The following is a 57671-nucleotide window of genomic DNA, read 5'->3' as shown; positions in this document are numbered from 1 at the left end:
CGGCTTGATCGTGTTCGAGCCGACGCTGGTGTTTGCCATCGTCGACAACTTCTTCGGCGGTGACGGCCGTTACCCCACCCGCATCGAAGGCCGCGAGTTCACCGCCACCGAGATGCGGGTGATCCAGCTGATGCTCAAGCAGACCTTTTCCGACCTGCGCGAAGCCTGGGGCCCGGTGATGAACGTCGATTTCGACTACATCAATTCCGAGATCAACCCGCACTTCGCCAACATCGTCAGCCCGCGTGAGTACGTGGTGGTCAGCCGCTTCCATGTCGAACTGGACGGCGGCGGCGGCGACATCCACATCACCCTGCCCTATTCGATGCTGGAGCCCATCCGCGAGCTGCTCGACGCCGGCATCCAGAGCGACCGCAATGACCGCGACGAGAGCTGGGCCATCATGCTGCGCGAGCAGCTCAATACCGCCGAGGTCGAGCTTTCCAGCGTGCTGGCACGCCGCCGCATGAGCCTACGTGAGCTCACCAAACTGAAGATCGGCGACATCCTGCCCATCGACATGCCCAAGGACGTGCCGCTGTGCGTGGAAGGCATCCCGGTGTTCACCGGCCAGTTCGGCGTCGCCAACGAGCGCAACGCCATCAAGATCACCGCAACCCATCCGCCGGGCAAACGTCCCAACGTTCCCGTGATCCAGGACACCTCCAATGAATGACACCGAAGCCCCCGACACTGCCGCGTCCGCCACGCCGGCACAGTTCGCCAACCTGCAGGCCGATGCGGCCAGCGGCACCGATCTTGATCTGGACGTGATACTCGACGTCCCGGTGACGCTGTCACTGGAAGTCGGCCGTGCACGCCTGCCCATCCGCAACCTGCTGCAGCTCAACCAGGGCTCGGTGGTGGAGCTGGAACGCGGTGCCGGCGAATCGCTGGACGTGTTCGTCAACGGCACCTTGATCGCCCACGGCGAAGTGGTGGTCATCAATGACCGCTTCGGCGTGCGCCTGACTGACGTGGTCAGCCCCAGCGAGCGGATCCGGAGACTGCGTTGATCGCATTGCTCGCTCTCGCCGCGCCTGCCGCCAAGGCGGCAACGCCGGTCGGCCAACATGCGGCAAACACGCCGAGCATGTTCGGCGCGGTGTTCATGCTGCTGGTGGTGCTGGGTTTGATCATCGGCCTGGGCTGGGTGCTCAAGCGCCTGCCCGGCGGTGGGTTCCGCCCTGCCGAAGGCCTGAAGGTGGTGGCGAGTATCAACGTCGGCGCCAAAGAGCGCGTGGTGGTGGTGGACGTCAACGGCCAGCAGTTGCTGCTGGGCGTGACGGCCGGCGGCATCAGCGCCCTGCACACCCTGCCCGAGCCGCTGCCGCAGACGCCCGCAACGGCACTGCCCAACCTCAAACAACTACCGAATTTCGCGCAACTGCTGTCGCAGAAGCTGCGCAAGGATGCCTGACATGCCGGCCCTTCGTCTCAACCAGCGTTGTTGCTGGCAATTGTTCGTGCTGCTGGCACTGCTGGCGATGCCGCTGCTTGCCTTCGCCGCGCCGGGCGCACCGCAGCTGCCGGCATTGCCGGACGTGAATGTCGGCAAGATCGGCAGCCAGCCGGTGAGCCTGCCGCTGCAGACCCTGCTGCTGATGACGGCCATTACGCTGCTGCCGTCGATGTTGCTGGTGCTGACCGCCTTCACCCGCATCATCATCGTGCTGGGCCTGTTGCGCCAGGCATTGGGCACCGGACAAACCCCTTCCAACCAGATCCTGCTGGGCCTGGCGCTGTTCCTGACCGCGATGGTGATGATGCCGGTCTGGGACAAGGCCTGGTCCACCGGCATGGCGCCCTATCTGGATGGACAGATCGATTTCCAGACGGCCTGGAAGCTGACCACCGACCCATTGCGCGCCTTCATGCTGGCGCAGGTACGCGAGACCGACCTGATGACCTTCGCCGGCCTGGCCGGGCACGGCGCCTATGCCAGCCCGGATGCGGTGCCGTTCCCGGTGCTGGTGGCCTCGTTTGTAACCAGCGAGCTGAAGACCGCCTTCGAGATCGGCTTCCTGATCTTCATCCCGTTCGTGATCATCGACCTGGTGGTCTCCAGCGTGCTGATGTCGATGGGCATGATGATGCTGTCGCCGATGCTGGTGTCAGCCCCGTTCAAGATCCTGCTGTTCGTGCTGGTGGACGGCTGGGTACTGGTGGTCGGCACGTTGGCAGCGAGCTTCAACGTGGTGTGAGCCGTGGCGGTCACGGAGTTCCCGCACGAAGCCGCGATCAACCCGCGGCTTCGTCCAGGATGCGCTGGGTGTCGGCTCAGAAACTGCGATTCGGCAGGGTAACGTCCGGGGCGAAAGCTGATGACGTTGCGCGGCCCATCATCGCGACGCAATGTCCGCCAGGAAGGCCATGACTGCACGTTCGGCAGCTTCATTTCTCTCCAGACCATCCGTGCCGACGGACGTCCTTAGCGAGAGATACATTTCCACCGCCGCATGCACGCTGCGAAGACATGATTCGCGGTCATGGCCAGCCACGGTCCCGCGGAGCTGCCTGGCCCGCTCGGGTGCAGCCGATTCCAGCCTGCGCACACCTGCAGGCTGGGCACCCGCCTCCACGAGCGCCAATGGCCCGAGTACCTGCTGACGCAGGAAGGCCAGAAAGCCGACAACCTCAAACAGTTCGCCGCGTCCAATCTTGAGCGCTGCATAGTGCACCCACACCCAAAAGCGATCCTCGATCCAGGACAGGTCGGGCGCGGGATACTGTGCCGTGCCCGTGGCCAACGCCGCGCTCACCCTGCCTTCGCGCTCCCAGAGGACGACAGGCTCGTCAACCCGAGCGGAAACATCCGGCACTGCCAGGAACTTGAGATCCACATGCAAGGGTGCCTCGCCATCCTCCCCCTGATACAGGCAGATAAGTAAGCGCGGCTCTCCCACGTGCTCGCCGGTAAATGCCGCCAGAAGTGGCCCGAGCTGGGCGGCAATATGCTTGCGCTCTGCAAGAACGGCAGCCAGCGAATCCGGCTCAACGGCGATGGTCAAATCAACATCGCTGAATTCGTCCATCGTCCCACTGGCGAATGAGCCGGCAGCGGCCACCCCAACGATGCGGGAATCGGCCTGCAAAAGCGGCAAGGCGCGTTCAAGAAAGGATGCGTGAGCAGGGGGAATCGTGGTGGGTTGCATGGGCTGCCGCGCCTCTATCGCAGCGAACTAGTTGGTTCTGCGCCTCTGGGTGCGCGGGGTCAGTCGGGGTCTGATGAAAAACAGCGCATTGAAACGGTGTGCCTGCTATCGCGCATCGCTACCGTCGAATGGCTCACGCTTCCCGGTGCGGATGACGTGTTGTTCGCGCTGAAGCAGGAACAGTGGCAATGCCAATGACGGCCCCACCAGAAGCGCAAGCATTGGAAGCCACAGCCCTGGCATCTTCAGCCGGCGCCCTTCGACGATGATCAGCACGCCAACGGCCACGCCTGAAACAAGCACATCCGACCATGCAAAGGCGGCCACAGGTGTTTCCGTTGCCTGCTGATACAACAGCGGCACATCCAGCCCATGGGCCGCCAGCCAGGGCAGGAACTGAGCAAGCGGCAGCACCGCACCAACGATACAAAGGACTAGGTAGAGAAAACGCATCCAGGGCATCTCTTCGGTTGGGAAAAACGTCTGTATCGCATTGAACAGCGCACTTCTAGCCGCGGGCGTTAAGCAATATGGCGCACCCCACGGCTATCACGAGCAGGATGCACAGCAATATGCGCCCTGCATAGCGGCTGGAAGCTTGGCCAACATGGTTAAGCGCGGCCTCTACCATTTGTGTGAGCGCCTCGAACATGCCCTCTCCGGACTCTTGAGGAACGTGGGTCAATAGTGACAGTCGTCCGATGGTATCCCGGTTGTACGCCGCTGTATTTCCCCGCCAGCGCCGGCCATGCCGTTCAGCCGCGCCGAGGGTTACGGGGCCCAATCTCTGCCACGCGTCGGCATCGTTTGGCACCAAGCTTGCATCCCATCCGGCATGAGCCCCGAACTTGCCCTTACCGAACTGCGTGGCGGCCTTGTCGCCACTCTCTGGGTTGCCGGCCCCCTGCTGCTGACCGTCCTGGTGGTCGGCGTGGTGGTCGGTGTAATCCAGGCGGCCACGCAGCTTAATGAACCCACCATCGCCTTCGTCGCCAAGGCCGCCGCCCTCACCGCCGCCCTGTTCGCGCTGGGCAGCTTGCTGATCGGCCACCTGGTCGAGTTCACCACCCAGCTGTTCCAGCGCATACCCCACCTGATCGGATAGCCCTGCGATGGATTCGGCCACCCAGATGGTCATCGACGGCCAGCAGGCCTTCGCCATCATCGGCAACACCATGTGGATCATGCTGCGCATCGGCGCCATGTTGATGGCCATGCCAATGGTGGGCACCCGCGCGGTGCCGGCGCGCATCCGCGTGCTGCTGGCCGTCGCCTTGTCGGTGGCGCTCGCCCCGGTGCTGCCCCCGGTACCCCTGTTCCAGGGCCTGGATTCGATAACCGTCATCACCATCATCCGCGAGCTGGCCGTGGGCATCACCATGGGTTTTCTGCTGCGGTTGATCTTTGAAGCCGGTGCAATGGCCGGCGAGATGATCGCGCAGAGCACCGGCCTGGCCTTCGCACAGATGAGCGACCCCCTGCGCGGGGGAAGCTCGGGCGTCATCGGCCAATGGTTCTACCTGCTGTTCGGCCTGCTGTTTTTCACCAGCAACGGCCACCTGGCGGTGATCGCCCTGCTGGTGGACAGCTACAAGGCGCTGCCGATCGGCGCCACCCTGCCCGATCCCCATGCCGTTGCCAGCATCGCGCCGACCCTGGCACTGCAGATATTCCGGGGTGCCCTGTCGCTGGCCTTGCCCTTGGTGGTGGCCATGCTGGCCATCAACCTGGCCTTCGGCGTACTGGCCCGTGCCGCGCCGGCGCTCAACCCCATCCAGCTCGGCCTGCCTGTCGCACTGCTGGTGGGGCTGTTGTTGCTGGTCCTGTTGTCCGGGGAAATGGGCCCGCCGGTGCAGCGCTTGTTCGATACCACGTTTGACGCAGCACGCGGGGTAACAATGTGATGTACTCCACAGCTCCTGCGTCCGGTTTTCCTATTGTGTTGGCGGGCTATTGCCGCCACCGCATTAGCTGGCGATAGTCAGCAACGGTAGACCAGCGCGGATTGATTGGTCATTCGCCATGCGGGGGCATGGCGCCATGCGGTGCGGACACTAAAGGGAGGGGTTTGATGCTCGTCGGCAGCTACAACCCGATGTTCGTGGTGCTATCCATTCTCGTTGCCATCCTCGCCTCGTTCACGGCGCTGGACATGGCCTCGCGCGTGTCGGTGACCCAATCACGGCGCACTGCAGCACGCTGGCTGCTGGCCGGCGGCGTGGCCATGGGGGCCGGCATCTGGTCCATGCACTTTGTCGGCATGCTGGCGTTCCGGCTGCCCATTCCATTGGGCTACGACCTCTGGCTCACCCTGGAATCACTGCTGGTCGCGGTGGCCGCCTCACTGTTTGCATTGTGGCTGGTGTCACGGCCGACCTTGCCGCATCTTCGACTGGCACTCGGCGCGTTGCTGATGGGCCTGGGCATCGCCTGGATGCACTACGTCGGCATGTCGGCGCTGCGCATGCAGCCGGCCATCGACTATGACCGCTTCTGGTTCGTGCTTTCCATCGTGATCGCGGTGGGGGCCTCGTGGAGTGCGCTGTACATCGCCTTCCGCCTGCGCACTGTCGAACATCCGCTGCTGCCGCGCCTGGTTGCCTCGGTGGTGATGGGCCTGGCCATCGTCGGCATGCACTATACCGGCATGGCCGCCGCGCGCTTCCCGGCCGATGCCGTCTGCGGGGCTGCGGCCAGCGGCGGTGTACCGACGGAATGGCTCGCCGCCTGCGTGGTACTGCTGACCGTCGGCGTGATGGCCATCGTGCTGATTTTCTCGCTGCAGGAACAGCGCATGCAGTCGCGTCTGCTGCACCTGCGCAACTCCATGCTCGCCGCCTCACTGGACGATGCCCGCAAGGAGCTGTTCCATGCCAGCCAGCACGACGCACTGACCCGCCTGCCCAACCGTCAGCTCTCGCATGAGCGCATCGAACAGTTGTTGCAGGATGGCGAAGCCTTCGCCGTGATGTCGATCGACCTGGACGGCTTCCGTCACATCAACGGCGCGTTTGGCTCCCCTGTCGGGGATGCCGTGCTGATGGACATCGCCGAGCGGCTGCGGCAGATGCTTCCGCTGGAAGACCTCGTTGGCCGCCTGGGGGGTGACCAGTTCGTCATCGCCACCACGGTCAACGCCGACAAGGACATCGCCGCCTATGCCGAGCGCATCATCCAGGCGGTCAATTCCGCGCGTGGCGGTGGCCGTGACATGCGTATCACCGGCAGCCTGGGCATGGCCCTGCATCCGGAGCACGGCAACTCCGCCGCACAGCTCATTGCCATGGCCGAAACCGCCATGCGCTATGCCAAGCAGGCCAGCCACAACACGCATACCGTGTTTGCCGACTGGATGAACGACAACGTCGAACAGGACCGGCACCTGCTCGAAGACCTGCGCAAGGCCATCGGCACGCCACAGCTGTCATTGCATTACCAGCCACGGGTGCATGCCGAAAGTGGCCAGGTCAGCGGTGCCGAGGCCCTGATCCGTTGGCGTCATCCCGAGCATGGTTATGTACCCAGCGAGCGGATCATCCGCCTGGCCGAGCAGAATGCATTGATGGGCGTACTGGGCAGTTGGGTGATGGACGAAGCCTGCCGCCAGATGCGCAGTTGGCAGGACGCCGGCCACCGCCACTGGGTCATTTCGGTGAACGTGTCCGATCGCCAATTGGGTTCGCAGCAATTGCTGGACGACGTTCGCAGCACCCTGGAGCGCAACGAGCTGGAGCCGGCGCGCCTGATCCTGGAGGTCAGCGAAAGCGCGATGATGCGTGACACCGAAAGCACCATCGCGGTGCTGCGCAATGTCGCCGCGCTCGGCGTCGGTATCTCCATCGACAACTTCGGCACCGGCGTCTCCAGCCTGCTGCACCTCAAACGGCTGCCGGCGACTGAGATCAAGATCGACCGGGCCTTCGTACTGACCCTGGAAGAAAGCGACGAAGACGTGGTGATCGTCTCGGCCATCGTTGCCCTGGGCCATGCGCTGAACCTGTCCGTGGTCGCTGCCGGCATCGAGAACGCGGCACAACGCGCCTATGTCGAACGGCTCGGCTGCGACCAGCTTCAAGGCGCCCTGCTGGGCCGTGCCGTAAGCGCGGAGAGCTTCATCCGCCTGTATGGCGGCGGCGCCCGCCAGGCCGCACTGGACGCACGGTTGTCTTCGTTCCAGAACATGCAGGAGTGAGTGCGGCCAAACCCGGGCAAGCGCAGTACGCCCGGGCATGGCGCCAACTTCTGGGCAAAAAAAAAACCGCTGGAATCAGCGGTTTTTTTTTGCAGCATGGCGGACAGAGTGGGATTCGAACCCACGGAAGGTTTAACCCTTCGCCGGTTTTCAAGACCGGTGCCTTCAACCGCTCGGCCATCTGTCCTTTGTGCTTCAGCCCGGCCAGCAGCAGCGTGTCCGGGCGCGCATTCTCGCACGCCTGCGCGTGTTTTGCTCAACCCGTCTCGATGGCGAGCGCACCCATGGTGGAGGCGCGGATCTTTTCCTTGGCCCGCTCGCAGGCACCACCGCAGTCCAAGCGGGACGCTTCCAGTTCCGGCGGCAGGTGCTCGGCCAGGAAATCAATGAACACGCGCACCGCCGGCAACAGCCCGCGCCGGGAGGCAAACACCGCATGGCAAATGCCCTGCGGCAGCGACCAATCCGGCAAAACCACTTCCAACTCACCGTTGCGCACGGCCTCGGCACAGATGGTTTCCGGCAGCATAGTGATGCCGAAGCCGTCCTTGACCATCGACTGCAGCAAGGGGAAATCGAAGCCGGCCACGCGCGGCTGCAGATCCACCCGCCGCACTTCCCCACCGGGGCCGTGCAGTTCCCAACGCTGCCGAGCTTCGTCCTCGCTGATGCTCAAGGTGACGTGATTGGACAGGTCTTCCGGGCTGGCGGGGCGGCCGGCCCGCTCCAGGTAAGCAGGGCTGGCAACCAGCAATTCCTGCACCTGGCCGAAACTGCGCATCACCAGGCTGCCGTCGTCATCGAGCCGGGAGCGCACACGCAGGGCAACGTCGTAGCCCTCGTTGATGATGTCCACGCGGCGGTTGGTGATGGCCAGTTGCAGGCGCACCTTGGGGTACTGCGCAAGGAACTTGGGCAACAGTTTCGGCAGCTGCATCTGTGCCAGCGAGACCGGCACGCTCGCGCGCACCAGGCCACGCGGTTCCGCACTCAGCCTGTCCACCACTTCCCGCGCGGCCTGCGCCTCGGACAGCATCGTCTGCGCATGCCGGTGGACACTCATGCCCACATCCGTCACCGCGAAGCGGCGGGTGGAGCGCTGCAGCAGGCGCACGCCCAGTTCGGTTTCCAGCTGACTGATGCGCCGGCTCAGGCGTGACTTGGGGATGCCCAGTGCGCGTTCTGCGGCAGCAAAACCGCCATGGTCCACCACCATCGCAAAGTAGTAGAGGTCGTTGAGGTCCTGCATGGATTGATCCCAGAAATGGAACGAGCCGGTGAATTCAATCACCTTTGTTCTGCTTTTACAAATCAGGCTGCAAACAGTCCTGTTTAAGAACAGCCGCTAATCCGCTCAGCCGCCAGAAAATTCTTACGGTTCAATCGCTTCTCCCGCCTCTCCGCCCCGCCCACGAAAAAGCCCGCATCGCTGCGGGCTTTCCGGTACACGTACATTTGCGCGAAGTGGCTCAGCCGATGCGCTCTGCGCCGCCCATGTAGGGGCGCAGCACCTCGGGAATGGTGATCGAGCCATCGGCGTTCTGGTAGTTCTCCATCACTGCGATCATTGCCCGGCCCACCGCCACGCCCGAGCCGTTGAGCGTATGCAGCAGCTCCGGCTTGCCGCCCGGATGGCGCCAGCGTGCCTGCATGCGGCGCGCCTGGAAGTCGCCGCAGTTGGAGCACGAAGAAATCTCGCGATAGGTCTGCTGCGACGGCAACCACACTTCCAGGTCGTAGGTCTTGATCGCGGCAAAGCCCATGTCGCCGGTGCACAACAGCACCTTGCGGTACGGCAGGCCGAGCTTCTGCAGCACGGTTTCGGCGCATTGGGTCATACGCTGGTGTTCGGCCTCGCTGTCTTCGGCGGCACACACGCTGACCAGTTCCACTTTCTCGAACTGATGCTGGCGGATCATGCCGCGCACGTCGCGACCGCCGCTGCCCGCTTCGGAACGGAAGCACATCGAATGGGCGGTCATGCGCAACGGCAGGCGCTCGGCGTCGACGATCTCGTCGCGCACGATGTTGGTCAGCGGCACTTCCGAGGTCGGGATCAGGTAACGCGTGGATTCCCCCAGCGCGGTCTTGAACAGGTCTTCCTCGAACTTGGGCAACTGGCCGGTACCGCGCAGCGAATCGGCATTGACCAGCACCGGCACGTTCGTTTCTTCGTAGCCGTGCTCGTTGCTGTGCAGGTTGAGCATGAACTGTCCCAACGCACGATGCAGGCGCGCAATCTGGCCGCGCAGTACTGTGAAGCGGGCGCCGGACAACTTGGCCGCGGTCTCGGCATCCAGCCCACCGTTGCGCGCGCCCAGTTCCACGTGATCGAGCACCGCGAAATCGAACTCACGCGGGGTGCCCCAGCGCAGCTGTTCGACGTTCTCGCTCTCGTCCTTGCCTGCCGGTACGTCGGCCGCGGGCAGGTTCGGGATGCCCATCGACAGCACGTCGATCTTTTCACGCAGCACGTCCAGCTGGGCCTCGGAGGCCTTCAGCTCGTCGGCGAATGCTGCAACCTCGGCCATGATCGCCGACACGTCCTCGCCCTTGGCCTTGGCAAAACCAATCGCCTTGGAGCGGCTGTTGCGCAGGCTCTGCAGTTCCTGGGTACGCACCTGGATGCGCTTGCGATCGGCTTCGAGAGATTCGAAGGCGGCCACATCAAGCGCATAACCGCGGGTTTCACGCAGGCGTTGGGCAAGTTCGGCGGGCTGCTGGCGAAGAAGGGCTGGGTCAAGCATGGGCAGGCACTGTGTACGGAGTTGAACGGAGATTATCGCGCGAACCGCGACTTTCTGCCGCGCATCGGTATTGTTGTGCAAGAATCGCCCTGTTCAATCCGGTCCAGCCCATGTCCGCATCACGCACCCGCTCCGACCAGAACATCACCTTCCAGCTGCCCCGCAACGCCCTGAAAATCGCCGGCATCGCATTTGGCGTGGGCTTGCTGCTGTTCCTGGTGGTCTGGCTCAACGCGCGCCGCAACAACGATTTCTACCGCGCCGGGCCGGCCGAGCCGCAGGCCGCCACCGCCGAGGTCACGCCATTGCCTGCCCCGCTGCCGGCCAGTGCCGGCGCCAGCGACATGCCCGACGCACGCCCCGAGGTTATCGAGGAAAAACCCGAACTGGTGGAAACCACGCCTCCGCCGCCGGCCCCCATCGCTGAACAAGAAGCACCTGTTCCCACACCGGCACCTGCCCCGGTTGCCGCCGCAGCAACCGATCGCCCGGTTCCCCTGCCCGGCCAGAGCCCTGCCCCCAGTTACCCACCTGCCGCCCTGCGCCGCGGCGAAAGCGGCACCGTGGTGGTGCAGGTTCTGGTGGATGCCAGCGGCCAGCCCCTGGATGCCAAGGTGATCCAGCGCAGCGGTTCGCGCGACCTGGACCGGGCCGCGCTGGAAGCAGTGCGCGGCTGGCGTTTCCAGCCTGCGCAGAGCAATGGCCAGCCAATGCAGGGCACGCTCGAAATCCCGTTTGATTTCAAACCCGCTCAGTAAGCTGAACCTTCGTCTTCGGGTGCCTGCCGGATTTAGCCGCAGGTCACCCCGTCACTCCCAGACTTGCCCCATTGCAGAACCTGCAAGGCAGCCAAGTCCATGTCCAGCGTCCCCCACGATCAAGCCAGCGCCAGTACCACCACGTCACATTCCGGCACGGTGGCGGGTTGGCTGTGGGCGCTGCTGGCGGCATCGCTGCTGATCGGCACCTTGTTGATTGCCCGGCAAAGCGCGCAACCACTCAGCAGGGCCATCGCCGAACCCGTTCCCGCACCTGCCGCCGTGGCCATCAAGCCCGCGCCCGTTGCAGCCACACCGCTGGCCGATGGCGACGCCGAGCCGCTGCCGGGCAACCCGCTGCCGGATTATCCGAGCGACGTGCTCCAGACAGGCATTGAAGGCGATGTCATCGCGCGGTTGCAGATTGACAGCCAAGGCCAGGTCAGCGGGCTGACCATCGTCGCGCGCGAAGGTGCTTCGGATCCGCGCTTGGATGAGGCCGTCACGGCTGCGCTGCGCCAGTGGCGCTTCCGCCCGGCCATGCGTGATGGCCAGGCGGTACCCAGCGTCGTGCTGGTGCCGGTGGAGTTCAGGGCCGGGCGTTGAGCCCGAAACCTGCACCGCTGGCCAGCGTGTCGAAACCGGGGAATGAGGTTGCGACGTTGGCAACGTCGTTGATGCGCACTTCGCCCGTGCTCAACTGCCCGGCAATGGCGAACGCCATCGAAATGCGGTGGTCGCCATGGCTTTCAATCGTGCCGCTGCCCAGCGGACCGCCGAAGATGGTCGCGCCGTCCTCGGTTTCGTCCACGCGCAGGCCCAGTGTGCGCAGGCCGGTGGCCATCGCCGCCAGGCGGTCTGACTCCTTGACCCGCAGTTCGGCGGCGCCGCGCACCACGGTCTGCCCTTGTGCCGCGGCCGCGGCAACGAACAACGCTGGGAACTCGTCGATCATGTCCGGCACCACGTGCTCGGGGATCTGCGCGCCCTTGAGCGGCGCATAGCGCACTACCAGGTCGGCGACCGCTTCGCCGCCGTGCTCGGCGTGGTTTTCTTCGCTGATGTCCGCGCCCATCAGCCGCAGCGCCGTCAGCAGGCCGGTGCGGCGCGGGTTCAGGCCGACCGAACGCAGCCGCACTTCCGAGCCCGGAATGATGCTGGCGGCAACGATGAAGAATGCCGAAGACGAGAAATCCGCCGGCACCGAAATGTCGGTTGCACTCAGACGCTGACCGCCGCGCAGGCGCGCCTTGCCCGGCTCGAAATCAATCTCGACGCCGAATGCACGCAGCATGCGCTCGGTGTAATCGCGGGTCGGGTGCGGTTCGACCACACTGGTTTTCCCCTGCGCGTACAAGCCGGCCAGCAACACCGCCGACTTCACCTGCGCACTGGCCACCGGCAGTTCGTAATCGATGCCCTGCAGCGGCTGGCCGCCGTGGATGTGCAGCGGTGGCGTGCCGTCTTCCTGCGTGTCGATACGCGCGCCCATCTGCGCCAGCGGGCCAGTGACGCGGCGCATCGGGCGCTTGCTCAGCGATTCATCACCGACCAGTGTGGTATCGAACGGTTGGGCGGCCAGCAGGCCAGCCAGCAAACGCATGCCGGTGCCGGCGTTGCCGCAATCCAGCTCGCCCTGCGGTGGCTTCAGGCCGTCCACGCCGACGCCATGCACGATGCGCTGCGATGCCGACGGCGTTTCAAAACGCACGCCCATCTGTTCAAAGATGTGGGCGGTGGCGCGGGTGTCCTCGCCTTCCAGAAAGCCGTCGATATGCGACACGCCATCGGCCAGGGCGGCGAACATCACCGCGCGGTGCGAGACCGACTTGTCGCCGGGAATGGTCAACGTGCCCTGCAGGGCGGAACCTTTGTGTGCGATCCAGTAGGGCTGGGCGGTCATGCGGTCTCTCTGATCTGCTGTGTTCCTTCCGCAAAGGCGGCGGAAGAAAGAATGTGCAAGTAGCTGGGCAACTGAGGGAAAAGCGCCCCCATCCACCCTTCGGGCACCTTCCCCCGCTCGCGGGGGAAGGAACTGCGCACCTGTCAGGGCACGGCGACCGGATAGGAGCCGAGCACCTTGATCTGCGCCGAATGTGACTTGAGCTCGGCCAGTGCGGCCTGCATCGATTCGTCTTCGATGTGGCCGGCCAGGTCGATGAAGAAGCCGTATTCCCACTTGGCCTGGTGCGACGGCCGCGACTCAATGCGGTTCATGCTGATGCCGTGGCGCGCGAACGGGCTGAGCACATCGAACAATGCACCCGGCTTGTCGTGGATGAACACCAGCACCGAGGTGCGGTCATGGCCCGACGAAGGGAACAGCTGGCGGCCGATCACCAAAAAGCGCGTGGTGTTGTCGGCGTCGTTCTGGATCGGCTTGGTGACAACCTTCTTCAACCCGTACACATGGCCAGCGCTCTCGCCGCCGATGGCCGCCGCGTCGTCGGCATTGCGCGCGCGACGCGCGCCTTCGGCGTTGCTGGAAACCGGAATCTTCTCGGCTTTCGGCAGGTTGGCGCGCAGCCAGGCCGAGGTCTGCATGAACGACTGCGGGTGCGCGTAGATGCGCTCGATGTCCTCCAGGCGGCCACTGCGCGACATCAGGAACTGCTGCACGCGCAGTTCCACTTCGCCGCAGATCTTGAGGTTGGAGGTGAGGAACATATCCAGGGTGATCTGGATGGTGCCCTGCCCCGAGTTCTCCACCGGCACCACACCAAAATCGGCGTTGCCGGCTTCCACTTCCTGGAACACTTCCTCGATGCTCGCCATCGGCAGGCCCATCGCCGAGCGGCCAAAGTGCTTGAGCACGGCCTGCTGGCTGAAGGTGCCTTCCGGGCCGAGGTAACCAATCTTCAGTGGCTCCTGCTGGGCCAGGCACGCGGACATGATCTCGCGGTACACATGCACCAGCACTTCGTCACTGAGCGGGCCCTCGTTGCGGTCCACCACCATGCGCAGCACCTGTGCTTCGCGCTCCGGGCGGTAGTAATCCACTGCAGCGGCCAGCTTGCCCTTGGCCTTGCCGACCTGATGGGCAAACTGCGCGCGCTCGGCGATCAGTTCCTGGATGCTGCGGTCGATCTGATCGATCTTGGCACGCACGTCGGCCAGCACGGGCTTTGCCACGGGCAGGACGGCATCTTGCTTGGCAGCCGCCTTCTTCGCGGCCTTCTTGACCGGCGCCGGTTTCGCCTTGGCTGGAGTCTTCGGTGGCTTGGATGCCATGGGTTTTCTACCTGTTGCAGGCCGGCGCCAGGCGCACGGCGTAAAAAAGTGGATCAGCCGTTGCGCTGCTGGAAATCACGCATGAATGCCGCCAGCGCCTGCGCGCCTTCCAGCGGCATGGCGTTGTACAGGGAGGCACGGATGCCGCCGACCGCCGCGTGGCCCTTCAAGGCCAGCAAGCCGGCACTCTTGGACTCACTGACAAAGCGTGCATTGAGCGTGTCATCGGGCAGGAAGAACGGGATGTTCATCCGCGACCGCACGGACGACGCCACGTCGTTGCGATAGAAGCCGCCCGAACTGTCGATGGCGTCATACACCAGCGACGACTTGGCCTGGCTCAGCTTGGCAAACGCTTCTACGCCGCCCTGCGCCAGCATCCACTTGAACATCAAGCCTGCCAGATACCAGTTCCAGGTCGGCGGCGTGTTGAGCATGGAATCGCGTGCGACATGCGAGCGGTAGTCGAAGATATCCGCGCGCGGCTGGCCCGCGCGTTCCAGCAGGTCGCGGCGGATGATGGTTACCGCAATGCCGACCGGGCCGAGGTTCTTCTGCGCGCCGGCATAGATCACGCCGTAGCGTGAGACATCGATCGGCTCGGACGCTATCGACGAACTGAAATCGCCGATCAGCGGCACATCGCCTACATCCGGCGTATCACGGAACTCAATGCCGTGGATGGTTTCGTTGGCGGTGATGTGCACATAGGCCGCGTCCTTGGACAACTGCCACTGCGCCACCGGCGGAATGTCACGGAAACCACCGGCCTCGCCGCTGGCGGCAATGTGGGCATCCACATAGGGCTTGGCCTGCTTGACCGCGGTCTTGCCCCAGTGGCCGGTGACCACGTAGTCGGCCCGCTGGCCGGGGGTGGCGAAGTTCAGCGGCAGCAATGCCTGCTGGGTGGTGGCGCCGCCGCCGAGGAACAGCACGGCGTAGTCATCCGGAATGCCGACCAGACGGCGCAGGTCGGCTTCGGCCTGTGCCGCGACAGCCATGAAATCCGCGCTGCGGTGGCTTATCTCGACAATGGACGCGCCAACGCCATTCCATTCCAACATTTCCTCCTGCGCCTGGCGGAGAACCTGTTCCGGCAGCGTTGCAGGGCCGGCACTGAAATTGAATGCGCGCGTCATATCACACCTTTAAGGCAGAACGCCTAGTATGCCGCAGCGCAACAGCCTTTGGGGAACTGGAAAAAGTTGCATCTGCACCCATCGGGGCGAGCACGATTGCCCGCCGGATGCGGGAACCCAGGGCAGGAAGATCAGCGCGTGCCGAACAGCAACAGGGCGCTGATTGCCGCCCCCAGCAGCAGCGCACTGAGCAGCAGCCACGGCCAGCGCCGTGAACGCGGCGGTTTCGGCGGCGCGGCGTCCGACTCCGGGGCCACGGGCGTCTCCTCGGCGGCGAAGGCCGGGTGTGTCACGGCCTGCCCCAGTGGCATCTCCACCACGAAACGATGGCTGCCTTCAAAGACAACCTGGTCGCCGGCCTGCAGCCAGCAATGCCGGCAGAGCACGCCATTGACCGTCGTGCCCTCGGCCGAGCCCAGGTCACGCAGCAGCACCTTTTCGCCATGCCGCTCGAACCGCGCATGGGCACCGGCAAACGCCGGGTCGTCGATGATGATGTCGCTGCCCGGCTCGCTGCCGACCGTGCGTGGTTGTTCAAGCGTGAAACTGCGCCCGTGATGGCGGCCACCCACGCCACGCAACAGCACTCGCAGGTCCTCGACCTGCCCGGTTGCCGGTTCGGGCGGGTGCGACAGCTGCTCACAACTACCCCGAAGCAGCATCTCCGCGCCATCGGCGTAGACCGAATCCCCCGCCCGCAGCAGGGCCATGCGCCGTACTGGCCGGCCGTTTACATGGATGCCGCGAATGCCGCTGGCAACCTGCAGCCAGACGCCGCGCTGGTCCGAGCAGAACTGCGCCAGCAGCATGGGGCCGACACTGTCATCACCCAGCCGGACCTGGCCCGATGCATGGCGCACGATGCGCTGGACGCCCGGCCGAATCGGCTGGTCGGGCTGCTGACGATTGCTGAAATGGACTTGCAAAGTGTGCACCCGCGGCAGCCTAGCAGGTCACCGGATCATTCAGAAGATGTCAGCAGGGCTTGGAGTGCAACGCGAACCTCCCCACAATGCCGCACCCATTCTTCAGGCAGCACGCAGGAACCACCATGTCCAGCATCGACATCAAACACGCCCACTCCCTGTCCGACGACAAGGCCCGCAGCGCCATCGGCGAGGTTGCTGAAAAACTGCAGGAGCGCTTTGACGTCACCACCCGCTGGGAAGGCCAGGTGCTGCACTTCACCCGCTCGGGCGTGGAAGGCGCCATCGAGCTGCTGCCCGGCGCGGTGCGGGTCAAGGCGCAGCTGGGTTTCCTGCTCTCGGCGATGAAGGGCATGGTCGAATCGGAAATCCAACGCGTGCTGACTGAAAAGCTGGGCTGAACCGGGCCCCGTCACGCCGCACTGGCAGGCCGGCGGTTACGGTGGTCCCGGGTTTTGGATACTCGGACTCAGGAGCACCGTAATGAACTCACATGAACACCGTACCGGGGACGACAGTGGCGGCGGTCCCCGCCTGCAGGACCAGGCCGAGCGCCTGAGCCGCAAGGTGACGCATTCCGCCCAGCAGGTCTGGCTTGCGGGCTTGGGCGCGTTGGCACGTGCACAGAGCGAAGGCAGCCGGTTGTTTGAATCACTGGTCAAGGAAGGCGAAACCGCCGAAACCCGCTCGCGCGAGGAATCGGCGGAGGGCGTGAGCCTGCGCGACACCGTGGAAAACACGCTTGGGCAGGCACGCGACCGTGCGGCAGGCACCTGGGACCGGGTGGAAAAGAGCATCGATGACAGCGTGCACCGCGTGCTGCGGCGGATGGATATTCCCAGCCGCTCGGACATCGAGGCCCTCAACGAGCGCCTCGATGCCCTCAACCGGCGGCTGAGCCGGGCCGAAAGCCGAGCCTCCCACACGTCAGCGCATCCTGAAGAACACTGATGTTGCAAAGCAGCATGGACTGAGCAAGAATCCCTGCACCCGCCAGCAGTACCGCGCCGTTTGTCTCCCTCCCCTCACGGCTCCGGATGGCGGGTTTTTTGCGTCTGGCGTTTAATACCCCGCCGGGAAGAGAACTGCCATGACCCTCACGTCTTCAGAAACCGCCACCCGTCACGACCAGCACGGGCGGTATCCGCGCGCCGAATCGGTGCAGGATTTCACCCACAACCTTGCGGTCGTGCAGCAACGCATCACCGCCGCCTGCCAGCGTGCGGGCCGCGATCCGGCCGAGGTTCGCCTGTTGCCGGTAAGCAAGACCATGGATGAAGCCCATATCCGCCTGGCCTACCAGGCCGGCTGCCGTCTGCTTGGCGAGAACAAGGTGCAGGAGGCCCACCACAAGTGGGAGGCGATGCAGGACCTGACGGATCTGCAGTGGTCGGTGATCGGCCACCTGCAGACCAACAAGGCCAAGCTGGTGGCGCGCTTTGCCAGTGAATTCCAGGCCCTGGACAGCCTGCGCCTGGCCGAAACCCTGGACCGCCGGCTGCAGCTTGAAGGCCGCTCACTGGACGTTTTCGTGCAGGTGAACAGTTCCGACGAGGACAGCAAGTTCGGCCTGCCGCCCGAGGAAGTGGCTTCGTTCCTGCAGGCAATGCCCCAGTTCACCGCCCTGCGGGTACGCGGGCTGATGACGCTGGCACTGTTCTCGGCCGAGCCCGCGCGCGTGCGCGCCTGCTTCGTGCGCATGCGCCAACTGCGCGACCGCCTGCGCCAGGACGCCCCGGCCGGCGTCGGCCTGGACGAACTGTCCATGGGCATGTCCGGCGATTTCGAGATCGCCATCGAGGAAGGTGCAAGCGTGGTCCGCGTCGGCCAGGCGATCTTTGGCGCCCGGGACACGCCGGACAGCCACTACTGGCCAAGTTCGCCCTCGGCAGGCTGAAACCGCCAACCCGATCCAGAAAATAGACAGCGCCGGACAACCGTCCAGACACGCCAACAACGATAAACTTCCCATCCAATTTTCTGTTGTGGGTAGTTTTGATGTTCTCCTGGATTCTGGCATTGGTCCTGGCGCTGGCTCTCTGGAGCCTGGCGACGGCCTATCTGTGGCTGGTCAAGCGCAGGAAAACCGAAACCCGGCACGGCCTGGCCGCATTGGCCGGGCTGCGCTGGCGGGAGTTTTCGCAGATCGTGCGGCAGGCCATGGCCGACCAGCGCAAGCTGCTGCCGCTGACCGACAGCGAGGACACCGACCGCGGCACCAGCAGCGACTTCCTGCTGCAGCACGACGGGCAGCGCTGGCTGGTGTCCTGCAAGCACGGCCGTGCTTACCGTTTTGGTGCCCCGGAAGTAAACGAACTGGCGGCGGCCATGCAACTGACCGGCGCTGCCGGCGGCCTGCTCATCACCGAAGGCCACGTTGAGCGGGACGGGCTGAGCCAGGCACAGAAGCAGGCAATCGAGGTGTTCGACGAGCGCAATCTGTGGCCGCTGCTCAAGCCTTATGTGTCCGACGACATGCGCCAGAGCGTCACCGGCATCGCCCAGCGCGAAGCCGCCCGGCAAACCGGCATCGCCGCCCTGGCCGCGTTGACCATCGGCCTGCTGGCCGGCATGGGCTACCTGACCATGCAGACTGACGAAGCCGCATCAGATGCAACCAGTGCCGCGCCTGTCGCCGCAGCGGCAAACACCGCGCATGCGCCGAAGCAAACGGCCGCTCCCGCCTCGACAGGCATCGCGACCCAGGCGCCCGCAGCGCCGGTCAATGCCGATACCCAGATCGCCGACCCGGACCCGGCAACGTTGTTGCGCTATCAACAGGCGGTCTCCAAGGCACTGTCGCGCACCCCGGGCGTGGTCAGCGGCATCTGGGTCACGCGCTCCACGCTGTCGGTGGAGCGCAGCGGCGATGACGCCGAAGTCTGGCCGCTGATCTGCCGTGAGCTGGAACGCTACCCGGCACTGCGGACCGCGCGCGTGCAGCTCAACCCCCGCCCCGGCATTGAAGAAGCGGTCCGTTGGCGGCAGTGCCGTACGTATTGAGGTTGGTTGCCGGGAATCGGGAGTCGGGATTGGAGATTCGCAAAGGAAAAGGCAGAGGCTGCGCCAGCCTGCTCCTGCGAATACCTAATCCCGACAAACGCCCTATCAGCGTGAACCGGGCGCAAAACGGGCGATGAGGTCGTAGGCGTCGCCGAGGAATTTCTGCCTTACCCAGGTGATCTGCTGATCGCCGCGCCAGGTCTGGCGGTCAATCACCAGACACGCAGTGCCTGCCGGCACCTTCAACAAGGCCGCTTCTTCGGCATTGACGGCCACCGCACTGATGCGGTGTTCGCCGCGCGTCCACGACACGTTCTGCAGCAACCAGCTGCCCGGTGCGTGCAGGGAGAAATCCACCTTCAGCGTTTCCGGTACGGCATCGGGGTTGATCAAACGCCGTTCCAGCGCCAGAGGCTTGCCGTCTGCCAGGTGCAGGCAGCGCATTGCCAGCAGCTTGCCCTCGCCGGCCAGCAACAGTTCCTCCGGCACGTCCGCCTTGGCCTTGCGGTGTGCGCGTTCAAGCAATTGATAGCCGTATTCGTGGCCGCGTTCGCTCACTGCGACCCGGATATCCGGAATTTCCAAAGCCACCTGTTCCAGGTGCGGCGGTTGCCGGGCAACGAATGAACCGGCACGACGCCGGCGCTCGATCATGCCGCTCTCGGCCAGCGTGGTGAGTACCTTGTTCACGGTCATGCGCGAACAGCCGTATTGCGCCATCAGTTCGTGTTCGAACGGAATGCGATAGCCCGGCGCCCATTCGCCACTGAGGATGCGGCTTTCGATCTCGCCGCGGATGCGTTGATTGAGGGTGGGAGCCTTCTTGCTCTTCACTCGGGGTTCCTGGAAGGGACGGCGCGCGGCGCGCGCATGCGTCAGGCCAGTATCCGGCCCAACGCAGCGCGGTAGCGCGTGGTGATCGCTTCGCGGTTCACGTGGCGGCCATCACGCACCCATTGGCGACCATTGCGCCAGACGCTGCGGAGGGCGCCATTACGTGCGGCGAACAGCCAGCTGTCAAGCAATGCATCCCCGTGGCGACCGTGCAGCGAAGGATGTTCTGTGTCCAGTTCAAGCAGATCCGCTGGTGCGCCGACGGCCAATCCGGCTGCAACGCCGAGCACCTGCGCGGCGCCCTCGCCTGCCTGCTGATACAGCCAGCGGCCGCTGGAAAGCGGGCCCGGCGAGATCACGTTGCGGCCCCGCAGCGTCAGCCGTTGGCCGTATTCGAGCAGGCGCAGTTCTTCTGCGGCATCAATCAATACGTTGGAATCCGAACCGACACCGAAACGCCCCCCGGCAGCGACAAACTCACGCATCGGGAACACGCCGTCGCCGAGGTTGGCTTCAGTGATCGGGCACAGGCCCACCACCGCGCCGCTGTCGGCCATCGACGTCACTTCCTGCGCGGTGACATGGGTGGCATGCACCAGGCACCAGCGCGGATCGACGTCCACGTTGGCATACAGCCATTCCACCGGGCGCTGCCCGCTCCAGGCCAGGCAGGCATCAACTTCGCGGGTTTGTTCGGCGATGTGGATGTGGATCGGCCCCGGCGACATGGCCGCCAATGCCTGCAGCTCCTGCGGGGTGCAGGCGCGCAGGCTGTGCGGGGCCAGCCCCAGCACCGCGTCGGGCGTGTTCGACAAGGCGTTGCGGCAGCCCTCAAGCAACGATGCAAAACCGTCGATGTCATGCAGGAAGCGGCGCTGCCCGTGCGTGGGCGCGGCACCACCGAAGTCCGAATGCGCGTAGAACACCGGCAGCAGCGTCAGGCCCAGGCCGGATTCATTGGCCGCCGCAGCGACGCGGCCAGCCATCTCTGCGTGGTCGGCATAGCGGCTGCCATCGGCGGCGTGGTGCAGATAGTGGAATTCGCCGACGCGGGTAAAGCCGCTTTCCAGCATTTCCATGTAGGCCTGGGCGGCAATGGCCTGGAAGTCGTCCGGATTGATGCGGTCCAGGAAGCGGTACATCAGCTCGCGCCAGCTCCAGAAGCTGTCGCCCGAGCGCCCGCCCACTTCGGTCAAGCCGGCCATAGCGCGCTGGAAGGCATGGCTGTGCAGGTTGCCCAGCCCGGCCACGACAACATCCAGCGGCTGATCGCCGGCTTCCCGGGCCACGCCGGCGGTCACTGCGGTGATGCGTCCGTCCACGCTTTCAATCCGCACATCCTGCGCCCAGCCGTCGGGCAACAGCGCTTGGGCGGCGTGGAAATGAATCATCTTGCTGGCGTTGTCAGACATCACTGGACACTCTCCGTTTTCCGTCGTTATTGTATATACAAATTGACGGGATGAGTGCACATGCGCTGCGACACACTCTGGCACAACGCCAACCTGATGACACTGGACGATGCCAGCGGCGGCCTGGGTATTGTCCGCGATGGCGTGATCGCCGCGCGCGAGGGCCGCATTGTCCACGTTGGCCCCGCAGATGCAGCGCCCGCCTTCGAGGCTGCGCAGCGCATTGACTGCGAAGGCCGCTGGATCAGCCCCGGGTTGATCGACTGCCACACCCACTTGGTCTATGCCGGCAACCGTGCCGGCGAGTTCGAGCAGCGCCTGCGCGGTGTGAGCTATGCCGATATTGCCCGCGCCGGCGGCGGCATTGTCTCCACCGTACGCGCCACCCGCGCTGCCGACGACGAGGCGCTGATCAAGGCCACCCTGCCCCGGCTCGATGCGATGCTGGCCGAAGGCGTCACCACCATCGAGATCAAATCCGGCTACGGTTTGAGCCTGATGGACGAGCGCAAGCAACTGCGCGTCGTCAGCGAACTGGGCACGCTGCGCAAGGTTGAAGTGGTCCCGACCTTCCTCGGCGCGCATGCGGTGCCGCCGGGCCACGAAGCACAGGCCTACATCAACGAAGTGTGCGCGGTGATGATCCCCGCCATCGCCGCCGAAGGGCTGGCCGAAGCGGTTGATGTGTTCTGCGAGAACATCGCCTTCTCCCCGGCGCAGGCGCAGCAGGTATTTGAAGCGGCCAAGCAGCACGGGCTGGCCATCAAGATCCACGCCGAGCAGTTGTCCAACCAGCACGGTGCGGAGTTGGCAGCACGCCACGGCGCGCTGTCGGCTGACCATATCGAACACCTTGATGATGCCGGCATCGCTGCCATGCGCGCGGCCGGCACGGTCGCCGTGCTGTTGCCCGGCGCGTACTACTTCACCCGCGAAACGGTGCAGCCGCCGATCCAGAAGCTGCGTGATGCCGGCGTACCGCTGGCCCTGGCTACCGACAGCAACCCCGGCACCTCGCCACTGACCAGCCCGCTGCTGACCATGAACATGGGCGCGACCCTGTTCCGCCTGACCGTGGACGAATGCATCGCTGGTTTCACCCGCGAAGCCGCGCGTGCGCTGGGCCGCAGCGAACGCATCGGCCGGCTTGCCGCCGGCCTGGAATGCGATCTGGCCATCTGGGACATCGACGCACCGGCCGACCTGGTTTACCGCATCGGCTTCAACCCCCTGCATGCCCGCGTCTGGCGCGGGCAGCCCGCCTGAAACACCGCACTACTGGAGCACACATGAGCACCACCCTCACCCTTCTCCCCGGCCATGTTCCGCTGTCGCAGTGGCGGCAGATCTACCGCGGTGCCAACGTGCAGTTGGACGCCTCGGCACAGGCCGCCGTGCAGCGCAGCGCGCAGGTCGTTGCCGACATCGTCGCCAAGGGCGAGCCGGTGTATGGCATCAACACCGGCTTCGGCAAGCTGGCCAGCGTGCGCATCGAGCGTGAGGACCTGGAAACCCTGCAGCGGAACATCGTGCTGTCGCATGCCGCCGGCGTGGGCGAGCCGATGCCGGCCAATGTCGTCCGCCTGATGATGGCGCTCAAGCTGACCAGCCTTGCCCAGGGTGCCTCGGGCATTCGTCCGCAGACGCTGGCGTTGCTGGAAGCGATGTTGCAGAAGGATGTGGTGCCGGTGGTGCCGTGCCAGGGCTCGGTCGGTGCCTCGGGCGACCTTGCACCGCTGTCACACCTGGCCAGCGTGATGATCGGCGTCGGCGAAGCGTTTGTCGGCGGCGTGCGCATGCCCGCCGCACAGGCGCTGCAGCAGACCGGCCTGGCACCGCTGGTGCTGGGTGCGAAGGAAGGCCTGGCCCTGCTCAACGGCACCCAGTACTCCACCGCTTACGCGCTGGCCGGCCTGTTCGAGATTGAAGTGGTGTTCCAGGCGGCGCTGGTCACCGGCGCGTTGTCGGTGGAAGCGGCCAAGGGTTCGGATACGCCGTTCGACCCGCGCATCCACAGCATCCGTGGCCAGCGTGGACAGATCGCCACCGCCGCCGTGCTGGGCCAGCTGATGAAGGGCTCGGCCATCCGTGAATCGCACCGTGACAACGACGTCCGCGTGCAGGATCCCTACTGCCTGCGCTGCCAGCCGCAGGTGATGGGCGCCGCATTGGACGTCATTCGCCAGGCGGCGACCACGCTGGAAATCGAAGCCAACGGCGTCTCCGACAACCCGCTGGTGTTCACCGATACCGGCGAAGCCCTGAGTGGCGGCAATTTCCACGCCGAGCCGGTGGCCTTTGCCGCCGACATGCTGGCCATGGCGATCTGCGAAATCGGCTCGATCAGCGAGCGCCGCACCGCAATGCTGGTGGACCCGGCGCTGAGCGGCCTGCCTGCGTTCCTGACGCCGAAGCCGGGCCTGAACTCGGGCTTCATGATTCCGCAGGTCACCGCGGCGGCGCTGGTTTCGGAGAACAAGCAGCGCGCCTACCCGGCCAGCGTGGATTCGATTCCGACCTCGGCCAACCAGGAAGACCATGTGTCGATGGCCGCGCACGGCGCGCGTCGTTTGATCGCGATGGCCGAGAACGCCGCCAACGTGATCGGCATTGAACTGCTGGCCGCCGGCCAGGGCTGTGATTTCCACGCGCCGCTGCGTTCGAGCGAAGCACTGGAAGGCGTGCGCGCGACGCTGCGCGCGCAGGTGCCGACGCTGCAAGACGACCGCTACTTCCACCCGGACATGGTTGCCGCCACCGAGCTGGTGCGCAGTGGCGCGCTGGTGAACGGGCTGGGCGTGCAGTTGCCGGGTGTGGATGTGGCTGGCAACGCCTGATTCAAGCCGATGCAGAGCTGTTGGCCAGCGTTGGGGGCTTCTCGCAAAGAGCCCCCTCATCTGCCCTTCGGGCATCTCGCTCCGCGCCCCGGCCCCGCGCAGAGCGCGGTGCGTTCGGACATGCACGAGCCAGTGGCTCGTATGCCGCATGTCCTCACCCCGCACGCGGGAGAAGCGGAGGCTGGCCGCACAGCAATCCGTCAGACCAAGCACAACCCACCGCTAGCCGCGAGCCAATCTCTTCTCCCGCACGCGGGAGAAGAAACCGCACTCCCTCACGCGCCTCACCGTTCACCCCTGTTCCCAGGAATCCACCATGACCACCACGCCTGACTGGCTGCAGATCCATCAAGGGCAAGCGCCGTTGATCGTCAGCTTCCCGCACACCGGCACCGAGCTGCCCGACGAACTGGCGGGCCACTTCGTATCGCCGTGGCTGGCCCGCCGCGATGCCGACTGGTGGGTGCACGATCTCTACGCCTTCGCCGCAAGGGAACTGGGCGCCACCACCGTGCGCACTGCGATTTCGCGTTCGGTGATCGACGTCAACCGCGACCCTTCCGGCGTATCGCTGTATCCGGGCCAGAACACCACCGGCCTGTGCCCGACCACCACCTTCGACAACCAGCCGCTGTATCGCGACGGCCACGCGCCGGACGAGGCGGAAATCGAACGTCGCCGCCAGACCTGGTTCGACCCGTATCACGCCGCGCTTGCCGAGCAGATCGCCCGCCTGCGTGCGCAGCACGACACCGTCGTCGTCTACGACGCACATTCGATCCGCTCCCTGATTCCGCACCTTTTCGACGGCGAGTTGCCGCAGTTCAACATCGGCAGCGCCGGCCCCAGCGGGGCGCCGGACACCTCCTGCGACAACGCGCTCACCGACGTGGTGGAAAACCTGTGTGCGATGAGCGGCATGAGCCATGTGCGCAACGGTCGCTTCAAGGGCGGCTGGATCACCCGCCATTACAGCGACACCGCCGGTGGCGTGCACACCCTGCAGATGGAACTGGGCTGCCGTGGCTACATGCACGAGCCCGCCCCGGCCGATGTGGACGAACACAGCTGGCCCACCCCCTACGACCCCGAACACGCCGCGCCCGTGCGCAACACCTTGCAGCAAGTGCTCGGCGCCTGTCTGGAATTTGCTACCCGGAGAAATGCATGACCCGTCACGACCCGTCCCGCAGCCCGCGCGCGCCGCGCGGCAACACGCTCAACTGCAAGTCCTGGCAGACCGAAGCGCCGTTCCGCATGTTGCAGAACAACCTGGATGCCGAAGTCGCCGAGGATCCGACGTCGCTGGTGGTCTACGGCGGCATCGGTCGCGCCGCGCGCGACTGGGAGAGCTACGACAAGATTCTGGAAACGCTCAAGCGCCTGGACGACAACCAGACCCTGCTGGTGCAGTCCGGCAAGCCGGTCGGCGTGTTCCCCACGCATCCGGATGCGCCGCGCGTGCTGATCGCCAACTCCAACCTGGTGCCGCACTGGGCCAACTGGGAGCACTTCAACGAGCTCGATAAGAAGGGCTTGATGATGTACGGGCAGATGACCGCCGGCAGCTGGATCTACATCGGCAGCCAGGGCATCGTCCAGGGCACCTACGAAACCTTCGTGGAAATGGGCCGCCAGCACTACGGTGGCAGCCTGACCGGCAAGTGGATTCTCACCGCCGGCCTCGGCGGCATGGGCGGCGCACAGCCGCTGGCCGCGTCGCTGGCCGGCGCCAGCAGCCTGACCATCGAATGCCGCCAGAGCAGCATCGATTTCCGCCTGCGTACCCGCTATGTGGACGAACAGGCCACCGACATCGACGACGCGCTGGCACGCATCGCCAAGTACACGGCGAGCGGTGAAGCCAAGTCGATTGCCCTGCTTGGCAACGCCGCCGAGATTCTGCCGGAACTGGTGCGCCGTGGCGTGCGCCCGGACTGCGTCACCGACCAGACCAGTGCGCACGATCCGGTGCACGGCTACCTGCCGCTGGGCTGGACCGTGGAGCAGTGGCTGGCCGAGCAGCAGGCCAACCCGGAGAAGGTGCGCGATGCCGCCAAGGCCGCCATGCGCGTGCATGTGGAAGCGATGCTGGCCTTCCACGCGGCCGGCATCCCGACCGTCGATTACGGCAACAACATCCGCCAGATGGCCTTCGACGAAGGCCTGAAGAACGCGTTCGACTTCCCCGGTTTCGTACCGGCGTATGTGCGGCCGCTGTTCTGCCGCGGCGTCGGCCCGTTCCGCTGGGTGGCACTGAGTGGCGACCCGGAAGACATCTACAAGACCGATGCCAAGGTGAAGGAAATCATCGCCGACGACCCGCACCTGCACCGTTGGCTGGACATGGCGCGCGAGCGCATCAGCTTCCAGGGCCTGCCGGCGCGTATCTGCTGGGTTGGCCTGGGCCTGCGCCACAAGCTGGGCCTGGCCTTCAACGAAATGGTGCGCAACGGCGAACTGAGCGCGCCGGTGGTGATCGGCCGCGATCACCTGGACAGCGGCAGTGTTGCCTCGCCCAACCGCGAGACCGAGTCGATGAAGGACGGTTCGGATGCGGTGTCCGATTGGCCGCTGCTCAACGCCATGTTGAACGTTGCCGGCGGCGCCACCTGGGTGAGCCTGCACCACGGTGGTGGTGTCGGCATGGGCTATTCGCAGCATTCGGGCGTTGTCATTGTCTGTGACGGCAGCGAAGCGGCTGACCAGCGCATCGCCCGCGTACTGTGGAACGACCCGGGCACCGGCGTGATGCGTCATGCCGATGCCGGTTATGACATCGCCCTTGATTGCGCCAGGGAGAAGGGGCTGGATCTGCCGGGCATTCTTGGCTGATTCGTAACCTTTGGCTTAGATGATCGACGGGCAGGTTTTTGACCTGCCCGTTTTTGTTTGTTCGGGGGCTTGCTCCCCCTCTCCCCAACCCCTCTCCCGCCAGGGGAGAGGGGCTTGATGCGCCGCGAGTTGAAGCAATCCTCGCAATTGCAGCTTTGAAGCCCCTCTCCCCTGGCGGGAGAGGGGTTGGGGAGAGGGGCTTGATGCACCGCTAGTTGAGGCAATCTTCGCAATTGCAGCTTTGGAGCCCCTCTCCCCTGGCGGGAGAGGGGTTGGGGAGAGGGGAACGCACTTCGCAGCCAACCCAATCCCGCACGCTTGAAAAGCCTCAAACCCACTTCGGAACACTTCTTGCACAACCCCGGATGACTTCCTCCTCCGCACCGTGCCATGTCCGAAAACGAGCAGGCCGGGGAAAAAACTGAACTCCCCACCGAAAAACGCCTGCGTGATGCGCGGGAACAAGGCAACATCCCGCGCTCCAAGGAGCTGGCCACGGCGGCCGTTTTTACCTCTGCCGTGGTGGCGCTGGCCACCCTTTCCGGGCCGGTCGCCAACGATGCGCGCGAATGGATGAAGGCTGCGCTCCGCCCGGATCCTTCCCTGCTGGACACCCCACAGGCGCTGTTCGGACACGCCGGCTGGCTGTTGTTGAAGCTGATGCTGGCGGTCAGCCCGTTGATCCTGGTGTGCCTGCTCGCCGGCTTCATCGCGCCGGTGCTGATGGGCGGCCTGCGCTTTTCCAACAAGGCATTGATGCCCGATTTCAAGCGCATGAGCCCGATGAGCGGCCTCAAACGCCTGTACGGCAGCGAAGCGGTGGCTGAGCTGGTCAAGTCGATGCTGCGCGTGGCCTTCATCGGCGGCGCCGCCAGCCTGTGCATCTGGCAAGGCATGGACGCACTCCGTGGCCTGCTGCACCAGCCACTTGAGCGCGCGGTCAGCCACGGCCTGTGGTTCACCCTCAAGCTATTGCTGGCCACCGGCGGCGCGCTGGCGCTGCTGGCGGCCATCGATGCGCCGTACCAGAAGTGGAACTGGCTGCGGAAGTTGAAGATGACCCGCGAAGAACTCAAGCGGGAAATGAAGGAAAGCGAGGGCAGCCCCGAGGTCAAGGGCCGCATCCGCCAGATGCAGATGCAGATGTCACAGCGGCGGATGATGGAAGCCGTGCCCACGGCCGACGTGGTGGTGGTCAACCCCACCCACTACGCCGTTGCCCTGAAGTACGAAAGCGGCCGCATGAATGCCCCCACCGTGGTGGCCCGCGGCGTGGACGAAGTGGCCCTGAACATCCGCAAGGTGGCCGACGGCAACAAGGTCGCCATCGTCTCCGCGCCGCCTTTGGCACGCGCCTTGTATCGGGAGAGCCAACTCGGCAAGGAAATCCCCGTGAGACTGTATTCGGCCGTCGCCCAGATCCTGTCCTACGTCTACCAGCTGCGCCAATGGCGGACCGGCCCGATGCCGGCCATGCCCCCGCTGGATGTTGACGAATTCGGCAACGGAGCCACGCCATGAGCACGCAGACCTCGGGCCTCACCGCGCGGCGGATGCTGGACATGCTGCGCCAGGGACTTGGCGCGCCGCTGATCGTGCTGGCACTGCTGGCGATGGTGGTGGTGCCGCTGGCCGCGCCGGTGCTCGATGCGCTATTCACCCTCAACATCGCCATCTCGCTGATGGTGCTGCTGGCGGTGGTCTACGTGAAGCGGCCGCTGGATTTCACCATCTTCCCCATCGTGCTGCTGGTCACCACGATGCTGCGGCTGGCGCTGAACGTGGCCTCCACCCGCGTCATCCTGCTCAACGGCCAGGACGGCCATGACGCCGCCGGCAAGGTGATCGCCGCCTTCGGCGAGTTCGTCATCGGCGGCAACTACGCGGTCGGCATCGTGGTGTTCGCGATCCTGACCATCATCAATTTCGTGGTGATCACCAAGGGTGCCGGGCGCGTGTCGGAAGTGACCGCGCGCTTCATCCTGGACGCCATGCCCGGCAAGCAGATGGCCATCGACGCCGACCTCAACGCCGGTTTGCTGACGCGCGAGGAAGCCAAGGCCCGCCGCGAGGAAGTGCGCGAGGAAGCCGACTTCTACGGTGCAATGGACGGCGCCAGCAAGTTCATCCGCGGCGACGCCATCGCCGGCATCCTGATCCTGTTCATCAACCTGCTCGGCGGCCTGGCCGTGGGTGTGCTGCAGCATGGCATGCCGTTCGGCGATGCCGCGGCCACCTACACCCTGCTGTCCATCGGTGACGGCCTGGTGGCGCAGCTGCCGGCACTGCTGGTCTCCAGCGCCGTGGCCATGCTGGTCACCCGCGCCTCGCGTTCGCAGGACATGGCCCAGGCCATGATGGGCCAGGTGTTCGGCCAGTACCGGGCGCTGGCCATTGCCGCCGGCATCATCGGCCTGGTCGGCCTGGTGCCGGGCATGCCCAATTTCGCCTTCCTGACCCTGGCTTCCATCCTCGGCTTTCTGGCCTGGAAGCTGTGGAAGCGCGAAATGGCCGCGGCCAAGAGCCCGCAGGCCGCTGCTGAAGGAGCCGAATCTGCGATTCCGGGCCTGGCCTCGCCGCCCTCACCCACCGCCGAACTGAGCTGGGACGAACTGCGCCCAGTCGATCCGCTGGGCCTGGAAGTGGGCTACCGGCTGATCCCGCTGGTGGACAAGGCGCAGGGCGGCGAACTGATGGCACGCATCAAGGGTGTGCGCCGCAAGCTCACCCAGGACCTGGGTTTCCTGATCCCGCCGGTCCACATCCGCGACAACCTGGAGCTGTCGGCCACCGCTTACCGCCTGCTGATCCATGGCGTGCCGGTGGCCACCGCCGACATCCACCCCGACCGCGAACTGGCACTGGACCCGGGCAGCGCCATGGGCAAGCTGGAAGGCATTGCTGGCAAGGATCCGGCGTTCGGCCTGGATGCCACCTGGATCCAGCCACATCAACGCGCCCATGCCGAATCGCTGGGCTACACGGTGGTTGATCCGGCCACCGTGGTGGCCACGCATCTGTCGCACCTCATCCGCGAACACGCGCCGGAGCTGCTCGGTCACGAGGAAGTGCAGCAGTTGCTGGCAACCCTGGCCAAGAGCGCGCCCAAGCTGGCCGAGGAGCTCTCGCCCAAGGCGCTGCCGCTGTCCACGGTGTCGCGCGTGCTGCAGAACCTGTTGATCGAACGCATCCCGGTGCGGCAGCTGCGCAAGATCGCCGAAGCCCTGCTGGAAACCGCGCCCGTCACCCAGGACCCGGCCGCGCTGACCGCTGCCGTGCGCACCGCGCTGGGCCGTTTCATCGTGCAGGAGATTGCCGGCACCTCCCCGGAGCTGCCGGTGTTCACCCTCAACCCGCAACTGGAACGGGTCTTGCAGGAGTCAACGCAAGGCAATGGTGCCGCACTGGAACCCGGTCTCGCCGAACGCCTCCATCAGAGTCTTGCCGATTGCGTCGGCAAGCAGGAGGCCCGCAACGAGCCCGCGGTGGTGCTGGTACCGGCGCCGGTCCGCGCCGCGCTGGCGCGCCTGGTCCGCCACAGCGTTCCCTCGCTGTCGGTCCTGGCCTACAGCGAGGTACCGGAAGACAAGCGGCTGAAGCTGGTCGGCACGATCAGCTGAGGCCGCCCGGAAGCCCGCGCCGCCCCCGGCGCAGGTGACGGAAAACAGACACCTGAGCAACCCATCAGAAACCCCGCACGAAGGAGCACGCCACGCCATGCAGGACACCGCCATCGCCAACGCCGCTGCTTCGGGCCAGCCCCACGCCCGGTACCAGAACATGAAGATCAAACGTTTCGTCGCCGCCGACATGCGCACCGCCATGAACCTGGTGCGCAAGGAGCACGGGCCGGATGCGGTCATCCTTTCCAATCGCCGCATCGAGGAAGGTGTCGAGATCGTGGCGGCCGCCCATTACGACGAAACCGCCGTACAGCAGGCACTGCAGGCCAGCCGCCCGCCGGCGCCGGCACCGTCGAAGCCACGCAGCGCCGCCGAGGCGATCATGGCGGCGATGACCCGTCGCAAGGCGCCGGAACCGGCACCGGAGCCAGTCACCGCCACCACCTCGGCCGTGGCCGCGCTGGCACGCTCGGCGGTCGGTGCCACGGGGCGCTCCATCGACAGCAGCATTGAACTGGCACCCGGCAGCCGCTTTGCGTCGCTGCTCAAGCGCCCGTCGGCCGAGGACATGCCGCCGCAGATCGAAATGCAGCGCTTCGCCACCCTGCCAGCCAGCGCCGACGAACCGCCGGTGGTGCCGGTTTTCCGTCCCGCCGGCAGCACGCCGGTCAACCTGCCCGCACCGCAGTTGCCGGAAGCGCCCAGCGAACGCCCGGTGGAACGCGCGCGTTTCAGCATTGATCCGCCGCAGCTTGATGACGCGCCCGTGGCAGCGGTGATGCCGCAGGCCACGTTCGCTCCGGCATCGGCCGCCGCGCCGGCCCAGGAGGCCGCTCCGGTGGTCGCCGCCGTTGCTGCGCCCGCCGCTGCCGTGGACGCCACACCCGCCACCGCAGCACCGGCAATTGCCCCGGTGGTCAGCACCGCCAGCAATGAGCGCGAGCTCAACCAGCTGCGTCAGGAAGTGGTGGGCATGCGCCAGATGATCGAGCGCGAGATGAACCGCTTCACCGACGAACGCCTGCGTGGCAGCGCGGTGCGTGGCAATGCGCTGGACCTGATGGACGAATACGGCTTCGACGCCGGCCTGTCGCGTGATGTGGTCATGCAGATCCCGGCCGATACCGACCCGGCCCGCGCCCGTGGCCTGATGCTGGGGCTGATTTCCCGCAAGCTGCCGGTGGCGCCCATTGACCCCATCGAAACCGGCGGCGTGATCGCCCTGGTCGGCCCCACCGGCGCCGGCAAGACCACCACCATCGCCAAGCTGGCCTCGCGCTTTGCCGAAGCCCATGCCGCCCGCGACGTGGCCCTGGTGACCACCGACACCCAGCGCATCGGTGCCCGCGAACAGTTGTACGGCTTCGGCCGTCAGTTGGGCATTGCCGTGCACGAAGCCAACAGCAGCACCAACCTCAACCAGCTGCTGGAGCGCCTGGCCGACTACAAGCTGGTGCTGATTGATACCGCCGGCCTGGGCCAGCGCGACCGCGCGCTCACCGCGCAGCTGCAGTGGCTGCGTGCCGCCGGCCAGATCCGCACCCTGCTGGTGCTGCCGGCCAACACCTCCTTCCAGGACATGGACGAAGTGGTGCGCCGCTTCAGCGCCGCCAACCCGCAGGGGCTGGTGCTGACCAAGCTGGACGAGACCGGCCGCTTCGGTTCGGCCCTGTCGGTGGCCGTGGACCACCGCCTGCCGATCACCTGGGTGACCGACGGCCAGGACGTGCCGGAAGACCTGCACCGCGCCTCGGCGGCCAATCTTGTACTTCGCCTTGAAGATTTGCGGCGCGCGGCCGATATGCCCTGCAATCCGGAGTTGAACAATGCAGTCGCGTGAGTACGCCAAGCTGACCCATACCTTCCCGCTGTCGGCCACCCGGCGCGATCCGGCGGGCCCGGTGCGGACCATCGCCGTCACCGGCGGCAAGGGTGGCGTGGGTAAAACGAATGTCTCGGCCAACCTGGCCGTGGCACTGGCAGGCATGGGCAAACGCACGCTGCTGCTGGACGCCGACCTGGGCCTGGCCAATATCGACGTGGTGCTGGGCCTGCACCCCAAGCACACCCTGGCCGACCTGGTCGCCGGGCGCTGCACGCTGGAGGAAGTCATCGTCGAAGGCCCCAACGGCGTGCTGGTGGTGCCGGCCGCATCGGGCCGCCGGCACATGGCCGAGCTGCAACCGGCCGAGCACGTCGGCCTGGTCAACGTGTTCTCCGAGCTGGAACGCGACCTGGACGTGATGATCATCGACACCGCCGCCGGCATCACCGACAGCGTGTTGACGTTCTGCCAGGCCGCGCAGGACACCGTGGTGGTGGTCTGCGACGAACCGGCCTCCATCACCGACGCCTACGCGCTGATCAAGGTGCTCTCGCGCGAACGCGGGGTGGACCGTATCCAGGTGGTGGCCAACATGGCCCGCGACCCGAACGAAGGCCGCGCCCTGTACGAAAAACTGGTGCGGGTCTGCGAGAAGTTCCTGATCGATGTCTCACTCAACTACCTGGGCTGCGTGCCGCAGGACGACTGGCTGCGCCTGTCGGTGCAGCGCCAGCAGCCGGTGGTGAAGCTCTATCCGTCCGCGCCGGCGTCGCTGGCGATCCAGGAGATCGCCCGCCGCACCGCCCGCTGGCACGCCCCCACCGCACCGCGCGGTGGCGTCGAATTCTTTCTGGAACGCATCCTCCAGCAGAAGGTGAGCGCATGAATGCCGCAGCCCATGCCCAGTACCGCGAAGTCCAGCGCGCCGCTGCCAATGACTGCATCACCCGCCACGCCGACCTGGTGCGCCGCATCGCCCACCACCTGGCCGCGCGCCTGCCGGCAAGCGTGGAGGTTGATGACCTGATCCAGGCCGGCATGATGGGCTTGATCGAAGCGTCGCGCAGCTATGACGCCGAACAGGGCGCCTCGTTCGAGACCTACGCTTCCATCCGCATCCGTGGCTCGATGATCGACGAGATCCGTCGCGGCGACTGGGTACCGCGCTCGGTGCACCGCCGCGCCCGCGATGCCGCGGCCACCATCCGTCGCCTCGAGCAGGCCAGCGGCCGCGCCGCCAGCGCCAGCGAAGTGGCCGAGGCCATGGAGCTGCCGCTACCCGAATACATGCGCCTGGTCGAGGATGCCTCGCGTGGCCAGGTGTTGAGCCTGGAATCGCGCATCGAAGACCACGGCGAGCTGGACACGCCCTCCACCGGCGGGCCGACCCCGCAGCAGGTGCTTGAGCGCAGCCAGTTCGGCGCCGAGCTGGGCAAGGCCATCGCCCTGCTGCCCGAGCGCGAACAGCTGGTGCTCTCGCTCTACTACGAGCAGGAATTGAACCTGAAGGAAATCGGCGCGGTGCTCGGCGTAAGCGAGTCACGCGTCTGCCAGATCCACGGCCAGGCCACGCTCCGCCTGCGCGGCCGGCTGAAGATTTTCGAGGCCGCTGACGCCGGCCTCGAGGAACCATGAAGAGGAACAACCCTTGAACAAGAACATGCGCATCCTGATCGTTGACGACTTCTCGACGATGCGTCGCATCGTCAAGAACCTGCTTGGCGATCTGGGCTTCACCAATACCGCCGAAGCCGAGGACGGGCATGCCGCGCTGGCCCTGCTGCAGAGCCAGCCGTTTGATTTCGTGGTCACCGACTGGAACATGCCGGTGATGACCGGCATCGAGCTGCTCAAGGCCATCCGCGCCGACGGCAAGCTCAAGACCCTGCCGGTGCTGATGGTCACCGCCGAGGCCAAGCGTGAGCAGATCATCGAGGCCGCCCAGTGCGGTGTGAACGGCTACATCATCAAGCCCTTCACCGCGCAGACGCTGGAAGAAAAGCTCGGCAAGATTTTTGAACGCCTGGCTGCGAGCGCCTGATGGACGCGCACGCCGAAGCATTGAGCGACAAATCGGCCCTGGTGCAGCGCCTGCAGGATGCGTTGGCCGCACTGGAAAACGGTGACGAAGCCAGCTGGCGTCGGGAAATCGACGCCCTGGCCGCATTGCGTACCCAGCCGATGATGGCCGGGCTCGGCCGTCTGGCCCGCGAACTGGGCCAGGCCCTGGGTGAACTGCCCAGCGTGCCGTCCGATGCCGGCGAGCTGGACGATGCCTGCGCACGCCTGGACCATGTCGTGCAGATGACCGAACAGGCCACCCATCGCACCCTGGACCTGGCCGAGGAATGCCGTGCGCTCACCGAGCAGCTGCGTGCCGAAGGCCTCAGCCCCGACCAAGACCACCTGCTGGACCGCATCCGCCACAACCTCACCGAAGTGGCGCTCACCCAGAGCTACCAGGACCTCACCGGCCAGATCATCCGCCGCGTGGTCGGCATCGTGCGTCGCGTGCATGAGGGTTTCGGCGCACTCGGCCTGCCACCACCGGAAGAAGAAGTACGCACTCCCGGCTTGGCCGGGCCAGCGCTGAAAGGTTTGGACCGCCATGCCGTCTCCCAGCACGACGCCGACGATCTGCTGTCGGACCTGGGGCTGTAAGCCATGAGCGCCTTTGCCGACGACATCGCCGCCGATTTCATCCTCGAAGCGCAGGAGATCCTCGATCGGCTGGGCGAACAACTGGTGACGCTGGAGCAGGCGCCGCAGGACGCTGACCAGCTCAACGCGGTGTTCCGTGGTTTCCACACGCTCAAGGGCGGCGCCGGTTTTCTGGCGATCACGCCCATGGTCGAACTGTGCCACGCCGCTGAAGAAGCGCTGGGCATGGCGCGTGCAGGCAAGGCCGAATTGCTGGCGCATCACTTTGATGCCGCCCAGCAATCGCTGGATTGGCTGCAGTCAATGCTGGATGCGGTGTCCAGCGGCACTGATCCCGAACACGCACCGGCAACGCTGATTGCGCAGTTCGATGTCAGCGCCGCGCCGGTTGCCGTGGTGGCGCCGGCCAGCACCGGCGGCGAGCTGATCAGCGAAGACGAATTTGAAGCCCTGCTCGACCAGTTGCATGGCGCCGCTGCACCGGGCACGACACCCCACGTGCCAGCAAAGGCCGATGACACGCTCATCAGCGAAGACGAGTTCGAGGCCCTGCTCGACCAACTGCACGGTGGCGCTGCGCCCGGCGCGGTGACAGTGGCACCTGCACCGGCTGTGGCCAAGGCGCCGGCCGTCACGCCTGCGCCAGCGCCCGCGCGTCCTGCAGCGGCCAAGCCCGGCCCGGCAAAAGCCGCCGAACCCGAGCAGACCGTGCGCGTGGACACCAAACGGCTGGATGCCATCGTCAACCTGATCGGCGAGCTGGTGCTCTCGCGCAACCGCCTCAAGACCCTGCGTACCCGCTTGAAGGATGAGGAGCTTGATCGCGCGGTTTCCACCTTGGATATCGCCACCGCGCGCCTGCAATCGGCGGTGATGCGCACGCGCATGCAGCCGGTGGGCAAGGTGTTCTCACGCTTCCCGAAAGTTGCCCGCGACGTCGCCCGTTCGTTGCAGAAGGAAGTGGACCTGGAACTGATCGGCGCGGACACCGAACTGGACCGCAACCTGGTCGAGGCCCTGGCCGACCCGCTAGTGCACCTGGTGCGCAATGCCATCGACCACGGCGTGGAAAAGCCCGACCTGCGCGAAGCCCAGGGCAAGCCACGCATGGGCCGCGTGCGGCTTTCCGCACAGCAGGAAGGTGATTACGTCAGCATCGAAGTGCAGGACGATGGCGCCGGCATCGACCCGGAGCGGCTGCGCGCCAAGGCCCGCGAAAAGGGCTTGATCGACCCCGAAGCTGCCGCCCGCCTGAGCAGCGAGGAATGCCTGCATCTGGTGTTCCTGCCGGGTTTCTCGACCAAGCAGCAGGTCACCGACATTTCCGGGCGCGGCGTCGGCATGGACGTGGTGCAGTCGCGCATCCGCGAACTCAGCGGGCAGATCCAGATCCAGTCCGAACTGGGCCGGGGCAGCCGCTTTTTGATCCGCGTACCGCTCACCCTGGCGATCCTGCCCACCCTGCTGGTGCAGGCCGGCGAGGACGTCTATGCCCTGCCCCTGGCACGCGTGATGGAAGTGCTGCACGCGCCGGCCACATCGCTGGGCTGGTTCGACGGCCGTGCGGTACTCGACCGCAGGACCCACACGCTGGCACTGCTGGACCTGCGCCAGTGGCTGGGCGTCACCCCGCTGCCGACGACGTTGTTGACCATCGTCGTGCTGCAGATGGGTGAAACCCGTTTCGGCCTGGTCGTGGACCAGGTGCGAGGCCGCGAAGAGGTGGTCATCAAGCCCCTGCCGCGTGCGTTGCGCGGCCTCAAGGGCTATGCCGGCGCCACCCTGATCGGCGACGGCCGCATGGCGCTGATTCTGGATGTGGATGGCTTACGTGGAGTGCAGGGGTAAGCAATGCAGACGCAAGCCGCCTGCAATCTCGCGATCCCGCTAGTCCCCTCTCCCGCCTGCGGGAGAGGGCGGCCCTGCGAAGACGGGGCGGGTGAGGGGCGCTTTTAGGTTCTGAAGCGGAAGCGCCCTCACCCCAACCCCTCTCCCGCACGCGGGAGAGGGGCTAAAGCACAAGCCCAGAACGTCCGTTCCCGCCCCGCCCATTCAAGACCACACGCACCAGGCCGATATCCAACACCATGGACCGACTCAGCATCATTGGACTTTTCCTCGCCCTGCTCTCACTGGTGGGCGGCAGCATCCTCAAGGGTGCCGGCCTGTCCTCGCTGTGGTCACCGGCAGCGTTCGTGATTGTCATCGTCGGCACGATTGCAGCCATCCTATTGCACACCTCGCCTGCGGTGTTCAAACACGCCTTCAAGATCGTGCGCTGGGTGGTCAAGCCGCCGGCCAGTGACCGCCGCGCGCTGATCCAGCAGATCGTGGACTGGAGCAACATCGCCCGTCGCCAGGGCCTGCTCGGTCTGGAGCCGCAGGTGGACATGCAGGACGATCCGTTCATCCGCAAAGGCCTGCAGCTGGTGGTCGATGGCGTGGAGCCGGACACCATCCGTCACATGATGGAAATCGAACTCGGCAGCCAGGAGCAGCAGGATCTGGCCGCCACCAAGGTCTTTGAAGGCATGGGTATCTACGCACCCACGCTGGGCATCATCGGCGCCGTGCTCGGCCTGATCGCGGTGATGAAGAACCTGGCCGACCCCAGCAAACTCGGCCACGGCATCGCCGCCGCGTTCACCGCCACCATCTACGGCATCGCCTCGGCCAACCTGCTGTTCCTGCCGGTGTCGGCCAAGCTCAAGAGCGTGATCGCACACAGCACCCGCGAGCGCGAGATGGTCATCGAAGGGCTGATCGCCATTGCTCAGGGCGAGAACCCACGCAACATCGAAAACAGCCTCGCCGGGTTCGTGAACTGAGCCATGGCACGTCGCAAGCACCACGAAGAGCACGCCAATCACGAGGCATGGGCCATCCCCTATGCCGATCTGATGACGCTGCTGCTCGCCTTCTTCGTGGTCATGTACGCCATCTCCTCGCTCAACGAGGGCAAGTACCGGGTGATGGCCGATTCCCTTTCCACGGCCTTCGGCGGCGCACCGCGCACCATCACCCAGGTGCAGGTCGGCAACATGCAGATCCAGGGCGGTGGCCACGACACCCCGTCGGTGATCCGCTCGCCCAGCATGACCGGCGGCGCGCTGTCCGATCCCACCCAGCTGCCATCGATGGCATCGCACATGCGCCTGCCGGTGTCCGCGCACAACCAGGAGCAACTGCGCCGCGCCGAGCGCCAGTTGAACCAGATTGCCGACCGCCTGAGCTCGGCGCTGGCGCCGTTGGTCAAGCAGGGCGTAATCACCGTGCGCCGCACCGAGCTGTGGCTGGAAGTGGAAATCAACAGCGACATCCTTTTCAGCACCGGCTCGGCAGCACTCGATGCGGGCGCACGCGACACCCTGGGCAAGCTGGCCGACGTGCTGCTTGATGCACCCAACGGCGTTCGCGTCGAAGGCCACACCGACAACCTCCCCATCGCCACCGCGCAGTTCCCCTCCAACTGGGAGTTGTCTGCCGGCCGTGCAGCCAGCGTGGTGCATCTGTTTGCCGACCACGGCGTGCAGCCGGCGCGGTTGGCGATGGTCGGCTATGGCGAGTTCCGCCCGCGCGAAAGCAACGACCTGCCGGAAGGCCGCAACCGCAACCGGCGGGTGATGGTCATCATCCTGGCCGACTCGGCTGCGGCCGCCGACCTGCCGGGTGCGGGCACCACCACCGCCAGCACCGACGGCACCGATACCCCCCGCAGCGACGGCACCACCGCTGCCGCCGCCTCGGTGCCTGCTGTCATCGAAGGAGTTCACTGATGCGTATCTGGGCCATTGCCAACCAGAAAGGTGGCGTCGGCAAGACCACCACCACCCTGTCGCTGGGACGCGGCCTGGCCGCGCGCGGACACACGGTGCTGTTGATCGATTTGGACCCGCATTCCTCGCTCACCCGCGCCTTCGGCGTGCCGCTTGAGCCCGTGCCGCAGGGCGTGCAGGAGCTGTTCGCCACGCCGCCGCATGAGATCTCCGAGCTGGCGCAAGCCAGCAATATTCCGGGGCTGGATTACCTCTGCGCGCAAGCCTCACTGGCCACGCTGGAACGCCGCAGCGCCAACCAGCCCGGGCTGGGCCTGGCCCTGCAACAGGCGTTTGCACGCCACGGCCAACGTCACGACTACATCCTGCTGGACTGTGCGCCCACGCTTGGCCTGTTGATGATCAACGCGCTGGCCGCTGCTGATCGGCTGATCATCCCCACCCAGGCCGAACCGCTTGCACTGCATGGCCTTGACGGCATGGTGCGCACCGGCGAAATGGTGGAACGCTCGCGCAAACGTGCATTGCCGATCTCGGTATTGCCCACCCTGTTCGACCGGCGCACCCGTGCTGGCAACGAATCGCTCAAGCTGATGCAGGAGCGTCACGGCAGCCGCGTGTGGGAAGACGCCATTCCCGTCGATACCCGCATCAGCCATGCAGCCGGGCTCACCCAGCCGATGCAGGGCGACGACTATCCCGGACGCGGCCATGCCGCCTACCGCCGCGCGCTGGACTGGATTCTCGGCGAGGACAGGCGCGTGCTGGCACAGGAGGCCGCATGACCAGCGTCGGCGCCCTGGACGACTATCTCGACGAGCTGCTGGCCGATGCCACGCCGGCAGTGGCATCGCCGCCAACGGCAGCCAACGTGCCGGCGCCTGCTGCGGAGATACCTGGTGACAGCCCCGAGCTCGAAGCTGCATTCGAGGAAGCGCTGGCAGCCCTGCAGGCGGCGCGCGTCTCCGGGGACGACATCGCTCCCGCCAGCGCAGCCTGCACGCCGTCATCGCCAACCCTTGCAACCGTGGAAGCGGACGCCGAACCCACATGGGATGACGTGCCGCCCGAACTTCCGGCAGCACCGGCACAGGACATTTCAGGCCAGGCCACGGAGCCGACCTGGGATGACCTTCCCGATGAAGTCATCTACGAAACAGATCCGGCGGAGAGCGCCAGGCTGGCGCATGCCGACAGCCCCGCGCTGGAGAGTGCCTTTGACCTGGCCGCCGGCATCGCCCCCGTCGCACGCGCGTCGATGCCCCCGTCAGTCCCCGCTGCCGCAGACCACACACCGCCGGCCCCTGCCCGGCCAAACACCTGGCAGGAACTGCAGGCACAGGCACGGCAGCCGGGCAACGCGCCGCAGAACCGTCGCGCCAGCGAACGCGCTTCGCGCTGGCTGCGCCTGCGCTGCGGCCCACAGACCTATGCGTTGGAGCTGCTCAAAGTCCAGGAAGTGGTATTGCCGGTGCCACTGCTTGCACTGCGCGGCACGGGTGTGTCGATGCTCGGCATCATGAACCTGCGCGGCCAGGTGGTGCCGGTGATGGACCTGTGCCTGCACCTGGGTGTCGCCACCCCGCCGGAGGACACGCAGACCCGCATCGTGGTGCTCGAAGAGAATGGCGAAGTGCTGGGCCTGCGTGTATCGGCGGTGGAAGATGTCGCCAACCTCACCGACTCCCAGATCGAACCCCCGGACACGGCCCGCATCTGTCAGATATCCAACGAGCTGTTCCGCGGCATCGCCCGCGTCGGCAGCCAACCGATGATCCTGCTCGATGCCACCCGCCTGCTCCAGTAGGAGCGCCTTCAGGCGCGAAACCGGGTCAGCGCCATACCGGGGCAATGTGAGCGCATGCGGGATTCGTTTGCTTCGCGCCTGAAGGCGCGCCTACACGGGCGCCAAACCGCTTAACGCATCACATTCCGCAGCGCACCACATCCTGCGTCCTAAAGAACCCATCGGCACTGCCGCTACCCCTCCCAGTAACGTTTGTCCGGAGCGACGATGAGCACTGTGGCACTGCTGCAGGATCTCGGTATCGAGACCACCAGCGAGTTGAAACAGCAACTGGCCCCGCACCTTGGCCAAGGTGGGGAACTGCGCGTGGACGCCAGCCAGGTGACGCGGGTGCATACCGCCGCCATGCAGGTGCTGTGCGCCTTCGTGCTGGCCCGGCAGCAAGCCGGGCATGCCACCGTCTTCGACGACGCTACGGCAACCTTCCACGACGCCGCGCGCCTGCTCGGTGTCCTCCGGACCCTGGGTCTGGAAGCAACCCCTGACACAACGAAATCTGTGGAGAACGCTGCATGAGCGCACGAATCCTGGTGGTGGACGACTCGGCGTCAATGCGCCAGATGGTCTCTTTCGCCCTTACCTCGGCCGGTTTTTCGGTGGAAGAAGCCGAAGACGGCGCCGTGGCCCTGGGCCGCGCCAAGGGCCAGCGTTTCAATGCCGTGGTCACCGACGTGAACATGCCGAACATGGACGGCATTTCGCTGATCCGCGAGCTGCGCCAGCTGCCGGACTACAAGTTCACCCCGATGCTGATGCTCACCACCGAGTCGGCCGCCGACAAGAAATCCGAAGGCAAGGCCGCCGGGGCCACCGGCTGGCTGGTCAAGCCGTTCAACCCCGAACAGCTCGTCGCCACCGTCCAGAAAGTCCTGGGCTGATCAGCCTCACCTGCCTTACCAACGGATACCGCGCCGATGAGCATGGACCTGCAACGCTTCCACGCCACCTTCTTTGAAGAAAGCCGCGAAGGGCTGGATGCGATGGAGGCCGGCCTGCTCGCCCTGGAAGATGGCGCGCAGGATCCGGAAATCATCAACTCCGTTTTCCGCGCCGCCCATTCGATCAAGGGCGGTGCGGGCACGTTCGGGTTTGATGCAATCGCAAGCCTCACCCACGTGCTGGAAACCCTGCTGGACGAGCTGCGCGCAGGCAAGCGCGCACTGGCCAGCAATGCCGTTGACGCCATGCTGGCCTCGGTGGACGTGCTGCGTGCACTGCTGCGCGAGGCCGAACATGGCCAGGCGGCCGACCCGGCGGCGGTGAAAGCCGTCACCGATCGCCTGCAGGCCGTGTTGAGCGGCCAGGCACCTGCACCGGCAGCGGGCACGCCCAAACAGGACGAGACCCCGGACGCCTGGCAGATCGGCTTTGTACCGGCGCCGTCGCTGTTCATGAGCGGCAACGACCCGCTGCGCATCATTCGTGAGCTGGAAACACTCGGCTCGCTGCATGTCGAACCGCGCATGCAGCGCCTGCCCGCCTTCGACCAGCTCGATCCATTGGAGGCCTATCTGGCCTGGGATCTTGGTCTGGTCGGCAAAGTACCGCGCAGCCGTATTGAAGACACCTTCGCCTGGGTCGTGGACGACTGCGAACTGGACATTCGTCCCGCTGCACCGCCCAGCCTGGCAATCGACGCGCCGGTAGCGGAGCCCGTGCAGACAGCCGCTGTCGCCACCGATGCAGCCAAGCCGGCGGCCAACGGCGCACATGCGCATGAAGCCGAATCCTCCATCCGCGTCAGCGTCGACAAGGTCGACGCGCTGATCAACCTGGTCGGTGAGCTGGTCATCACCCAGGCCATGCTCAAGCAGGTCTCCGGCGGACTGGACGCAGCACACGCCGAGCAGTTGCTAGCCGGCCTGGATCTGCTGGAGCGCAACACGCGTGACCTGCAGGAAGCGGTCATCGGCGTGCGCATGCTGCCGGTGGACGCGGTATTCCGCCGTTTCCCGCGATTGGTCCGCGACCTTTCCAGCCGCCTCGGCAAGCAGGTGCGCCTGCGCACCATCGGCGAAGGTACCGAGCTGGACAAGGGCCTGATCGAAAAGATCGCCGACCCACTCGTGCACCTGGTCCGCAACTCCATCGACCACGGCCTTGAAATGCCGGACGTGCGCCGCGACGCAGGCAAGGAAGAAACCGGCACGATCACCCTGGCCGCCTCCCATCAGGGTGGCCACATCGTGATTGAAGTCAGCGATGACGGCCGTGGCCTGAACCGCGACAGGATCCTGGCCAAGGCGCTTGAGCGCGGCATCAGCGTGCCGGACAACCCCACCGATTCGCAGGTGTGGGATCTGATCTTCCAGCCGGGCTTCTCCACCGCCGATGCGGTGACCGACCTCTCCGGCCGTGGTGTCGGCATGGATGTGGTCCGCCGCAACATCCAGGCACTCGGGGGCGAAGTGCAATTGGAAAGCCGCCCAGGCTCGGGTACCCGCGTCCTGATCCGCTTGCCGCTGACGCTGGCCATCCTTGATGGCATGACGGTGTCGGTAGCCGGCGAAACGCTGATCCTGCCGCTGGCCTATGTGCTGGAAGCCCTGCAGCCGCAGGCCGAGGACATCCGCACCATGGCCGGCGAAGGCCGCGTCCTGCGTGTTCGCGGCGAGTACCTGCCCATTCTTTCGCTGGGCCAGCACTACGGCTACCGCGACAGCAGTCACGCCGATCCGCTGGTGGTCGTGGTCGAAAGCGACGGCCAGAAAATCGCACTGGAAGTGGATGAACTGCTCGGCCAGCAGCAGGTGGTGGTCAAGAACATCGAGAACAACTACCGCCGCATCGGTGGTGTCTCCGGTGCCACCATCCTTGGCGATGGACGCGTTGCCTTGATCGTCGACATCGGTGGCCTGGTACGTTCGCTGCGGGTACCGCAGGCAGCCTGAAGCACGCCCGGGCAAGCCGGGCACCTTCATAGGGCAGCCATTCGCACTGCGCCCTGCTTCCCGGCGTATGCAACTCAGCCGCCTTCTCCTTCGTCCGGGAAGGCGCCCTGATACAGGCAAACGCAGGGCCTCTTCAGCGTTCAACGGATCCCCTCTGCCTCACCCAGTGAATCACCCCCTACCGGGTTCGCCGGATCTTGAAGAAGCGATTTCCGCTGCAGCGCTCGCGCAGCTGCGATGGACTGGCCTGCAACCCATGATGTCCATTGCCCTTGCATAGGGACGCCTGAGACGGCACCGATGTGCCACATGCAGCTGTCGCAAGCCTCCTTCTGACCCGCAACGCATCAGGGCAAACCGCACTCTAGCATCGGCTTTCCACGCCGGCACAGCTGCTTTCCCCATCCCTCCAAATGCTGCTCAGCGGCGTTGCTCACAGTTACTCAAGAACACTCACGCAGCGCCGATACCTCAGCACGTTCGTGGTTTCAGCATCACCGGGTGCCCCCGCCGCCCTGCTCTATCAACCGTCACTTCCGCAGGTGCATCGGGCCTGTACACGGAGCGCAATGCCAATGGAGGCGTCTGCAATGAAATGGTTCCAGAACCTGTCTATCACGCGGAAGCTGCTGCTGGCTTTCTGCACCACCGGCCTGCTGACGCTGCTGCTGGGCCTGTTTTCCGCATGGCGCATGGACCTGGCTGAAAACCAGATCCAGCAGGCCACGCACAACTGGATGCCTTCGGTGCAGCACCTGGGCGAAATGCGTGCGCAGCTGGGCGAGTTCCGCACCTTTGAACAGGCGCAACTGTCCTACCAGGGCGATGCTGCCCAGCTGGCCGACTACGAAAAGCGCATGGCCGATACCCGCGCGCTGATCGAGGCCGAAGAAAAGGCATATGACGCGATCGACGTCGAATCCACACCCGAGGAAAAGGCGCTCTACGACAAAGTGGCACAATCGCGCGCGGCTTATTTCGAGGCACACGAGCGCATTTCCGCCGCCATTGCCATGGATGATTTCGCGACCGCCACGCAGATATCCAACACCGATTCGCGCAAGCTGCGTCGTGAACTGTTCGATCGGCTCAAGCAGCTTTCGCAGTACAACCAGGAACACCTGACCCGGCAAACCGACGCCTCGCATGAAGTGCACAAGCGCTCCCTGCTCACGGTGTTTGGCATGTTGGCCCTGGCCCTGGCATTGGCCGCACTGATGGGCTGGGCCATCACCCGCGCCATCATGCTGCCGCTGGGCGAAGCCGTGCGCGTTGCCGATGACGTCTCGGCCGGCAAGCTGGACCGTCGCATCGATGCCTCCCGCCGCGATGAAGTGGGCATGCTGCTCGGCTCCATGCAACGCATGCAGACGCAGCTGCAGTCGGTCATTTCCGCACAGCATGAAATGGCACGCCAGCACGATACCGGCAGCATCAGCTATCGCATGGACGAAAGCCTGTTCCCCGGTGACTACGGGCAGATGGTGCGTGCCACCAACGGCCTGGTCGCCGCCAACGTGGACACCATCGTCGACACGCTGGACATCCTCAGGCGCTACTCGATTGGCGACATGAGCGTGGACATCGAACGCCTGCCGGGTGAAAAGGCCGCAATCACCGAAACCGTGGACAGCATCAAGGCCAATCTGTCGGCCATCAACACCGAGATCAAACGCCTGGCCAGCGCCGCTGCTGCGGGCGACTTCAGCCAGCGCGGTGAGCTTGACCGCTACCAGCACGATTTCCGCGAGATGGTCGCTGGGCTGAACCACCTGATGGAGACTGCCGACGGCAATCTCGAACAGGTATCGCAGGTGCTCAAGGCACTGGCCCAGGGCGACCTCACCACACGCATGGATGGCCGCTTCAACGGTGTTTTCGCACTGATGCGTGACGATGCCAATGCCACCGTCGACCAGCTCGCCGGGATTGTCGGCCGCATTCAGAACGCCGCATCCAGCATCAATCTCGCCGCCACCGAAATTGCCACCGGCAACAACGACCTGTCACGCCGTACCGAGCAGCAGGCCGCCAACCTGGAAGAAACCGCCGCCTCGATGGAGGAGCTGACCTCCACCGTGCGCCAGAATGCCGAACACGCCCGCCAGGCCAACCAGCTCGCCATCGGCGCGCACGAGGTAGCCACCCAGGGCGGCAACGTGGTGCAGCAGGTGGTCAGCACCATGAGCGAAATCGAAGTCTCCTCGCGGAAGATCGCCGAGATCATTTCGGTCATCGACGGCATTGCATTCCAGACCAATATCCTGGCCCTGAACGCTGCAGTGGAAGCCGCGCGGGCAGGCGAACAGGGCCGCGGCTTTGCCGTGGTGGCCTCCGAAGTACGTACGCTGGCGCAGCGTTCGGCCGCTGCGGCCAAGGAGATCAAGGGCCTGATCGAGGATTCAGTCGGCAAAGTGGGGGAAGGTTCGTCACTGGTCAGCCAGGCCGGCACCACCATGGGCGAAATTGTTGCCTCGGTGCAGCGCGTCACCGACATCATGGCCGAGATCTCCGCCGCCTCGCAGGAGCAGTCCGCCGGCATCGAACAGGTCAACCAGACCGTGGTGCAGATGGACGAAACCACACAGCAGAACGCTGCGTTGGTGGAAGAAGCCACCGCCGCTGCCCGCGCAATGGAAGAACAGGCGCTGTTGCTCAACGAAGCCGTTGCCGCATTCCGCATGACAACGGCCGTGCGCCCCACCTCGGTGATCACGCGCAACAAGGAAGCGGTGGCCACACCGTTGGCAACCTTGCGCCCTGCGCGTTCGACGACATCGCCGCGTCGACTGGAGCCAATGGTTGCCAACGGCGAGGACTGGCAGGAGTTCTGATCCACTCGCTCCAGCGCCCCATCAACAGCCCCGTTCGCAAGGACGGGGCTGTTTTCGTTTGGGCCAACGGCTGCCCGATGCCAGTCACCTGCCGGGGCATTTTCACCAAACAAGTGATGGACGGCACAGGTTGTTTCGGATGCACATCACGTTGTGAGTCTGGTTTTAGTGAATACGGCGATTTGTGCTGAATCCTTCACAATTTCTGCGCCTTTTGTCCTACAGCTGCAAGGGTATGACGCCGATACGGATTCAGATGAAACCGTTTGAGCGCAGCGACGCGCGCGCCTTCCAACGGCATCTGCACAGGGAATGACACCTGCCGTACCCCTCATCAACGATCCGGAGAGCAAGAGATGGAGTTCTTTCGCAACCTCACGATCACACGAAAGCTGGCAATCGCTTTCACCCTCACAACCTTGGCCACAGTCGCCATGGGCGGCTTCGCTGCCCTCCGCCTCAAGCAGGCCAGCGTGCAACTGGATGCAGTGAGTGCACGCTACATGCCCGCAGTGCAATTCCTGGACCGCATCCGCACCGACCTTGCCGAAATCCGCATTGCCGAGCTGTCCCAGCTCTCGCATCTGCAGGAGCCTGCATTTGTTGCCGAGTACAACCAACGCATCGCTGACCAGCGCCAGAAGCTGGCTGAACACAGCAGGCAATACGAGGCATTGGCCGCCAGCGACGAGCAGAAGGCCCTGTACGCGAAAATGCAGCAGACCGCACAGGCCTACTTCCAGGCCCATGCGCTGATGGAAAAAGCCATCGCCGACGGTGCCTTCGACGATGCCCACGCCATTTCCAACGACCAGTCGCGCATTGCACGCCGTAACCTCTTCCAGGACGTGGAAAACCTGAGCGCTTATGTCGTCTCGGCGCTGCAACGCGAGACCGCCAGCACCCGGGCGACGCAGGCCAGCAGCATCACCGCCATACTCGTCTTCATGTTGATTCTTGGCGCCACATCCGCAGCGCTGGGTGTGACCATCTTCCGCTCCATTGTCGGCCCCATTCGCATCGCGCTGCGTGCGGCGGACGACGTGGCCAGCGGCCGCCTTGATGGCTCCATCGACGGAACCGGCAAGGATGAAGTCGGCCAGCTCCTGGCCTCCATGCAACGCATGCAGGGGCAGCTCAAGGCCGTCATCGCCGCGCAGGTGGAATTGACCCACGCCCATGACGAAGGGCAGATCAGCTTCCGTATCGACGAAAGCCGGTTCCCCGGCGAATACGGCCGCATGGTGCGCGAGGTCAACGCAGTCGTTGCCCAGCACATTGCGGTGAAGATGCGCACCGTGGAGGTGATGCGACACTACGCACGCGGCGACCTGTCCGTGGACATGGACCGCCTGCCCGGTGAGAAAGCCGTCATCACCGATGCCATGGACAGCACCAAGGCCAGCCTGTCGGCGATCAACGGCGAGATCAAGCGTCTATCCGCTGCCGCAGCCGTTGGTGACTTCAGCCAGCGCGGGGAGGCCGCTCACTTCGAGCATGATTTCCGCGAGATGGTCAGTGGCCTCAACGCGCTGATGGAAACGACCGAGGGCAATCTCGGCCATCTCTCACAACTGCTGCATGCCATTGCCCAGGGCGACCTCACCCAGCGCATGGACGGCGACTTCCATGGTGTGTTCGCCCGCATGCGCGATGACGGCAATGCGAGCATGGATCAACTGGCGGCCATCGTGTCGCGCATCCAGGCCGCCAGCGGCAGCATCACCCTGTCAGCCAGTGAAATCGCCACCGGCAACAACGACCTCTCGCGCCGCACCGAACAACAGGCCGCCAACCTCGAAGAAACCGCCGCATCGATGGAAGAGCTGACTTCCACCGTGCGCCAGAACGCCGAGCACGCGCGCCAGGCCGACCAGCTCGCCCGTGGCGCGGCCGAAGTGGCCGCCAAGGGTGGCGAGGTGGTCAATCAGGTGGTCACCACCATGACCTCCATCGAGCAGTCCTCGCAGCGGATTGCAGACATCATCAGCGTCATCGATGGCATCGCGTTCCAGACCAACATCCTCGCACTGAACGCGGCGGTCGAAGCTGCACGCGCAGGCGATCAGGGCCGGGGCTTTGCGGTAGTCGCAACCGAAGTGCGCACGCTGGCGCAGCGCTCGGCGTCAGCGGCCAAGGAGATCAAATCCCTGATTGACGACTCGGTGGACAAGGTGTCCGAAGGTTCACAGCTGGTCCAGCGCGCCGGCACCACCATGGACGACATCGTGGCCTCGGTACAGCGCGTGACCACGATCATGGCCGACATCGCCGGCGCCTCGCAGGAGCAGAGTGCCGGTATCGAGCAAGTCAACCAGACCGTCATGCAGATGGACGAAAGCACGCAGCAGAATGCGGCGCTGGTCGAAGAAGCCACCGCAGCGGCGCGCTCCATGGAGGACCAGGCGCAGCAGCTCACCGACGCAGTAGCGCAGTTCCGCCTCGCGGACACGTTGGCGCCCCCCCCGGCCCGCACGGCGCCCAACGCCAGCAAGCCAGTCCAACGCCCACGCCCGGCACTACGCGCCATCCCAAGCCCAGCACCGCGCGTACCCGTGGCAACCGGCAACGATTGGCAGGAGTTCTAGCACCATTACCGACGGCCGGCCGGACGCTCTCCGGCCGGCCGGGCTGTCCAGCGCTTGATCTCATCTGCCATCATCCCGTTCATCGGTGTCTCCTCTGGGGTTGTAGCACCTGAGCGGGTTTTCAGGGGGTCATTACAGTTCGCCCTAAACCATTGCTCACATCGTCAGCATGGCGTCCACCGCTTCGCTCCGCTCACTGGCCTCAATTCGCTGCAGCGTCGGCTGTGCTTATCACTTCCGCTGGCTTGTATTTGGTGCGCCCGAAATGGATCACGCGCCATTTGGTCTGATCGGCAAGTACCCAGTGGGATGCGGAATCATGCCCATAGCCGTCGAAGAACGTTTCTACGTACGGAGGCAACGGCGCCGTGTCGTCCCAGGCATCCACCATCGTCTGCTCAGCCAAATTGAGAATCTCTCCGCGATCGCGCTTTCGACGCATGCGCTCGATTTTCCTGAGCACGGTGTCATTCTCGACCCTGAGTCCGCGCAACTGCTTGCGCACCGTTTTCAACTCGTCCTCACGTTCACGTAGAGACGTATTAATCACATTCCGCGTATCGGCATCTTCCATCCGCTGATGAGGAAGATGGGATTCCTCATATCCGAGGGGCGCCGACAACGTGTTTCGCTGGCGCTGAAGTGTCTGTACTTCAGCCTTCAATGCAGCCTCGCGCTCGGCAAGGCGCTCCATTGACGGCAATTCATCGCCGCGCTCCTGACGCACACGCAGCCAGCGATGCAACAACCCCATATGTGCCGCCTGCAGGTCTTCAAAGCGCCCGCGCTTGATCGGCATGGCCTGCAGGTAGCCATTGAAGGCCGCCTGCAGTTCAGCATCCGATTTGTCGAACTCGGATCTCAAGAACTCATCAAGCTCGCTGATTGGCTTAAGTAACACGCCTGCCGTACTGGCCATGTCGTACATCTCGTTCAGTGCAAAACGGGCAATACTGTTCTTGCGCCCCTGCGTTCGTGGGTCATAACCGCCGCCCACATCTGAATGCACGCCCGGGAACCATATCTCCACCGTGTTGACGGGGTAGGCATCATGGTCGCGGGTGGAGTCCAGCGGGAATTGGCCGCGCAACTCGTGCGCCGCCGTCATATGCACGGATTGTTCGACCATGGCAGGGACATGCATGCCCTTGGCCCAACCGTTGTGCCCATTGCGAAAATTGATCGCCGCCGAACTAAAGGCCGGCCATACCGAGCACACGGTATCAAACACTCCCATAAAGGAAATACGTAGCGGAACCCGATCCTTGTAGAGCCACGTGCCATCCTCTTGACGCTTACAGCACGCTGCCAGGTCCCGAGCGAATGCGCGGGCGGATGCGGCACCACGGGAGAATCCAAAAACAGAAACCGTCACCACCAGAATCTTCATGGAGGCGGGTTGATCATCGATCAACTCATCAAGAACCTTCAGCGCGTGTTCGATACGTTCGCCGCCGCCTCTACCGAGTGCGAGACCGCCGACGCCGCCGTCATCTCCCACCTGCTCGCACGGAGTACCTACACCGGAAAGGTATTCCCGCCTTAGCCCCCTCCGGCGGTTATCTCGTTGATGCGCATCGAACAAGCGCGCGACGTTGGAAAGTGCCCGAATTTCCTCCGTCTTCCTAAGCTCCGCCTCCATATTGTTTCCGGTACCGTCAAAGAAAACGGCCAAGTAAAGTGGTGTGACACAACCTGTACCGGCGACCTCCCTGTCTACCAGCGTACAACTGGCCGCCAGCTGCCGCTGCGCCCTCTCAGCATCACTCAACGGACGCAGGCCGCGCGCCAGCCTCGCTGTTCGCGCGACACCATCAGTATCACCTAACACATCACTGGCACCCGGTTCCAGATCCACCTGGCCCGGAATCTCAGTGGGATCAGTGTTCCGCTTCATAATCCACATGCCCCTTCGGTATTAGCAAACGCCGCAAATTCCATTTCTCTCTATCACGTTGCACTAGCTCGCCCTCTACGCTGCCGTCAGGAAAGAAGTGCAGAAGCAACGTAGAAGCGTCTTTTGGATAAGGTGGCCGCACCATTATGTCAGCTCACCGATTCACCCAATGCTTTTCATCAACGTACGAGTTAGTGGATAGGTCATAGCGGCTCATTTCAACCCATGTCACATGAAGACTGACAGGGTCGCCATTGAACTTTCGCCGCCCCATTGATGATGAGCCACCGTTGGTATACGCATCCAGCCCGCCAAGGTAATCACCGTCCACCCGCACGAAATCAATATGGCGTTCCGTGTAGTTGAAGCCAAACAACCGCATGAATGGCGACTTCTTGTCGCGAGCCGTAGCCGAGCTGCAACCAACAACCAATAGCAGAAGCACCAGTGCCGCCGCAGCAGTCCACAGATATTTACTCATTAACAACCATCTTCAATATTCATCGCCAGCCGCGCAGATCGAAAAATGCATAAATAATCTCGGCGAAGTCAGTGTTCCGCCTCATAATCTACATGTCCCTTCGGCACTGGAAATCGCCTTAAATTCCACTTCTCCCCATCGCGCTGCACTAGTTCACCCTCAACACTTCCGTCAGGGAAAAAGTGCAGAAGTAATGTGGAAGCATCTGCGGGATAGGGATGTTTGATCTGAACGACCACGTCGTGTGATACCGCGTGGCCATCCGTGACGTAAGAGTTTCGTGCCAGGTCATAATAGTTCCCTTCTTCCCACTGAACCCGAATACTCGCTGGCTTTCCATCAAATTTGCTCCGCCCCATTGATGATGAGCCACCATTGGTATAAGCATCCAGCCCACCGACGTAGTTACCGTCCACCCGCACGAATCGCAGATAGCGCTCGCTATAATTGAAGCCAAACAAACCCATATATGTTGGCTTTTTCACGCGAGTCGCAGCCGAGCTGCAGCCGATTACCAATAAAAAAAACACCAACAATGCCGAAGCACCCCATATATATCTACTCATTTATAACTATCTCCAACATTCATCGCCGACCGCACCGATCAAAAATTACGCAAGTGCCAGCATCAGTTTCCATGGCCATTCGTTCGCAGGCAGCCCATTCATATCAGCGCACCGCACTATGATATCTATGCCCATCTGGCACAGGCATCCGCCTCAAGCCCCATTTATCCCTATCACGCTGCACCAATTCAGCCTCTACGCTTCCATCAGGAATAAAATGCAGAAGCAACGTAGATGCGTCTTTAGAGTACAGCGGCGATACCATTATGTCGGCTCGCCGATTAACCCAGTGCTTTTCATCAACGTATGAATTATTGGATAGGTCATATCGACTCATCTCAACCCAAGTCACATGGAGAATGACTGATTCTCCGTTGAATTTTTTTCGCCCCATTGATGACGACCCGCCGTTGGTATAGGCAGACAGACCACCCAGGTAGTTACCATCCACCCGCACGAAATCAATATGACGTTCCGTATAGTTGAAGCCAAACAAGCGCATGAACGGCGACTTCTTGTCGCGAGTCGCGGCCGAACTGCAACCAACGACCAATAGCAGAAGACCCAACAGGCCCAAGAAACCCCACAGATACTTACTCATTGGCAACCTACTGCTATATCCATCGCCAAATTCGCTAGGGCCATTAGCGCCTCCGGCCGGAGCGCGCTCAAATTCACTCCCAGCTCTCCTGCCGCGGCCACACGTCATTGTTGATATCGGCAGCGCTACGACGGCCGGAGGCGTAGTCGGCGAGACGTTCCGGCCAGCCGGGCGCGTCGGCCAGATCCTGACCTGTTAGTAGTGACCAGGTAACGACCATCACTACGCGCTTGCCATCTTCGATACCGAATGCTGAGGCCGTGGCCATGACTTTACGGAGGTAGGCATACCACCGATCACGTGGAACACGTTGCAGTAAATCCAGATCAGTCAGCTGGAAATGATCTATCAATGTGTATGGATAACTTGCATCAATCAGCGCATGTCGCTGCGCTGCCTCCAGCACCCAAGGTGGGTCATGCGGGTCTTGCACTGGGCAATGCAACTCCAGATGCGCCCAACATAAATCGTGTTGCAAATACGTCCAGCGGTGGCCAATGGCTAGAAAATCATCCCGCTGCCGCTCATCTAGTGCCTGCACCCACCAAGGCAACACCCTGGCATCGAAATAGCGGGAGAGAAATTGCTTTCCGTTTGGGTAGCCAGCATCAAGACGACGCTGCAGCCGTTGCAACAGCGCTTCAATCTGCAATGGTGATTCTATGAAGCTCAGAACACCGGGGCTACGGGCCGCGACTTCTATACGCTTCAGAAACCGCTCTATGTCGATGTCACGCGGCAGCTTCGCCAGGAACACACTGGCGTCATCCAGCCCATCAGCAAGCTGCCCATCGAACAGCGTCCGCAGTGGCGTCTGCAAATACCGGAAGATTTCTCTAGCGTGATCGCACTGCGCGCCATCGAGCAGGACATACCTCTCGACCCCTTCGTCGAGAGGCAGCCAATCATTCCCTGGGAATTTCCAATGTTTCGACATGAATCAGCCTTTCGGAGTAAGCGCCGCCGCACGTTGTGCGGCGAGCAGCAAACACTCCTTGCACACCGACTGCGGAAACACGGGTAGCGGGTAACGACCGCGTCCACCGGGAAGGAACGACTTCTGACTGGCTTCCACCTTGATCGTGCCGGGGCAGTTGAAGGTGATGTTGCCGTCTTCGATGGTCAGGCTGGCACCGGCGGCGGTGGCGATGTGGATCGTTTTGCCTGCACCCAGTTCCACCGCGCCCTGCGCGCTGGTGATGCGCAGCGCCCTGCGTGATTGCAGGCGGGCTTCGTCGTTCTGCGCCTGTATGTCCAACTCGCCGGTGCCGGCCACCAGGCTTATCGCGTTGCCACCCTTGGCATCGCCTTCGACCACGCTGGCCAGCATGCCAATGGCTTGACCGGCGTGCAGGCGCGCCTGGCGCATCACGGCGGCGTCGCTGTGGCCGCCACTGCCCAGCAACAGGCCTTCGCCTACGGTCCAGTGCAGTGCTTGCCCAGCGGCATGCACCACCCCGGCCGGCGCTGCCAGGCCCAACAGTGGGTCGCCGCTGTGTGGCACGCGGCCGGCACCGCCTGTTGCCTGGCGCTGGCCCGCCTGCACTGCGGCAGTGGCATGGTCATCACCGGCCACCACGGTCTGCACGCTGGCCAGCAACGCAGCCAGCGGCGCCTTGTCCGGCACCAACTGCGAGCGGTCCTTGGCGCCTGCGCCTTCCTGCAGGGCCAAGGGGCTGACCAAGTGGATGCGCGCCGCCTTGCTGAACTGCCCGCTCATCGCCTGCAACTGTTTGAGCAAGGCGGCCGGTTGCACGACTTCCCCGGCCGGGGTCTGCGGCGCATGCCCGTAAGCAGTGAACCAGCTTCCGGCGCTGGCCCGCACCGCGCCCCAGGCATCGGTGCGCAGTTCAAAGCCGGTCCCCCGCAGGCTGCCCAGATGGTTGTCCGACTGGTGCCGCAGGTGCCCCAGCGTCAGGTGCGAGGCGTATTGGCTGCAGGACAGCTGCACGCGCAGTTGTTGATTCTGGTCATCGAACAACAGGTGGTTGTTGCCTGCTCCGCCATCCCATTCCTGCGAGCGGATGCCCCATAGCGCGCCATCATGACGGTGCGCATCGTCACCGCCACCGGCCGCATGCCATGCCGGGGCATTGCCGCCGGTGAGATTGCCCTGGGCACTGCTGCGGTGGTCCGTTGCCTGTGCATACACCGCACGATTGGAAATGCCTGGCGCACCGGCCGGCGTGGGCGCGATGCCGCCTTCGCCGCGGCCGTTGTACAGCGCCCCGAGGACGATGGGGCGGTCGATGTCGCCATCCAGGAAACCCACCACCACTTCCTGGCCCACACGCGGCAGGAACTGGCTGCCCACACCCGGGCCCGCATAGCGTTGCACCACGCGCAGCCAGGCGCTGTCGTGCGCTCCATGGCTGCCGTCCTGAAAGTGAAAGCGCACCCGCACGCGCCCGTGGTGATCGGCATGCACGTCACGGCCTCCGCCAGGGGCGGCCACCACGAAGGCTGTCTGGTAGCCCGGCACGGTCGGGCGCGGGTTCAACCGGGCGCCGGTGCCATCTGTGAGAATCGGCCGCCATGGGCGGGCGCGATCCACCGCCTTGAATCGATTGCCGTAACCCACTTTTTCCGCAGACGCCCACAGCGCCGCGTCGTGCAATGGCAGCGGAGGCACGCCGCCCTCGGCCTCCAGCGCAACGCGTACATCGGTGGGCAGGTTGTTGATGCCGGCATGCTGCACTTCCACCAGCAGCAATGCCGGCGGGGCCGCCAGTGGCGCCTGTTGCAGTGTGAAGCAATGACCGGACTGGAAGCCACGCACCGTGCCCTGGCCCTGCCAGGCAACACGATGCGCCTCACGCGCTTCGGCCTGCAGGCGCGCCTGGCGCTGCGCCTCATGCCAGCTACTGAACGCATAGGCGCCAACAGCGTCGTGATCCTCACGGCCGGTACCGCTGCCAGCGCCGTCCATCGGCAGGTGAGCGCCGATACCACGCACGGTCAGGTAATCATCGCTCTGCAGAGTCAACTGCGTGCTGCCCAGCACGCCTCGGCGGCCGATCTGCTGGACGCTGTCGCTGGCTTCAGTGGCATCACTGCGGTGGAAACGCACGCCACTGGCCGCGCTGGTGGCATCCTCCGGCAGGCCGGGGCTGTCGGCGAAGATCTCCATGCCATTGCCGCAGGGGGCGCTGTCGTCGCGATACAGGCGCCAACCCAGACCTTCCTCGGCCAACAGCCGCTGCACGAAGTCCAGGTCGCTTTCGCGGTACTGCACGCAATAGCTGCGCACGCGTCCTTCGAGAAATGCATCGCTGCCGTCGGCCCAGCGCCAGCAGGCCAGCTGCGGGTGACCGCCCAGAACCGCATCGACGATCTGGCGCAGGCTTTGCTCCTGGAACACACGGCTGTTGCGTGCGTGCTGCAGCCACCAGGTCCAGGACATCAGCGAAAGCCGATAACGGGCCAGCCCGCCCTCGGCACTGAGCCGGCGTACTTCCTGGATCAGCCCGCTGCGCTGCCATTGCCCGCCATCGGCCAGACGCCCGCTCAAGGTTGCCGGCGTGCCCGGCAATGCATTCAACCTGATGCCGGCGTCGAGGCTGAGTACATCCACCTCGGTCTGTGCATGGTCACACAACGCATCACGGCCGGACCAGCGGTCCACCACGCAGTTGCCCAACAAGGTCGAATGCAGGCGATACAGCCGCTGCGCATCGTCCATGCCGGCCATCCTTGCCAGCGCCACCTTCAGCCTTTCCATGCTGTCACCGTCCTTGGCGCGCCAAGCTTCATCGCGCGCGGTACCCTTAGCCAGCGGCGGAATCTAGCAGACTCCCATCGCGGGAAATTCCGCTTTTGTCGTGAATGTCGCGACAGAATTGATTGCGTTCTTCCGCGGGGTGACAAGTTGGCGAATCACCCATACGCCGCAGCCAAGTGCCACCACCGCACGCCCGCAACAGCATCCGCTGCAGGCCGGCAGCAACGTTTGCGACGCAAGCCCAATGCCCCAACAGTCGACCGCCCCCTCAACAAGGGGGCTAAAGATGTAGAAAGGGCGGCCGCTATCACAGTTTCCAGCGGCTTGAGTGACAAGCCCTGCTCTTTCGGCCCATCGCAAGCGTGCCCATGTCCGTAAACGACCCCTTCGAGCCGAGCCCTTCAAACGCCGCAGGCAAGCTTTACGCCGACGACCGCTACATGGTGCGCAACCGCCATCAGGTCCGGCATCTGCTGCAATCGATGATCGGCCAGCGCTCCCTGATCAACGCACACCCCGATGGCCGGGACCAGTCATTCCCCAGCGCCATCCTCGAAGTGGACGAAGACAGCCTGCTGCTCGACGCCAGCCCTGTGCCGTCGGTCAATCGTTCGGTGGAAAGCGCCTCTTCGCTGCTGTGCTTTGGCCTGGTGGACAAGGTCACCGTCCGTTTCCAGCTGCATCACCACACGCGTGTCGAGCGTGATGGCCACATTGCCTTCCAGGCGCCGCTGCCGGAAGAGGTCTATCACCTGCAGCGACGGGAGTTCTATCGGCTGGAGACCCCGGTCGGTGATTCCCCCTATTGCCTGTTGCCCGACCCTGACGGCGGCCAGGCCAGCCGGTGGCGGGTGCTGGACATCAGCGCCGGCGGCCTCGCATTGATGCTGCCCTCGCCACAGGGCCTGCTCAAGCTGCAAAACCGCTACCACGACTGCACCCTGCTGATCCCCGAGTCCCCGCCGATCAGCACATCCCTGGTGGTCTGCGACCTGCGCCAGCAAAAACAGGCCAATGGCGTGGAGATGACACGCGCAGGCCTTCGTTTCGAGAATCTGCCGCGCGGTGCCGACACGTTGATCCAGCGCTATATCTTCCGCATCGACCGCCTGCGCAAGGCGCGCGCCAACGGCGAGTAGCGCGCAACAACAACTGGCTGGATGAGTGGACAGCTGCAGGATCTCTGCTGCGTGCGCCTGTTCGCCCATCCGCCGGTTCTGCGCGGCGCCCCGCCCCCCCCCCCCCCCCCCCACGCCCGGCGCGCCGGCCGCCCACCCCCCCGCCCCCCCCCACCCCCAGCCACCCCCCCCCCCCCGCCCCCCCACCACCCC

General features: G+C 64.7%; 51 protein-coding genes and 1 tRNA gene (1 of these 52 running past the window's edge). 35 read left to right on the top strand and 17 right to left on the bottom strand.

The window, feature by feature from the left end:
* The 4 genes in view from fliM to fliP are tightly spaced (at most 1 nt apart) and all read left to right on the top strand, a layout consistent with a single transcriptional unit that may run on beyond the window.
* Positions 1 to 676: the 3' portion of a flagellar motor switch protein FliM gene (gene fliM, locus ACVOLO_RS11915; protein ID WP_481570509.1), read on the top strand. The gene continues 341 nt to the left of window position 1, outside the view; the window shows 676 of its 1017 coding nt (coding positions 342-1017); the start codon falls outside the window, past its left edge; the stop codon is at positions 674 to 676.
* On the top strand, positions 669 to 1016 hold the full coding sequence (gene fliN, locus ACVOLO_RS11910; protein WP_481570508.1) for a flagellar motor switch protein FliN: 348 nt from the start codon (positions 669 to 671) through the stop codon (positions 1014 to 1016). The genes fliM and fliN overlap by 8 nt, the downstream gene beginning before the upstream one ends.
* Positions 1013 to 1420 carry a flagellar biosynthetic protein FliO gene (gene fliO, locus ACVOLO_RS11905; RefSeq protein ID WP_481570507.1) on the top strand — a complete coding sequence of 136 codons (408 nt, stop codon included), beginning with the start codon at positions 1013 to 1015 and terminating at the stop codon, positions 1418 to 1420. The genes fliN and fliO overlap by 4 nt, the downstream gene beginning before the upstream one ends.
* A gap of 1 nt (position 1421) precedes the next feature.
* Positions 1422 to 2204, top strand: coding sequence for a flagellar type III secretion system pore protein FliP (gene fliP, locus ACVOLO_RS11900; protein WP_481570505.1), 783 nt, complete (start codon positions 1422 to 1424; stop codon positions 2202 to 2204).
* A 138-nt stretch (positions 2205 to 2342) separates the two neighbouring features.
* On the opposite strand, the gene ACVOLO_RS11895 is transcribed toward fliP, so the two are convergent.
* Positions 2343 to 3155, bottom strand: a complete 813-nt coding sequence (locus ACVOLO_RS11895; protein ID WP_481570504.1) for a nucleotidyltransferase domain-containing protein — start codon at positions 3153 to 3155, stop codon at positions 2343 to 2345.
* 105 nt (positions 3156 to 3260) lie between these two features.
* Positions 3261 to 3608, bottom strand: a complete 348-nt coding sequence (locus tag ACVOLO_RS11890; protein WP_481570503.1) for a DUF2834 domain-containing protein — start codon at positions 3606 to 3608, stop codon at positions 3261 to 3263.
* Between the two features lie 382 nt (positions 3609 to 3990).
* Here ACVOLO_RS11890 and ACVOLO_RS11885 point away from each other — a divergent pair, with 382 nt between their 5' ends.
* The 3 genes from ACVOLO_RS11885 (at position 3991) to ACVOLO_RS11875 (ending at position 7347) form a co-directional block, all read left to right on the top strand.
* Positions 3991 to 4260, top strand: coding sequence for a flagellar biosynthetic protein FliQ (locus ACVOLO_RS11885; protein ID WP_431594216.1), 270 nt, complete (start codon positions 3991 to 3993; stop codon positions 4258 to 4260).
* Positions 4261 to 4267: 7 nt separating this feature from the next.
* Positions 4268 to 5059, top strand: coding sequence for a flagellar biosynthetic protein FliR (gene fliR, locus ACVOLO_RS11880; RefSeq protein WP_481570502.1), 792 nt, complete (start codon positions 4268 to 4270; stop codon positions 5057 to 5059).
* Positions 5060 to 5226: 167 nt separating this feature from the next.
* Entirely contained in the window at positions 5227 to 7347 is a 2121-nt protein-coding gene (locus tag ACVOLO_RS11875) for a putative bifunctional diguanylate cyclase/phosphodiesterase (RefSeq protein ID WP_481570501.1), read from the top strand.
* A gap of 97 nt (positions 7348 to 7444) precedes the next feature.
* On the opposite strand, the gene ACVOLO_RS11870 is transcribed toward ACVOLO_RS11875, so the two are convergent.
* The 3 genes from ACVOLO_RS11870 to serS form a co-directional block, all read right to left on the bottom strand.
* Positions 7445 to 7534 (bottom strand) — tRNA-Ser (locus tag ACVOLO_RS11870).
* Between the two features lie 69 nt (positions 7535 to 7603).
* A complete protein-coding gene (locus tag ACVOLO_RS11865) occupies positions 7604 to 8596 on the bottom strand; it encodes a LysR substrate-binding domain-containing protein (RefSeq protein WP_481570525.1) in 993 nt (330 codons plus the stop codon).
* A 220-nt stretch (positions 8597 to 8816) separates the two neighbouring features.
* A complete protein-coding gene (gene serS, locus ACVOLO_RS11860) occupies positions 8817 to 10094 on the bottom strand; it encodes a serine--tRNA ligase (protein WP_481570499.1) in 1278 nt (425 codons plus the stop codon).
* A 110-nt stretch (positions 10095 to 10204) separates the two neighbouring features.
* Between serS and ACVOLO_RS11855 the strand changes: the two genes are divergently transcribed.
* Positions 10205 to 10852 carry an energy transducer TonB gene (locus ACVOLO_RS11855; RefSeq protein WP_481570498.1) on the top strand — a complete coding sequence of 216 codons (648 nt, stop codon included), beginning with the start codon at positions 10205 to 10207 and terminating at the stop codon, positions 10850 to 10852.
* Positions 10853 to 10951: 99 nt separating this feature from the next.
* The gene (locus ACVOLO_RS11850) at positions 10952 to 11458 is read left to right on the top strand and encodes an energy transducer TonB (protein ID WP_481570497.1); all 507 of its coding nucleotides are present in this window, start codon (positions 10952 to 10954) and stop codon (positions 11456 to 11458) included.
* Here ACVOLO_RS11850 and aroA read toward each other — a convergent pair.
* The 4 genes from aroA to ACVOLO_RS11830 form a co-directional block, all read right to left on the bottom strand.
* Positions 11442 to 12755, bottom strand: coding sequence for a 3-phosphoshikimate 1-carboxyvinyltransferase (gene aroA / locus ACVOLO_RS11845; RefSeq protein WP_481570496.1), 1314 nt, complete (start codon positions 12753 to 12755; stop codon positions 11442 to 11444). The genes ACVOLO_RS11850 and aroA overlap by 17 nt on opposite strands.
* A 143-nt stretch (positions 12756 to 12898) precedes the next feature.
* Positions 12899 to 14083, bottom strand: coding sequence for a prephenate dehydratase (gene pheA / locus ACVOLO_RS11840; protein ID WP_481570495.1), 1185 nt, complete (start codon positions 14081 to 14083; stop codon positions 12899 to 12901).
* Positions 14084 to 14136: 53 nt separating this feature from the next.
* Positions 14137 to 15222: a 3-phosphoserine/phosphohydroxythreonine transaminase gene (gene serC / locus ACVOLO_RS11835; RefSeq protein WP_481570494.1), complete on the bottom strand. Its 1086-nt coding sequence runs from the start codon at positions 15220 to 15222 to the stop codon at positions 14137 to 14139.
* 131 nt (positions 15223 to 15353) lie between these two features.
* A complete protein-coding gene (locus ACVOLO_RS11830) occupies positions 15354 to 16157 on the bottom strand; it encodes an FHA domain-containing protein (RefSeq protein ID WP_481570493.1) in 804 nt (267 codons plus the stop codon).
* 116 nt (positions 16158 to 16273) lie between these two features.
* Between ACVOLO_RS11830 and ACVOLO_RS11825 the strand changes: the two genes are divergently transcribed.
* The 4 genes from ACVOLO_RS11825 (at position 16274) to ACVOLO_RS11810 (ending at position 19151) form a co-directional block, all read left to right on the top strand.
* Positions 16274 to 16549, top strand: a complete 276-nt coding sequence (locus ACVOLO_RS11825) for a polyhydroxyalkanoic acid system family protein (RefSeq protein WP_481570492.1) — start codon at positions 16274 to 16276, stop codon at positions 16547 to 16549.
* Between the two features lie 82 nt (positions 16550 to 16631).
* A complete protein-coding gene (locus tag ACVOLO_RS11820) occupies positions 16632 to 17099 on the top strand; it encodes a phasin family protein (protein WP_481570491.1) in 468 nt (155 codons plus the stop codon).
* 139 nt (positions 17100 to 17238) lie between these two features.
* Entirely contained in the window at positions 17239 to 18045 is an 807-nt protein-coding gene (locus ACVOLO_RS11815; RefSeq protein ID WP_481570490.1) for a YggS family pyridoxal phosphate-dependent enzyme, read from the top strand.
* A gap of 101 nt (positions 18046 to 18146) precedes the next feature.
* Entirely contained in the window at positions 18147 to 19151 is a 1005-nt protein-coding gene (locus ACVOLO_RS11810) for a restriction endonuclease (RefSeq protein WP_481570489.1), read from the top strand.
* 105 nt (positions 19152 to 19256) lie between these two features.
* Here the strand turns inward: ACVOLO_RS11810 and hutC are convergent, their stop codons facing one another.
* Positions 19257 to 19985: a histidine utilization repressor gene (hutC, locus tag ACVOLO_RS11805; protein ID WP_481570488.1), complete on the bottom strand. Its 729-nt coding sequence runs from the start codon at positions 19983 to 19985 to the stop codon at positions 19257 to 19259.
* A gap of 41 nt (positions 19986 to 20026) precedes the next feature.
* Entirely contained in the window at positions 20027 to 21397 is a 1371-nt protein-coding gene (locus ACVOLO_RS11800; protein WP_481570487.1) for a formimidoylglutamate deiminase, read from the bottom strand.
* A 60-nt stretch (positions 21398 to 21457) separates the two neighbouring features.
* On the opposite strand from ACVOLO_RS11800, the gene hutI reads away from it, so the two are divergent.
* The 21 genes from hutI to ACVOLO_RS11695 all read left to right on the top strand — a co-directional run bounded on the left by hutI (position 21458) and on the right by ACVOLO_RS11695 (position 49074).
* A complete protein-coding gene (gene hutI, locus ACVOLO_RS11795; protein WP_481570486.1) occupies positions 21458 to 22663 on the top strand; it encodes an imidazolonepropionase in 1206 nt (401 codons plus the stop codon).
* A 23-nt stretch (positions 22664 to 22686) separates the two neighbouring features.
* Positions 22687 to 24234 carry a histidine ammonia-lyase gene (gene hutH / locus ACVOLO_RS11790; protein WP_481570485.1) on the top strand — a complete coding sequence of 516 codons (1548 nt, stop codon included), beginning with the start codon at positions 22687 to 22689 and terminating at the stop codon, positions 24232 to 24234.
* 316 nt (positions 24235 to 24550) lie between these two features.
* On the top strand, positions 24551 to 25405 hold the full coding sequence (gene hutG, locus ACVOLO_RS11785) for an N-formylglutamate deformylase (protein ID WP_481570483.1): 855 nt from the start codon (positions 24551 to 24553) through the stop codon (positions 25403 to 25405).
* A complete protein-coding gene (gene hutU / locus ACVOLO_RS11780; RefSeq protein ID WP_481570482.1) occupies positions 25402 to 27069 on the top strand; it encodes a urocanate hydratase in 1668 nt (555 codons plus the stop codon). The genes hutG and hutU overlap by 4 nt, the downstream gene beginning before the upstream one ends.
* Positions 27070 to 27459: 390 nt before the next feature.
* Positions 27460 to 28590: a flagellar biosynthesis protein FlhB gene (flhB, locus tag ACVOLO_RS11775; RefSeq protein WP_481570481.1), complete on the top strand. Its 1131-nt coding sequence runs from the start codon at positions 27460 to 27462 to the stop codon at positions 28588 to 28590.
* Positions 28587 to 30689, top strand: a complete 2103-nt coding sequence (flhA, locus tag ACVOLO_RS11770; RefSeq protein ID WP_481570480.1) for a flagellar biosynthesis protein FlhA — start codon at positions 28587 to 28589, stop codon at positions 30687 to 30689. Before flhB ends, flhA begins: the two co-directional genes overlap by 4 nt.
* A 160-nt stretch (positions 30690 to 30849) precedes the next feature.
* Positions 30850 to 32532, top strand: coding sequence for a flagellar biosynthesis GTPase FlhF (gene flhF / locus ACVOLO_RS11765; protein ID WP_481570524.1), 1683 nt, complete (start codon positions 30850 to 30852; stop codon positions 32530 to 32532).
* Positions 32519 to 33403 carry a MinD/ParA family protein gene (locus tag ACVOLO_RS11760; RefSeq protein WP_481570479.1) on the top strand — a complete coding sequence of 295 codons (885 nt, stop codon included), beginning with the start codon at positions 32519 to 32521 and terminating at the stop codon, positions 33401 to 33403. Before flhF ends, ACVOLO_RS11760 begins: the two co-directional genes overlap by 14 nt.
* Positions 33400 to 34152 (top strand): RNA polymerase sigma factor FliA, encoded by a 753-nt coding sequence (locus ACVOLO_RS11755; RefSeq protein ID WP_481570478.1) that lies wholly within the window; start codon positions 33400 to 33402, stop codon positions 34150 to 34152. The genes ACVOLO_RS11760 and ACVOLO_RS11755 overlap by 4 nt, the downstream gene beginning before the upstream one ends.
* A 13-nt stretch (positions 34153 to 34165) precedes the next feature.
* Positions 34166 to 34558 (top strand): chemotaxis response regulator CheY, encoded by a 393-nt coding sequence (gene cheY, locus ACVOLO_RS11750; RefSeq protein ID WP_481570477.1) that lies wholly within the window; start codon positions 34166 to 34168, stop codon positions 34556 to 34558.
* On the top strand, positions 34558 to 35178 hold the full coding sequence (locus ACVOLO_RS11745) for a protein phosphatase CheZ (RefSeq protein WP_481570476.1): 621 nt from the start codon (positions 34558 to 34560) through the stop codon (positions 35176 to 35178). Before cheY ends, ACVOLO_RS11745 begins: the two co-directional genes overlap by 1 nt.
* A 3-nt stretch (positions 35179 to 35181) precedes the next feature.
* Entirely contained in the window at positions 35182 to 37026 is a 1845-nt protein-coding gene (locus tag ACVOLO_RS11740) for a chemotaxis protein CheA (protein WP_481570475.1), read from the top strand.
* Positions 37027 to 37265: 239 nt separating this feature from the next.
* Positions 37266 to 38006, top strand: coding sequence for a flagellar motor protein (locus ACVOLO_RS11735; protein ID WP_481570474.1), 741 nt, complete (start codon positions 37266 to 37268; stop codon positions 38004 to 38006).
* A gap of 3 nt (positions 38007 to 38009) precedes the next feature.
* Positions 38010 to 38954, top strand: coding sequence for a flagellar motor protein MotD (gene motD / locus ACVOLO_RS11730; RefSeq protein ID WP_481570473.1), 945 nt, complete (start codon positions 38010 to 38012; stop codon positions 38952 to 38954).
* A complete protein-coding gene (locus tag ACVOLO_RS11725; RefSeq protein ID WP_481570472.1) occupies positions 38954 to 39739 on the top strand; it encodes a ParA family protein in 786 nt (261 codons plus the stop codon). Before motD ends, ACVOLO_RS11725 begins: the two co-directional genes overlap by 1 nt.
* The gene (locus ACVOLO_RS11720; protein WP_481570471.1) at positions 39736 to 40761 is read left to right on the top strand and encodes a chemotaxis protein CheW; all 1026 of its coding nucleotides are present in this window, start codon (positions 39736 to 39738) and stop codon (positions 40759 to 40761) included. Before ACVOLO_RS11725 ends, ACVOLO_RS11720 begins: the two co-directional genes overlap by 4 nt.
* Positions 40762 to 40968: 207 nt before the next feature.
* A complete protein-coding gene (locus tag ACVOLO_RS11715; RefSeq protein ID WP_481570470.1) occupies positions 40969 to 41277 on the top strand; it encodes an STAS domain-containing protein in 309 nt (102 codons plus the stop codon).
* On the top strand, positions 41274 to 41639 hold the full coding sequence (locus ACVOLO_RS11710; RefSeq protein ID WP_038688521.1) for a response regulator: 366 nt from the start codon (positions 41274 to 41276) through the stop codon (positions 41637 to 41639). Before ACVOLO_RS11715 ends, ACVOLO_RS11710 begins: the two co-directional genes overlap by 4 nt.
* A gap of 36 nt (positions 41640 to 41675) precedes the next feature.
* Positions 41676 to 43652 (top strand): chemotaxis protein CheA, encoded by a 1977-nt coding sequence (locus ACVOLO_RS11705; protein ID WP_481570469.1) that lies wholly within the window; start codon positions 41676 to 41678, stop codon positions 43650 to 43652.
* 590 nt (positions 43653 to 44242) lie between these two features.
* Entirely contained in the window at positions 44243 to 46486 is a 2244-nt protein-coding gene (locus ACVOLO_RS11700; protein ID WP_481570468.1) for a methyl-accepting chemotaxis protein, read from the top strand.
* Between the two features lie 356 nt (positions 46487 to 46842).
* Positions 46843 to 49074: a methyl-accepting chemotaxis protein gene (locus ACVOLO_RS11695; protein ID WP_481570467.1), complete on the top strand. Its 2232-nt coding sequence runs from the start codon at positions 46843 to 46845 to the stop codon at positions 49072 to 49074.
* Between the two features lie 202 nt (positions 49075 to 49276).
* Here the strand turns inward: ACVOLO_RS11695 and ACVOLO_RS11690 are convergent, their stop codons facing one another.
* The 6 genes from ACVOLO_RS11690 to ACVOLO_RS11665 form a co-directional block, all read right to left on the bottom strand.
* A complete protein-coding gene (locus ACVOLO_RS11690) occupies positions 49277 to 50980 on the bottom strand; it encodes a T6SS phospholipase effector Tle1-like catalytic domain-containing protein (protein ID WP_481570466.1) in 1704 nt (567 codons plus the stop codon).
* A gap of 145 nt (positions 50981 to 51125) precedes the next feature.
* Entirely contained in the window at positions 51126 to 51452 is a 327-nt protein-coding gene (locus tag ACVOLO_RS11685; RefSeq protein ID WP_481570465.1) for a hypothetical protein, read from the bottom strand.
* Between the two features lie 68 nt (positions 51453 to 51520).
* Entirely contained in the window at positions 51521 to 52018 is a 498-nt protein-coding gene (locus ACVOLO_RS11680) for a hypothetical protein (RefSeq protein ID WP_481570464.1), read from the bottom strand.
* A gap of 103 nt (positions 52019 to 52121) precedes the next feature.
* Positions 52122 to 52619, bottom strand: coding sequence for a hypothetical protein (locus tag ACVOLO_RS11675; RefSeq protein ID WP_481570463.1), 498 nt, complete (start codon positions 52617 to 52619; stop codon positions 52122 to 52124).
* A 73-nt stretch (positions 52620 to 52692) separates the two neighbouring features.
* Positions 52693 to 53556, bottom strand: coding sequence for a DUF4123 domain-containing protein (locus ACVOLO_RS11670; RefSeq protein WP_481570462.1), 864 nt, complete (start codon positions 53554 to 53556; stop codon positions 52693 to 52695).
* A gap of 3 nt (positions 53557 to 53559) precedes the next feature.
* Complete coding sequence (locus ACVOLO_RS11665) at positions 53560 to 56340, bottom strand: type VI secretion system Vgr family protein (protein ID WP_481570461.1); 2781 nt, start codon at positions 56338 to 56340, stop codon at positions 53560 to 53562.
* A gap of 368 nt (positions 56341 to 56708) precedes the next feature.
* Between ACVOLO_RS11665 and ACVOLO_RS11660 the strand changes: the two genes are divergently transcribed.
* Positions 56709 to 57479 carry a flagellar brake protein gene (locus ACVOLO_RS11660; RefSeq protein ID WP_481570460.1) on the top strand — a complete coding sequence of 257 codons (771 nt, stop codon included), beginning with the start codon at positions 56709 to 56711 and terminating at the stop codon, positions 57477 to 57479.
* The last annotated feature ends 192 nt before the right edge of the window (positions 57480 to 57671 follow it).

This window comes from Stenotrophomonas sp. STEN056, assembly GCF_056759635.1.
Note: the sequence above shows the minus strand (reverse complement) of the source record. Positions and strands in the feature narration are given on the sequence as shown.

Bases quoted from the DNA above. Each gene is read 5' to 3' on its own strand.
- ACVOLO_RS11670 (WP_481570462.1), bottom strand. From the start codon at position 53,556: ATGTCGAAACATTGGAAATTCCCAGGGAATGATTGGCTGCCTCTCGAC.
- ACVOLO_RS11855 (WP_481570498.1), top strand. From the start codon at position 10,205: ATGTCCGCATCACGCACCCGCTCCGACCAGAACATCACCTTCCAGCTG.
- ACVOLO_RS11680 (WP_481570464.1), bottom strand. From the start codon at position 52,018: ATGAGTAGATATATATGGGGTGCTTCGGCATTGTTGGTGTTTTTTTTA.
- ACVOLO_RS11865 (WP_481570525.1), bottom strand. From the start codon at position 8,596: ATGCAGGACCTCAACGACCTCTACTACTTTGCGATGGTGGTGGACCAT.
- ACVOLO_RS11810 (WP_481570489.1), top strand. From the start codon at position 18,147: ATGTTCTCCTGGATTCTGGCATTGGTCCTGGCGCTGGCTCTCTGGAGC.
- ACVOLO_RS11815 (WP_481570490.1), top strand. From the start codon at position 17,239: ATGACCCTCACGTCTTCAGAAACCGCCACCCGTCACGACCAGCACGGG.
- ACVOLO_RS11755 (WP_481570478.1), top strand. From the start codon at position 33,400: ATGAATGCCGCAGCCCATGCCCAGTACCGCGAAGTCCAGCGCGCCGCT.
- hutI (WP_481570486.1), top strand. From the start codon at position 21,458: ATGCGCTGCGACACACTCTGGCACAACGCCAACCTGATGACACTGGAC.
- hutU (WP_481570482.1), top strand. From the start codon at position 25,402: ATGACCCGTCACGACCCGTCCCGCAGCCCGCGCGCGCCGCGCGGCAAC.
- ACVOLO_RS11675 (WP_481570463.1), bottom strand. From the start codon at position 52,619: ATGAGTAAGTATCTGTGGGGTTTCTTGGGCCTGTTGGGTCTTCTGCTA.
- ACVOLO_RS11720 (WP_481570471.1), top strand. From the start codon at position 39,736: ATGACCAGCGTCGGCGCCCTGGACGACTATCTCGACGAGCTGCTGGCC.
- ACVOLO_RS11705 (WP_481570469.1), top strand. From the start codon at position 41,676: ATGAGCATGGACCTGCAACGCTTCCACGCCACCTTCTTTGAAGAAAGC.
- fliN (WP_481570508.1), top strand. From the start codon at position 669: ATGAATGACACCGAAGCCCCCGACACTGCCGCGTCCGCCACGCCGGCA.
- ACVOLO_RS11740 (WP_481570475.1), top strand. From the start codon at position 35,182: ATGAGCGCCTTTGCCGACGACATCGCCGCCGATTTCATCCTCGAAGCG.
- serS (WP_481570499.1), bottom strand. From the start codon at position 10,094: ATGCTTGACCCAGCCCTTCTTCGCCAGCAGCCCGCCGAACTTGCCCAA.
- ACVOLO_RS11710 (WP_038688521.1), top strand. From the start codon at position 41,274: ATGAGCGCACGAATCCTGGTGGTGGACGACTCGGCGTCAATGCGCCAG.
- ACVOLO_RS11850 (WP_481570497.1), top strand. From the start codon at position 10,952: ATGTCCAGCGTCCCCCACGATCAAGCCAGCGCCAGTACCACCACGTCA.
- ACVOLO_RS11695 (WP_481570467.1), top strand. From the start codon at position 46,843: ATGGAGTTCTTTCGCAACCTCACGATCACACGAAAGCTGGCAATCGCT.
- ACVOLO_RS11890 (WP_481570503.1), bottom strand. From the start codon at position 3,608: ATGCGTTTTCTCTACCTAGTCCTTTGTATCGTTGGTGCGGTGCTGCCG.
- ACVOLO_RS11760 (WP_481570479.1), top strand. From the start codon at position 32,519: ATGCAGTCGCGTGAGTACGCCAAGCTGACCCATACCTTCCCGCTGTCG.
- aroA (WP_481570496.1), bottom strand. From the start codon at position 12,755: ATGACCGCCCAGCCCTACTGGATCGCACACAAAGGTTCCGCCCTGCAG.
- ACVOLO_RS11665 (WP_481570461.1), bottom strand. From the start codon at position 56,340: ATGGAAAGGCTGAAGGTGGCGCTGGCAAGGATGGCCGGCATGGACGAT.
- ACVOLO_RS11875 (WP_481570501.1), top strand. From the start codon at position 5,227: ATGCTCGTCGGCAGCTACAACCCGATGTTCGTGGTGCTATCCATTCTC.
- flhF (WP_481570524.1), top strand. From the start codon at position 30,850: ATGAAGATCAAACGTTTCGTCGCCGCCGACATGCGCACCGCCATGAAC.
- hutG (WP_481570483.1), top strand. From the start codon at position 24,551: ATGACCACCACGCCTGACTGGCTGCAGATCCATCAAGGGCAAGCGCCG.
- ACVOLO_RS11820 (WP_481570491.1), top strand. From the start codon at position 16,632: ATGAACTCACATGAACACCGTACCGGGGACGACAGTGGCGGCGGTCCC.
- flhB (WP_481570481.1), top strand. From the start codon at position 27,460: ATGTCCGAAAACGAGCAGGCCGGGGAAAAAACTGAACTCCCCACCGAA.
- ACVOLO_RS11825 (WP_481570492.1), top strand. From the start codon at position 16,274: ATGTCCAGCATCGACATCAAACACGCCCACTCCCTGTCCGACGACAAG.
- ACVOLO_RS11800 (WP_481570487.1), bottom strand. From the start codon at position 21,397: ATGTCTGACAACGCCAGCAAGATGATTCATTTCCACGCCGCCCAAGCG.
- ACVOLO_RS11700 (WP_481570468.1), top strand. From the start codon at position 44,243: ATGAAATGGTTCCAGAACCTGTCTATCACGCGGAAGCTGCTGCTGGCT.
- ACVOLO_RS11690 (WP_481570466.1), bottom strand. From the start codon at position 50,980: ATGTGGATTATGAAGCGGAACACTGATCCCACTGAGATTCCGGGCCAG.
- pheA (WP_481570495.1), bottom strand. From the start codon at position 14,083: ATGGCATCCAAGCCACCGAAGACTCCAGCCAAGGCGAAACCGGCGCCG.
- ACVOLO_RS11685 (WP_481570465.1), bottom strand. From the start codon at position 51,452: ATGAGTAAATATCTGTGGACTGCTGCGGCGGCACTGGTGCTTCTGCTA.
- ACVOLO_RS11745 (WP_481570476.1), top strand. From the start codon at position 34,558: ATGGACGCGCACGCCGAAGCATTGAGCGACAAATCGGCCCTGGTGCAG.
- ACVOLO_RS11895 (WP_481570504.1), bottom strand. From the start codon at position 3,155: ATGCAACCCACCACGATTCCCCCTGCTCACGCATCCTTTCTTGAACGC.
- fliR (WP_481570502.1), top strand. From the start codon at position 4,268: ATGGATTCGGCCACCCAGATGGTCATCGACGGCCAGCAGGCCTTCGCC.
- ACVOLO_RS11725 (WP_481570472.1), top strand. From the start codon at position 38,954: ATGCGTATCTGGGCCATTGCCAACCAGAAAGGTGGCGTCGGCAAGACC.
- ACVOLO_RS11735 (WP_481570474.1), top strand. From the start codon at position 37,266: ATGGACCGACTCAGCATCATTGGACTTTTCCTCGCCCTGCTCTCACTG.
- ACVOLO_RS11660 (WP_481570460.1), top strand. From the start codon at position 56,709: ATGTCCGTAAACGACCCCTTCGAGCCGAGCCCTTCAAACGCCGCAGGC.
- ACVOLO_RS11715 (WP_481570470.1), top strand. From the start codon at position 40,969: ATGAGCACTGTGGCACTGCTGCAGGATCTCGGTATCGAGACCACCAGC.
- motD (WP_481570473.1), top strand. From the start codon at position 38,010: ATGGCACGTCGCAAGCACCACGAAGAGCACGCCAATCACGAGGCATGG.
- hutH (WP_481570485.1), top strand. From the start codon at position 22,687: ATGAGCACCACCCTCACCCTTCTCCCCGGCCATGTTCCGCTGTCGCAG.
- serC (WP_481570494.1), bottom strand. From the start codon at position 15,222: ATGACGCGCGCATTCAATTTCAGTGCCGGCCCTGCAACGCTGCCGGAA.
- ACVOLO_RS11885 (WP_431594216.1), top strand. From the start codon at position 3,991: ATGAGCCCCGAACTTGCCCTTACCGAACTGCGTGGCGGCCTTGTCGCC.
- fliP (WP_481570505.1), top strand. From the start codon at position 1,422: ATGCCGGCCCTTCGTCTCAACCAGCGTTGTTGCTGGCAATTGTTCGTG.
- flhA (WP_481570480.1), top strand. From the start codon at position 28,587: ATGAGCACGCAGACCTCGGGCCTCACCGCGCGGCGGATGCTGGACATG.